This window comes from Streptomyces sp. NPDC006208 (assembly GCF_040613775.1).
In the GTDB taxonomy this organism is placed as follows: Bacteria; Actinomycetota; Actinomycetes; order Streptomycetales; family Streptomycetaceae; genus Streptomyces.
The window spans coordinates 1-57,228 of record NZ_JBEXSW010000048.1 but is presented as its reverse complement, the minus strand read 5'-3'; the positions used below and the strand labels follow the sequence as shown (position 1 = coordinate 57,228).

Genomic DNA, 57,228 nt, shown 5'->3' with positions numbered 1-57,228 from the left:
CTCCAACTACTCGCCCGCGCGGGTTGCCGAGGCCATCACCGTCGGCTCCACCACGAGCACCGACGCCCGCTCCAGCTTCTCCAACTACGGCAGCGTGCTCGACATCTTCGCGCCGGGCTCGTCGATCACGTCCAGCTGGAACACGAGCGACTCGGCCACGAACACGATCTCCGGCACCTCGATGGCCACCCCGCATGTCGCGGGCGCGGCCGCGCTGTACCTCGCGGACAACAGGAACGCGACCCCGGCTCAGGTCTCCACGGCCCTGACCTCGGCGGCCACGACCGGCGTCGTCGGCAGCCCGGGCACCGGCTCGCCGAACCGCCTCCTGTACGTCGGCGGCGGCAGCACCCAGCCGCCCGGCAAGAAGTTCGAGAACACCGGCGACTACGCGATCCGCGACAACGCCACCACGGAGTCGCCCGTCACGGTCAGCGGTGTCTCGGGCAACGCCCCGGCGGCCCTCCAGGTGCCGGTGGTCATCCAGCACACGTACATCGGTGACCTCCAGGTCCAGCTGGTCGCCCCGGACGGCACCGCGTACACGCTGAAGTCCTACGGGACCGGCGGCAGCACCGACAACATCAACACCACCTACACGGTCAACGCGTCGTCGGAGGTCGCCAACGGCACCTGGAAGCTGAGGGTGAGCGACAACGCCGCGTACGACACCGGCAAGATCGATTCCTGGGCGCTGCAGTTCTGAGCGTCCGGCAGTGAACCGGTGAACTGAACGACGTGAGGGGCGGTCGCCACGGGCGGCCGCCCCTTCGTCAATTCAGCGGTCTCGCGGCGTCGTATGATCCGCCCGCGCGTTCGGATGATGTCGCGGAGATCAGTGACCGTGGACGCACCGACGCGACCACCCGCGACAAGCACCAGCTGAACTGCATCATGGCCGAGGCGGCTGTGCTCGCGGCACTGGACGTCATGCCGGCCGAGGAGTACGCCGGCGATCCGGACGCGTACGAGGACTGGGCGAAGCGGGCGTCGAAGGCCTTCGCGGATCAGTCCCGCAGGCTCCGTGACGGGACCTGGCCCGCCGTCGCCCAGTCCCTGCTGAGGGCCAGGGCCGCGGAGCTCGACAAGGCGAGCGGGCACTGGGACAAGGCCGCGGGCGCGCGCGACGAGGACGACTTCTGGACACACCAGGGGCGGGCCGAGGAGGCGCTCACCCAGGAGGCGCAGCGCACGTGCTCGGCCTGAGCACCGAGCCGGTGCGGGACGAGGGGACCGGCAGCTGAGCCTTCGAGCGCGGCGAAAGCCACAGGGGCGGGGCCCGGCGTCTGCGCCGGACCCCGCCCCTACCCCTGTCAGAAGAGTCAGTGGCGACGGCCCAGCCCGTCGTCGACGGCGGCCGTCAGCTCGCCGTCCGCGGTGTCCCCGTCCAGCGACCAGAACATCGCGCCGCCCAGACCCCGGTGACGGATGTAGGAGGTCTTGGCGCGCAGCACCTGAGGGTCGTCGTACGTCCACAGGGTGGTGCCGTCGAAGAGCCAGGCGTGACCTCCCCTGCGGTCCCGGTGGACGGTGTACGTACCGGAGTCGGCGAGTCTTCTGAGGGCCTCGTAGTCCTCGTAGCCGGCCGCCCAGGTCGCGGGCGCGGGCCCGGCCGCCGGCTGGTCCAGACCGTCGCCTCCACCGGTGACGCCCGTCCAGCCCTGGCCGTAGAAGGGCATGCCCACCACGAGCTTGTGTGCGGGTGCGCCGCGCCGCAGCCAGTCCCGTACGGTCTGGTCCACGCTGAAGTCGCCGCGGGCGGCGCGCAGCGCGGACTGCTGGGCGGTGTTCTTCTCGCCGGAGACGTGGAAGTCGTAGCCCTGGAGGTTCACGAAGTCGAAGTCCCGCATGATCCGGGGCACTTCGAAGCCCGCGTCGATCTTGGCCGGAGCCGTGGGCACGAACGCCGTCAGTTCGTAGTGCCTGGACCGCTTCAGCGACTTCCCGTACGCGTCCAGCTGGGTGCGGAACTCGTGCGTCAGCGCGGTGAAGTTCTTCTTGTCCTCCGGCCGGTACACGGTGTCCGTGTCACCGGCCGAGCCCGGCCACTCCCAGTCGAGGTCGATGCCGTCGAACAGTCCGGCGGCGGCGCCGCCGCCGCCCCGGGCCCCGTCGAGCGGCAGGTTGCCCTTGATGTACAGGTCGATGCAGGAGGCGACGAACGCCCTGCGGGAGGCGGGCGTGCGCGCCGCGTCCGAGAAGTGGGTGGACCAGCTCCAGCCGCCCAGTGAGATGAGCACCTTCAGGCCGGGGTGCTTGGCCTTGAGCTCGCGCAGCTGGTTGAAGTTGCCGGCGAGCGGCTGCTCGGAGGTGTCGGCGACGCCGTCGACCGAGTTCTCCGCGTCGAGCGGGCGGACGTAGTCCGCCCAGGCGTCGGCCTCGCCGGGGATGTTGCCCGTGAAGCACTTGCCGTCGGCGCTCACATTGCCGAAGGCGTAGTTGATGTGGGTGAGTGCGGCGGCCTGGCCGCTGGTGTCGATGTCCTTGACCTGGAAGTCCCGCCCGTAGACACCCCATTGGGTGAAGTAGCCGACGCGCTTGTACGCCGGTTTCCCGTGCCGGCCCTCCTGGCTGCCGCTCTGTGCCGATGCGGCCGGGGCGAGAGCGGCGAGGAGCGAGAGCGAGCAGGCGGCAACGGCCGTTCGGACAAAGGTGCTTCGACGCATGGGACTCATTCCTGTGCGTGCCGTGAAGGGCTTTGGTGAAGCCTCCTGGGAGGGCTTCCCTGAACGGATCCGTGGAACGGTGTCGTGCACGCAGGAACGTATTGGTCTGGACCATTAAGGTCAAGGGTTGACGGGGAATGGTGTGGCCGTACCCGAGGTAAACCCCTGGCCGGGCGTAAATCATCACTTCGAGTGAAACGTTGGCCCATGCTTGCGGTCAACAACCCACCGTTGCCAGGCTGTTGCTGTCTGTCAACCTGTTGGGAGTGGCCCGTGACCTTCGGTGAGCAGCCCGCCTATCTGCGCGTTGCGAGCGATCTCCGCGAGAAGATTGTCAACGGTGCACTGCCGCCGCACACGCGGCTGCCCTCACAGGCCCGCATCCGCCAGGAGTACGGGGTGTCCGACACCGTCGCCCTCGAGGCGCGCAAGGTCCTGATGGCCGAAGGGCTGGTGGAGGGGCGGTCCGGCTCGGGGACGTATGTGCGCGAGCGCCCGGTGCCCCGCAAGGTCGCCCGCTCCGGCTTCCGGCCGCCGTCCGGGGCCAATCCCTTCCGGCAGGAGCAGGCGGCCGACGGGGTTCGCGGCACCTGGGAGTCCAGCACCGAACAGGAGGGCGCGGGCCCGGAGATCGCGGACCGGCTCGGTATCCGCTGCGGCGACCGCGTGATGCGCACGCGCTATCTGTTCCGGGATGCCGGCGAGGCGATGATGCTCTCCACGTCCTGGGAGCCGCTCGAAGTCACCGGCCGTACACCGGTGATGCTTCCCGAGGAGGGACCGCTGGGCGGTTGCGGGGTCGTCGAGCGGATGGCCGCCATCGACATCGTCGTGGACAACGTGGTGGAGGAGGTCGGCGCCCGCCCCGGCCTCGCGGAGGAACTGCTGGCGCTCGGCGGTGTACCGGGCCATGTGGTGATGGTCCTGGAGCGGACGTACTACGCCTCGGGCCGGGCGGTCGAGACGGCGGACATCGTGGTCCCGGCCGACCGGTATCGCATCGCCTACCACCTCCCGGTGAAATGAAGCCGATGCCGCAGGCGCACCCCGGAAGAGCGCGCCGATCGGCGCCGTGATGCGGGCCCATCCGATACTTCTCGGGCAGCTGAGGGGGTGTATCCGGCCGGATACACCCCCTCTTGCTATCTCTTTGTGAAAACACGTATCCGCTCAGTAAAGGTCAGGCGTACGCTCGGGCATATGCGTAGTGCGGTTTCCTGGCGAGGGTTACGGGCAATCAGGCCGACCGAGGGAGGGGCGCGATGAACGACGCCGGTGGCGCTGTGCTTCCCTGGCTCGTCATACGGCAGGACGAAAGCGGCAACCGCTATCGCGTCGGCAGGTACGCCACCCAGAACGAGGCGCAGCAGATAGCGGACGCCCTCGGCGACCGCGGACACGAGCAGCTCTACTCGGTCGAGCACGTCGGCCAGACCGCGTCCTGACGCGGCACGTGGCCGTGACGGCGTGACGGCATCAACGCCCGGCATGCCTGCCGGGGCGCGTCGACAGAGAGCCCGCGGTGTGAGTGAGCGGTGCCTGAGCTCTCCGCGAAGGGCGCCGGCGTCGCAGTAGGCTCCCGCGCATGACTGATCGCGTCGTGGTCGTGGCCGGAGCCGTGTACGACAAGGGGCGGCTGCTCGCCGCGCGGCGCAGTGCACCCGAAGAGCTCGCCGGCCGGTGGGAGCTGCCCGGCGGGAAGCTGGAGCCGGGGGAGAGCCCCGAGCAGGCACTCGTGCGCGAACTGCGCGAGGAGCTGGGGGTCGAGACCGAGCCGGTGGAGCGTATCCCCGGCGAGTGGCAGCTCAAGCCCGGATATGTGCTCCAGGTGTGGACCGCCCGGCTGGTCTCCGGCGAGCCCCGGCCGCTGGAGGATCATGACGCGCTGCGCTGGCTCGCGCCGGACGAGACCGACACCGTCGACTGGCTCGACCCGGACCGGCCTGCCGTGGCGGAGGCCGCCCGCCGACTGCGGGACGGGTATCCGGGTATGCGCGACAACGGGACCGCCCCCTCATAGGGGCGCGCACGGCCGCGCGTACGCCGTTCGTGCCACGGTGCGCCCCTTGCTTCCCGCGCGGCGATACCGAGTGCCGATTTGGGGTATGTGCTGATTAACCGCCCTAAATAGGACATGGCTCCCGCTGGTGGTCTGGGGAAGTGAGCGGCGTGATCGGCACCGACGGCGAATGCGCCGAGTGGAACTTTCCGGCCGAGGCCGATGTGGTGCGCACCGCCCGTCATGCAGTCCGTGACACGCTCCGGGGGTGGGGGTTGGATGCCGCCGTCTGCGATGTGACGGTCTTGCTGGTCAGCGAGCTGGTGACGAATTCCCTGCGCTATGCCTCAGGTCCGATCGGGGTCCGCCTGGTCCGGCCGGACGGGGACGAACCCCCGCCGGTCCTGCTCGTGGAGGTCTCCGATCCCCTTCCGGATCCGCCCACCGAGCGTGCCGCGCGGCCCGAGGACGAGACCGGCCGGGGGCTGCAGTTGGTGGCCTGTACTGCTCGTCGCTGGGGGACGCGACGCGGCAGGACCGGTAAGACCGTGTGGTTCGAGCTGGCACTCACTGGTTAGAAGTGTGGAGGGACGACGATCACGCAGGACTCGGCTCAAAACGAACGAGACCTCTCTGTGATCGTGAACGCCGTGCCCGCCGGGGCCGTAGTGCTGAATACTGCGGTCATGGCCGGTCCGGTGCGGTGAGCTGGAGGGGACGGTCGCGTGAGCGAAATACCTGAGACGGCGAGCGGTGTCGTGTGGCAGAGCAGCCCGCCTGGCTCGATCTATGACTACATCAAGGTCGCGTCTTTCTCGATCGGTCCCGACGGCCTGGTCGACCAGTGGAGCCGGCGTGCCGCGGAGCTCTTCGGTATCGCGTCGGACGAGGTCAGGGGCAAGGATCCGGTCGAGGTCTTCATGCCCGCCGAGCTTCGCCCGCGCGGTCATCGCAAGGTCGCCGAGATCCTGGACGGCAAGGAGTGGACGGGGCTGGTCCCGTTCCGCATCCCGGACGGCGGCGGCGTGCACGGCGTCGCCGAGGTCTATGTGATGCCGACCGAGACGGACGGTGGCCGGCAGGCCGCGCTCTGTATCGTCGTGGACGTACGCGCGCTGCGCCGCATAGAGACGGATCTGGCCGCGTCGCAGGCGATTTTCGGCCAATCTCCCTTCGGGTTTCTGCTCTTCGGTACGGATCTCACCGTGCAGCGCGCCAACCAGCGCTTCGCGACCGTCTTCGGCGGCGCCGCCGAGGACCATCGCGGCCGAACCGTCCACGACTACCTCTCCCGGCCCGAGGCCGACCGCATGAGCGCGGCCCTGCGCCGGGTGCTGGAGACCGGCGAATCGGTCACCGACCTGCAGATCATCGGCACCGTGCCGGGCAGCACCGACCGCAGGCACTGGTCGATCAACCTCTACCGGGTGCACAGCGGAGCGGGCCGGCCCGTCGGGGTCGCGGGCCTCGGCACCGATGTCACACGCCGCCAGATCGCCGCCCGCGAGGCCGCCAGCGCCCGGCGTAATCTCGCCCTCCTCAACGACGCCGGCGCCCGCATCGGCAACTCCCTCGATCTGGAGACCACCGCCCGCGAACTCCTCGATGTCGCCGTCCCCGGCTTCTGCGACCTCGCGTCCGTCGACCTCTACCAGGGGCTGCTCACCGGCGACGAGGCCCCGCCCGGACAGGGATCGCCGCACGCCGACGGCTTCGGCGGCGGCACTGCCGAACTGCGCCGGGTCGCGTTCGCCAGCGCCGTGTCCGACGCACCGCTGATGACCACCCCTGACTGCAGTCCGAACGGCACTCCTGCCGCGGTCGGCGAGGTCCACCGCTATGCCTTCAACTCGCCCTGTGCGAGCGCCCTGCGCACCGCGCGGGTCCAGACGATCCCCGGCGAGGAGGGCAGCCTCGTCCAGTCCACGCTCGCAGTGCCGATGGTCGCCCATGACACCGTCGTCGGACTGGCGCAGTTCTCCCGTGCCAAGGGGAGCGAGCCCTTCGGGGAACGGGACCGGGCGCTCGCCGTCGAGCTCGCCGCCCGGGCGGCCGTCTGCATCGACAACGCCCGTCTGTACCGCAGGGAGCACGAGCGCGCCCTGATCCTGCAGCGCAGCCTGCTGCCGCCCGGAGACCCCGAGGCCGCCGGGCTCGACATCGCCTGCCGCTATCTGCCCGGCACCACCACCACCGAGGTGGGCGGCGACTGGTTCGACGTCATCGAACTCCCCGGCCATCGCACCGCGTTGGTCGTCGGGGACGTGATGGGCCGTGGACTGCGCGCCGCGGTCGCCATGGGCGAACTGCGCACCGCCGTCAGGACGCTGGCGCTGCTGGACCTGGAGCCGGCCGAGGTGCTCTCGGCGCTCGACGAGATCGCCCGCGGACTCGGCAGTCCCGGCAGCCCCTCGAACGGCCGCACCTCGGGCGGCAGCCAGGTCCCCTCCCGGGTCGCCCACAAGTCCCGCGAGGCCGACCTCTCCGAGGTCTATCTCGCCACGTGTGTCTACGCCGTCTACGACCCGGTCACCCGCCGCTGCACCTTCGCCAACGCCGGCCATCTGCCGCCCGTCCTCGTCGAGCCCGGCGAGGAGGCACTGCTGCTGGACGTGCCGCCGGGGATGCCGCTCGGCGTGGGCGGCGAACCCTTCGAGGAGGTGGAGGTCGAACTCCCCGAAGGCTCCCTCCTCGCGCTCTACACCGACGGGCTCGTCGAGTCCCGCGACCATCCGCTCGACGAGGGACTGCGCGCCTTCCGCACCGCGCTCACCGACCCCGTACGTCCGCTGGAGGACGTCTGCGACCATGTGCTGACCACACTCGACACCCGCCACGGCGAGGACGACATCGCGCTGCTGATGGCCCGGATACAGGGGCTGCCCGCGGAGGCCGTCGGCGACTGGCAGCTGCCCCGCGAGCCCCGCTCGGTGGGCCGCGCCCGCGAACTGGCCCGCGCCCAGCTGCTCACCTGGGACCTCGAGGCGCTCGTGGACACGGTCGAACTGCTCGTCAGCGAGCTGGTCACCAACGCTCTTCGGTACGGCGAGGGGGAGATCAGGCTGCGGCTTCTGCGCGACCGGACCCTGGTGTGCGAGGTGTGGGACGCCGGCCTGGTCCAGCCGCGCCGCCGCCGGGCCCGCGACACCGACGAGGGCGGCCGGGGGCTGCAGCTGGTGGGCCTGCTGAGCGCGGGGTGGGGCTCCCGCCGGACCCCGCGCGGCAAGACCGTGTGGTTCGAACTCGCCCTGCCTGACGGGAACTCGGCCTCCGAGCCCACGGTCGAGCAGCTGCTCAGCATGTTCTGACGCGAGGGCGGTCGGCGTGGGGGACGGGGCCGCTGGGCGGGCCGTTGCGCTGCCCGTCCCTCCCCTACGGCTCGGCGCCCGTGCGCCTGCCGGGAGCAGGGGGAGGAGCTCCCGGGGATTGCCTACGCCGCCTTGAGTGCGGCCAGCCGTGCCTCGATCTCCGCGTTGTCGCCCAGGCTGTCCAGCTGCTCGAACTGGGCGTCCAGCGACGATGCCGCGAGCTCCTGCTTGCCCATGGCCTTCGCCTCCTCGCGCCGCACCTTGTCCTCGAAGCGGTTCAGCTCGCTCGTCGGGTCGAGCACGTCGATGTTCTTCACGGCGTCCATCATCTGGTTCTGCGCCTGCGCCGACTTGGCGCGCGCCACCAGCTCGTCCCGCTTCGACTGCAGCTCGGACAGCTTCGACTTCATCTGGTCCAGACCGGATTTGAGCTTGTCCACGACCTGGGTCTGCGACGCGATCGTCGGCTCGGCGGTCTTCGCCTCGTTCTCCGACTGCAGTTGGCGGCCCAGCGCCACCTTCGCCAGGCTGTCGAACCGGTCCGCATCCGCGTTCCGGCCCGCCGCGCGCAGTTCGTCCGCCTTCCTGCTCGCCGCGAGCGCCTTCTGGCCCCACTCCTCGGCGGCTTCCACGTCCTCCTTGTGGTCCTGCTCCATCAGCCGCAGATTGCCGATGGTGCTCGCCACTGCCTGCTCCGCCTCCGCGATGTTGTTCGTGTAGTCGCGGATCAGCTGGTCCAGCATCTTCTGCGGGTCCTCGGCCTGGTCCAGCAACGCATTGACATTGGCCTTCGCCAGCTGGGCGACCCGGCCGAGAACGGTCTGCTTGGTCATGGCACTTCTCCTTGTGCGCCGTGGGAAAGAGAGCAGTCGGCTCAGAAACGGCCACCGCCCAGCCGGCCGCGGGTGCCGCCGCCGCCGAAGCTGCCGGGCCCGCCGCCGAAGCCGCCGCCGCCGAACCCCCCTGAACCGCCCCCGCCGAAACCGCCGCCATGGCCCCCGCCCCTTCCCCCGCCGCCGAACAGTCCGCCGAGGATGATCCCGCCGAGCACCGCGCCCCCGAGCCCACCCCCTGCGCTTCCTGCTCCTTGTACACCGCCCGGCCCGAACGGGTTCCCGTAGCCGCGCACATCTTCCTCGGCCAGCTGCTGCGCGTCCTGCGCCAGCGCGTCCGCCTGCTGCGCCTGTGCCAGCGCACCCTGCGGGTCCCCGTCGGCCTCCCCTTCCCCCTCCGCCCCGGCCAGCGCCCGCGCCTGCTCCAGCCTCCGCTGTGCCTCCGCCAGCCGGGTACGCGCCTCGGCACCCACCGCCCCCCGATGCGTGGTGATGTAGTCCGCGGCCGCCCCGATGCTCGAGCGCGCGGCGAGCATCGTCCGGTCCAGCAGTGCCCGGGCCCGCCGCATGCCCTGCTCGTTCTCGCGCGCCCCCGACAGCGCCTCGTCGAGCGCCGCGTCCGCCTCCTCCACCCGCCGCAGCGCGTCGATCGGGTCGTACGGTCCCGCCTCCACCTCCCGGCGCACCTCCGCCGCCACCGTCTCCGCGCGGGCGATCCGTCCCTGCAGTCCGGCCGTCGACACCCCCTCCTGCGTGCCCTCCAGCAGTCCACGCGCCTCGGCCAGGTCCGTGTCCGTCTCGGTGAGCGCGCCCGGCAGCTTCCCCGCCGCCTCCGCGAGCTCCTGTGCCCGCCGGTCGACGGCCTCGATGAGCTGCCCGGCCTGCGCGACCGCGCCCTCCGCGGCACGTACCTGCACCGCCGCCGCGCCGTGGTCGGCCTCCTCGACCGCCTGCCGGGCCGCCTGAAGACTGTTCGCCGCGAATTCCAGCCGTTCCCTGGCCTGTTGCACATTGCCCGTCACGGGGGCGGACGCGGACGGTGCGTACCGCTCGCCCATCACGCCGAGTGCCGCCTGCGCGCTGACGATGCGGCCGTCGGTCTCCCGGTAGGCCTCGTCCGCGGCGGCGAGCGCCTGCGGGGCGTTGCGCTCCAGCTCGCGCAGCCGGTCGAAGTCCTCGGACTCCGCGTCGAGACGGCGATTGGCAGCCGTGCAGCGGGCGATGATCTCGTCCAGCATCCGGCGGCGGGCGGCGTCGTCCTCCGGACAGGCGTCGTCGAGCTGCTGACGCAGCCGGAACGCGGCGGTCAGCTCGTTCTTCGCCTCCACCACCGCCTCGGTGAACGGCTTCGCCGCCTCCTCCCCGAACTGGGCCGTGGCGAAGCCCAGTTCCTCCTGGCTGGTGCGCACCGCGTCATCCGTGTCCACCAGCGTCTGCTTGGCCTGGGAGTCGAGCTCGGGCAGCGTCGTCCGCTCCTGCGGCGTTCCCCATCCCTCCTGACCGCCCTGCGGAGTGGTGCGGGTCGCGGTCCGCCGTTTGCGCCGGGCGTACGCGTACGCGGCCAGCACCCCGGCGCCGGCGACCACCGCGACGGGCAGCACAAGATCACCGGCTCCCGTGCCGGCGCCGGTGTCGGTCCCCGGATCCGCTGCGCCCGGCGTGATGGAGACCTGAGGCACCGGCCGGCCGGACAGCACCGCGTCGTACCCGTCGGCAGCCCCGATCGCGGCGCCGGCCCAGTCGTTCTCCCGCAGCGGGGGCTCCACGGCCTCGCCTGCGACCTCGGCGAGCTGGGCGTCGGTCAGCCGGGAGCCGGCGTCGACGTAGTAGGCGTACTGCCGGTCGTGCGTGGCGACGGCGAGGAGGACATCGTTCGTGCCGAGTCCGTTCTTCCGCGCCGTCTCGTCCGCCCACTCCTGTGCGGAACGGCCGGAGAAGTCGCGTACGTACACCACGAAGAGCTGCAGCCGCTGATGGTCGTAGAGGCGGTCCAGAGCCTGCTCGACCTGTGGTTCGCGGTCGTCCAGCGCGCCGACGCGGTCGGTGACCTGTCCTTCGCGGGACAGTCCGACGGGGTCGTCGGCGTGTGCGCCGCCGACGGCGGGCACGACCAGCCACCACGCCGCCACCAGTACGGCAAGGACAGCCCGGGTGGCTCTTCCTGTCACATTTGGGAGGCTATGACGGGTGCTGCGGAGTCGCGACCGCAGCCGTGCCCCGGCTGTTGAGGGGCGACGCCTCCGACGGCCGAGCCGGGCCGGCCACCGCGCGTGGCTAGGCTTGCGCCGCATGGGAACAGATCACGGGGTGGGGATACGGGGGCGCCTGAGGGCGCTGGGCCGGACGCGGGTCGCGCGGGTGTTCGTACGGGGATGGCGCAGCCGGCGTCTGAGATGGCCGCGGCGGATCGCTCTCGCCCTGGCGCTGGTCGTCCTCGTGCCCGCCCTCGGCGCCGCGGCCGCACTGCGCGTCAACTACATGGGGGACCTCCAGGACGGCACCCGAACCCGCGGACAGGACGCGATCTGGCTCGGCCACGCCTGGGTGGACGGCCGCAAGAAGGACGCTGACCTCGACGCGTTCGCCGAGCAGATCCGGGGGACGGGCATCAAGGACCTCTATGTGCACGCGGGCCCTCTGGAGCACGACGGCACGCTGCCCGCCGACCGCTACCCGCGTGCGCGGTGGCTGATCGACTCGGTCCACCGGCGGATCCCGGGCGTCCGCGTCCAGGCCTGGCTCGGCGATGTGCTGGCCACCGAGGGACCGGACGGGCTGCGCCTGGAGAGGCCGGAGTCCAGGGCCGCGGTGGTGCGCTCCACCCGGCAGATCCTGGATGCGGGCTTCGACGGTGTCCACTTCGACCTGGAGCCGCTGCACTCGGACGACCGCGACTACCTGTCGCTCCTCGACGACCTGGGCGAGCTGACGCGGGCGCGCAAGGCCCCGCTCTCCGTGGCGGCCCATCAGATCGATCCGCTGCCGGCCGCCCACAGCGTGAACGGCGCGCTCACGGGCAGCCAGAAGTGGTGGTCGCAGGAGTTCTTCGGCGAGGTGGCCCGCCGGGTCGACCAGATCGCCGTCATGTCGTACGACACCTGGATGCCGCTGGAGGGCATGTACGGCGGCTATGTGGCCCAGCAGACCTCGCTCGCCCTCGAGGTCACCCCAGAGGACACCGATCTGCTGATGGGCCTGCCGTTCTTCCATGAGGACGACCTCGGCCACCACGAGAACGCGGAGACCGTCGCCGCCGCTGTCCGCGGCACCCGGCTCGGCCTCGGCCGCACGGACCGCGACCGGGAGCGCTTCGGCGTTGCGCTGTACGTCGACTTCGCTGCGGAGGAAGCGGACTGGGCGGCCTACCGAGCGGGCTGGGGCGAACGCTAGGCCGCCCGGCGGAGAGCTTCCTTCGGGTCGTCGACGTACCGGCCCGGTGCGAAGAGCCCGACGGCGGCGGTGATCGACCTGCGGCGCTCGGCGTGCCGGCCGCGGGACAGCCCGTAGCCCTCCGAGTGGATCTGCACCGTCGTGGCCACCGAGTCGTGCCGGTGCAGCCGGACCCGCAGCGACGCGCTCTGGAAGTGCACGAAGCGGATGCTGTCCCACGGCACCAGTTCGCCGCGATGCCCGGTGATGCCGTGCACGTCGATGCGCAGCGAGCTGACCTGCCAGTTGTGCAGTCCGATCAGCAGGCAGGTGAAGGTGAAGACCGGTACAGGCAGGAGGGAGAACCAGCTCGGGTCGGTCGGGAGCGCCGTCAGGACCACGGACACCACGCTCAGCGCCGTCGGCACCAGGGCGACGGGCAGCTGGCGCCAGACGCGCGCGCCGAGCTCCCGCGGAAGTTCGAGGCGGTACGTGGACGTCTCCGGATGCACTGGTTCCCCCTCCGTAGCGGCGGAGGGAAGGCTAGCAGCGCCGCCTGATCACTCCTCGCGGCGCCTGATCTTGTTGCCCAGCCACACCAGCGGGTCGTACTTCCGGTCCACCGCGCGCTCCTTCAGTGGGATCAGCGCGTTGTCCGTGATCCGGATCTGCTCCGGGCACACCTCGGTGCAGCACTTGGTGATGTTGCAGTACCCCAGTCCGTGCTCGTCCTGGGCCGTCCTCCTGCGGTCCAGGCCCGCCTCGGCCGCGGCGTCCAGGGGATGCATGTCGAGCTCGGCCACCCGCATCAGGAAACGCGGGCCCGCGAACGCCTCCTTGTTCTCCTCGTGGTCGCGCACCACATGGCAGGTGTCCTGGCACAGGAAGCACTCGATGCACTTGCGGAACTCCTGCGAGCGGTCCACGTCCATCTGCTGCATCCGGTACTCACCGGCCTTGAGCTCCGGCGGCGGTACGAAGGACGGGACCTCCCTCGCCTTCGCGTAGTTGAAGGACACGTCCGTCACCAGGTCCCGCACCACAGGGAAGGCGCGCAACGGGGTGATCGTGATGGTTTCGTCCCGCGAGAAGACCGACATCCGGGTCATGCACATCAGCCGCGGTCTGCCGTTGATCTCCGCGCTGCACGAACCGCACTTGCCCGCCTTGCAGTTCCAGCGGACCGCGAGATCGGGCGTCTGGGTGGCCTGGAGCCGGTGGATGATGTCGAGGACGACCTCCCCGTCGTGCACCTCGACGTCGAAGTCCTCGAGCGCTCCCCCGTCCTGGTCGCCCCGCCACACCCGGAAGGTGGCCACGTACTGACTGGCAGCTGTCGAACTCACTCGTAGAGCTCCTCTTCGGCGAGGTACTTGACCAGCTCCTCCTTGTCGAAGAGGCCGAGCAGGTCGGGACGGATGGGCTCGGTCGTCGTGCGCACCAGATCGATCTGTCTGCGCTGCGGAGCGGTGGCCGCATCGGCGCCGCCGCTGTCGGCCGGCCGGCACAGCAGATTGACCCGCCGCCAGGAGCGCTCCATGGCGGGACAGTCCTCGCGGGTGTGCCCGCCGCGGCTCTCCGTGCGCTCCAGCGCCGCCAGCGCGATGCACTCGCTGACCAGCAACATGTTGCGCAGGTCCAGAGCGAGGTGCCAGCCGGGGTTGAACTGCCGGTGTCCCTCGACCCCGGCCCGCCGTGCCCGTGCCCGCAGCTCGCCGAGTTTCCGCAGCGCCTGCTCCATCTCCTCCGCGCGCCGGATGATGCCGACCAGGTCGTTCATCGTCTGCTGCAGCTCCTGATGGAGCGTGTACGGATTCTCCGGCGCGGCCCCTTCGGGCAGCCCCTCCGCGCTGAACGGGCGCAGCGCCTCGGCCGCCGCCGCGTCGATCTGGGCCTCGTCCACCGCAGGCCGCTCGCCGAGCCGCTCGGCGTACTCCGCGGCGTGCAGCCCGGCCCGCCGGCCGAAGACCAGCAGGTCGGAGAGGGAGTTTCCCCCGAGCCGGTTGGAGCCGTGCATACCGCCCGCGACCTCACCGGCCGCGAAGAGGCCCGGGACACCGATGGTGGCTGCGGTGTCCGACTCGACGGCGATACCGCCCATCACGTAGTGACAGGTCGGCCCGACCTCCATCGCCTCGGCCGTGATGTCGACATCCGCCAGCTCCTTGAACTGGTGGTACATCGACGGCAGCCGGCGCCGGATGACCTCGGCCGGCATACGGGTGGAGACGTCCAGGAACACCCCTCCGTGGGGTGAGCCGCGGCCCGCCTTGACCTCGGAGTTGATGGCCCGGGCCACCTCGTCGCGCGGCAGCAGTTCGGGAGGACGCCGGTTGTTGTCCGGGTCCTCGTACCAGCGGTCGCCCTCCTCCTCCGACTGCGCGTACTTCTCCTTGAAGACGTCCGGGATGTAGTCGAACATGAACCGCTTGCCCTCGGAGTTGCGCAGGACCCCGCCGTCGCCCCGCACCGACTCGGTGACCAGGATCCCCTTCACCGACGGAGGCCAGACCATGCCCGTCGGATGGAACTGCACGAACTCCATGTTGAGCAGCGGCGCTCCGGCCAGCAGGGCCAGCGCGTGGCCGTCGCCGGTGTACTCCCAGGAGTTCGACGTCACCTTGAAGGACTTGCCGATGCCGCCGGTGGCGAGCACCACCGCCGGCGCCTCGAGCACGAAGAACCGGCCGGTCTCGCGCTCGTAGCAGAAAGTGCCCGAGACCCTGTCCCCGTCCTTCATGACCCGGGTGACCGTGCACTCCTGGAAGACCTTGAGCCGGGCCTCGTAATCCCCGAACTCCTCCTTGTCCTCCTGCTGCAGCGAGACGATCTTCTGCTGGAGGGTACGGATCAGTTCCAGGCCGGTCCGGTCGCCGACGTGGGCGAGCCGGGGGTACTCGTGGCCGCCGAAGTTGCGCTGGGAGATCCTGCCGTCGGAGGTACGGTCGAAGAGCGCGCCCCAGGTCTCCAGCTCCCAGACCCGGTCGGGGGCCTCACGGGCGTGCAGCTCCGCCATCCGCCACTGGTTGAGGAACTTCCCGCCGCGCATGGTGTCGCGGAAGTGGACCTGCCAGTTGTCGTGGGCGTTCACGTTGGCCATGGCGGCGGCGATGCCGCCCTCGGCCATCACGGTGTGGGCCTTGCCGAAGAGGGACTTGCAGATGACCGCCGTACGGGCGCCCCGTTCGCGCGCCTCGATGGCGGCCCGCAGGCCCGCTCCTCCCGCGCCCACCACCACGACGTCCCACTGCTGCCGTTCGAGTTGCGTCATGTCAGAAGGCCCCAGAACTAGAAGAGTCGCGGATCGTCGAAGGCGCCGGAGGCGAGGAGGTAGACGTAGAAGTCGGCGAACGCCACGCTGATCAACGACGTCCAGGCGAGCAGCATGTGACGGTCGTTCAGTTTCCCGACCCAGCCCCACAGCCGGTAGCGCACCGGGTGCTTGGAGAAGTGCCGCAGCCGGCCGCCGATGATGTGCCGGCAGGAGTGGCACGAGAGGGTGTACGCCCAGATCAGCACGATGTTGACCAGGAAGACGAGGGTGCCGAGGCCCATGTGGCCCCACTCGTAGTGCTCGTCGCGGAAGGCGAGCACGGTGTCGTACGTGAGGATCGAGGCGACCGGGAGGGCGGCGTAGAAGAAGTACCGGTGGATGTTCTGCAGGATGAGCGGGAAGCGGGTCTCGCCGGTGTACTTCGCGTGCGGCTCGGCGACGGCGCAGGCCGGCGGCGAGGCCCAGAAGCCCCGGTAGTAGGCCTTGCGGTAGTAGTAGCAGGTCAGCCGGAAGCCGAGCGGGAAGATCAGGATCAGCAGCGCCGGGGACAGACCCCACCAGCTGCCGAAGATCTCCCAGTTGGGGCCGCCCCGCATCGGGACGCAGTTCTCGGCGAGGCAGGGCGAGTAGAACGGTGAGACGTACGGGGCCGCGTAGTAGTCGGCGCCTGAGAACGCGCGCCACGTCGAGTAGACGATGAAGGCGAGCAGTCCGGCGGCGGTCAGGGCCGGGGCGAGCCACCAGCGGTCCGTCCGCAGATGGCGGGGGCCGATGGCGGCGCGCGTGGCCCCGTGTACGCCGGTATTGATTTGTGGTGGTTCGGTGCCTGTGGCCAACGAAGACTCCGGGTGGAGTGGGATCGGGGTACGAGCTGGGGCCCTACGGGCAGGTCAGGGTGCGTGCCGGTCGCGAGCGCCCAGTCCCTCGTCGTCCGAGTCCGTCCACAGTGTGTTGTCGTACGGCGTGTCGGGGATGGTGACCAGCTCGGGGCGGCCCTGGGGCTTCGGCGCGCTGGGCGCGGCCGGGCCGGCGCCGCGCAGCTGATCGACGGTCTGCTCCAACTGCCCGACGCGTCGGACGAGCTCGTCGATGCGGTGCTGCATCGCCGTCAGATCTTCCTGCTGGGACATGACTTGCCCTCACTTCCGCAGGGTGCGGTGGCATCGCTCATGCGCCTGCGAGTGTCGCGCGTCACATCCCCGCTTGTGAAGGGATGTGCAGGGATTCCCGGCGCATGGGACGCCGGCGCGCCCCTCATGGTCGTTGTCTCACCCCCTATTTTGTCCCTGTCTGTAGATGTATGTGGGATTCATGGTTGAGCTGTACGGGTGACCTTCCGGCTGCCCTCGCCGTGTCGGCGTCGACATCCGGATCCGGTCCACTTCAGTGGTGGGAATCGGTGTGATCATCTCTAAATTCGACAAAACAGGACGAAGAGGTACAAGCCATGTCCCTGGTCGACGCGCCACGCGGGAGGACATGCTCCCGAACGCTCCGTTCCGTCGCCCTGCTCGCCAGTGGAGTGCTCGCCCTGCCCGTCCTGGCGGGCTGCAGCCACGACAACGGGAGTGACGCCAAGGCCACCGCCCAGGACATCGCCGCCACCCCCCGGGACATGGTCACCGACGGCGGCACGCTGCGCTGGGCGGTCGACACGACCCCGGCCACCTTCAACGCCTTCCAGGCCGACGCCGACGCCACCACCGGCCGTATCGCGGGTGCGGTGCTGCCGTCCCTCTTCACGCTCGACGGCCAGGGCCGCCCGCTGCGCAACCCCGACTACCTCGAATCGGCCAAGATCGTTGAGCGTGAGCCTCAGCAGGTCGTGCTCTACAAGCTCAACCAGCAGGCGGTGTGGAGCGACGGCCGTGAGATCGGCGCTCCCGACTTCGTCGCGCAGTGGCGGGCGCTCAGCGGCAAGGACTCCTCGTACTGGACCGCGCGTAACGCAGGATACGAGCGCATCGAGAAGATCGAGCGGGGCACCCACGATCTCGAGGTCAAGGTCACCTTCACCAAGCCCTACGCGGACTGGCAGTCGCTGTTCACCCCGCTCTACCCCAAGGAGGTGACCGGCACCCCCTCCACCTTCAACGACGGCGCCCGCGGCAAGCTCCCGACGACGGCCGGCCCCTTCCGGGTGTCGGCGGTCGACCGCAAGGCCGGCACCACCACCCTCGTGCGCAACCCCCGCTGGTGGGGGGCGCGGGCCAAGCTGGAGCAGTTGGTGCTGACCGCCGTGCCCCGCGGGCAGCGCCTCACCGTGCTCGCGGAGGGCAAGGTCGACCTGGCCGAGATCGACAGGTCCACGGCGGAACGTATCTCCCTGGCCCGCCAGGACCCGGGAACGGCCGGGCAGTCACCCGCCCACGGTCCCGGATCGGACATGACACCCGCCGACGCGCTCGCGTCCTGGGCGCAGGCGAACGGCTCCGACCGGAAGAAGGCCAGAGCGGCACAGCTGGTCCGCGCGGAGCTCGCCGAGGCGCGGACGGCGTACAGCGAGGAACAGAAGGCGCTGCGCGGCTTCGTCGTCCGCAAGTCGCTGGAGCCCGCGTACACGCAGCTCGCCATGAACGGTGAGTCCGGACCGCTGGCCGACGAGCGCGTACGCCGGGCGGTGGCCAGGGCGCTCGACCGCAAGGAACTGGCCAAGCTCGTGCTGGGCCCGCTGGGCCTGCCCGCCGAGCCCCCCGGCAGCCATCTGGCGCTGGCCGGGCAGCGCGCCTACGCCGACAACAGCGGGGCGCTGGGGCAGCAGAGCACCCAGGAGGCCCAGGCGCTGCTGGCCGACGCGGGCTGGACACCGCTGGGGGCGCCCAAGAAGCACGTACCGGCGAAGGCGGGCGGCGAGGCCGGAGCGGGGACCAAGGACGAGAGCGGCATGAAGGAGACAGGCAGGACGACGGAGAAGGGCAGCTCCGACAAGAACAACAAGAAGGGAAGCTCGGACAGGAACAAGAGGGCGTCCGACCGCGCGTCCGACGAGGGGATGTACATCGTCGGCGACGACAAGCCCGCGAGCCTTCGAAGCGGCTCCGGCGGTACACACGTCGTCGCGCCCGCCCCCGCCGAGGCCTTCGAGAGCCTCGCCGTCCAGAGCAGGGCCACGTCCCCCGACGGAAGCTCCGCGACCGTGCCGGGCACCCGTGCCCAGGAGCAGCAGGGTGGCATGGCCGGTGCGTACGCCCCGCCCGGCAGCGCGGCGCCCAGCCATCCCACGGCCGGTGGGCCGCTCGGCAGGAACGGCAAGCCGCTCTCCCTGCGCTTCGTGCTTCCTTCGGGGCCGGGCTCGGAGCCGATGCGCGCGGTCGGCAACAAGATCGCGCAGATGCTCGACCGCATCGGCGTGCACACCGAGATCACCAAGGTCGCCGACGAGAGCTACTTCAAGGACCACATCGCCGCCGGCGACTACGACCTCGCGCTGTACTCCTGGCCCGCCACCGCCTACCCGGCGACGGACGCCCGGCCGATCTACGCCAAGCCCCGGCCCGCGTCGGACGGCTCGCTGCTGGTGGAGCAGAACTACACGCGGGTCGGTACGGACTACATCGACCAGCTCTTCGACCTGGCGGCCGGCGAGCTGGACGAGGAAGACGCCCGTGACCTGGTACGCAAGGCCGACGCCCGCATCTGGGCCGCGGCGGGCTCCATCCCGCTCTACCAGCGGCCCGAGCTGGTCGCGGTGGCGCCCCGGGTGGTGAACGCCGGAGCCTTCGGCTTCGCGACCCCGCGCTACCAGGACATCGGCTTCAAGAAGGCGCAGCCGAAGGCCGGCGCCCAGGCGAGTGCCGGGGCCGGCCCCAACGCGGGACCGAACCCGGGCGCCGACGAGAAATAGCAGGTCACAACCTCAGAAGTGGCTCAAGTTCCTTGCCCGCCGGTGTCGCCGGCGGGCAAGCTCGTGCCGACCCTCCTCGACCCAGCTCAGTCCGTGTCCGGCGCGCCCCCACACGCGCGCCGGACTGCCGTGCGCCAGTAGCCGCCCGGCCTACCGCGCCACCGCTCGATCCCCGCCCTGCCCCACCCGTGCCCGGCGTGATCCGCGCCTCGTTCGACGTGTCCACGATCAATGAGGGAGGCCTGTTTCCCGGCGGCCCCGTACCATGGGACAAAGCCGTGGCGTATCTGCCCGGCGGGGCGGACCGTCAGACGCCTTATTCCACGATCGAGAGAAGCGCCAGCCAGCATGCCCACGCGCCATGACATCCGTAACGTAGCCATCGTCGCCCACGTCGACCACGGCAAGACCACCCTGGTCGACGCCATGCTGAAGCAGGCCGGCGCCTTCGCCGCCCACCAGCAGCTCGACGACCGCATGATGGACTCGAACGACCTGGAGCGTGAGAAGGGCATCACGATCCTCGCCAAGAACACCGCGGTGAAGTATCACCCGAAGGACGGCGGGGACCCGATCACGATCAACATCATCGACACCCCCGGCCACGCCGACTTCGGCGGCGAGGTCGAGCGCGGTCTGTCCATGGTCGACGCGGTCGTGCTGCTCGTCGACGCCTCCGAGGGCCCGCTCCCGCAGACCCGTTTCGTGCTGCGCAAGGCCCTGCAGGCCCGGATGCCGGTCATCCTGTGCATCAACAAGACGGACCGCCCGGACTCCCGTATCGACGAGGTCGTCAACGAGACCTACGACCTGTTCCTCGACCTGGACGCCGACGAGGACCAGATCGAGTTCCCGATCGTCTACGCCTGTGCCCGTGACGGCGTCGCCTCGCTGACCAAGCCGGAGGACGGCACCGTCCCGGCCGACAGCGACAGCCTCGAGCCCTTCTTCTCCACCCTGCTCGAGCACGTCCCGGCCCCGGAGTACGACGAGACCGCGCCGCTGCAGGCCCACGTCACCAACCTGGACGCCGACAACTTCCTCGGCCGTATCGCGCTGCTCCGCGTCGAGCAGGGCGAGCTCCGCAAGGGCCAGACCGTCACCTGGATCAAGCGTGACGGCTCGATGGCGAACGTCCGCATCACCGAGCTGATGATGACCGAGGCGCTCACCCGCAAGCCGGCCGAGATGGCCGGCCCCGGTGACATCTGCGCGGTCGCCGGTATCCCCGACATCATGATCGGCGAGACCCTGGCCGACCCGGAGAACCCGGTCGCCCTCCCGCTGATCTCGGTGGACGAGCCGGCGATCTCCATGACCATCGGTACGAACACCTCCCCGCTGGTCGGCCGCGGCGGCACCGGCAAGGGCGCGGACGCCAAGTCCGCAGTCAAGGACCGCAAGGTCACCGCCCGCCAGGTCAAGGACCGCCTGGACCGCGAGCTGATCGGTAACGTCTCGCTGCGCGTGCTGGACACCGAGCGCCCCGACGCCTGGGAGGTCCAGGGCCGCGGTGAGCTCGCGCTCGCCATCCTGGTCGAGCAGATGCGCCGCGAGGGCTTCGAGCTGACCATCGGCAAGCCGCAGGTCGTCACCCAGATCGTCGACGGCAAGGTCCACGAGCCGGTCGAGCGCATGACGATCGACGTGCCCGAGGAGCACATGGGCGCGGTCACGCAGCTCATGGGCGTCCGCAAGGGCCGCATGGACAACATGTCGAACCACGGCTCCGGTTGGGTCCGCATGGAGTTCGTCGTGCCGTCCCGTGGCCTCATCGGCTTCCGCACGGAGTTCCTGACGAACACCCGCGGTACCGGTATCGCCCACTCGATCCACGAGGGCCACGAGCCGTGGTTCGGCACCCTCCAGACCCGTAACAACGGCTCCCTGGTCGCCGACCGCTCCGGTGCGGTCACCCCGTTCGCGATGATCAACCTGCAGGAGCGCGGCGTCCTGTTCACCGAGCCCGGCACCGAGGTGTACGAGGGCATGATCGTCGGCGAGAACTCGCGCTCCGACGACATGGACGTGAACATCACCAAGGAGAAGAAGCTCACCAACATGCGTGCGGCTTCCGCGGACAACACCGAGAACGTGGTGCCGCCGCGCAGGCTCTCGCTGGAGCAGTCCCTGGAGTTCTGCCGCGACGACGAGTGCGTCGAGGTGACCCCGGAGGCGGTCCGCATCCGCAAGGTCGTCCTGGACCAGAAGGAGCGCGGCCGCGCCGCCTCCCGCGCCAAGCACGGCTGACGGACCGACAGGACCGTCAGGCACCGGGCACGGCCGGCAGGGCTCGTAAAGCCTCGGAAAAGCGCTGTACAGACGGCCCGGCCCCCCGCAGACACTGTGGGGGGCCGGGCCGTTCGTCAACTCGTTTTCAAGGTCCGAGTGTCCGGATATCGACCGTCGCTCTCCGGAACGTGTGTTAACGGTCCGTTTCGCGGGTGTCTGTCTGTGCTCACTTTGTCCGGATTTCGGGCTGCGGGGTGCCTTCGATGTTGTCAAAACGAGACCCTTTAAGTGTGGTTTACAGCCCTGTCCTACTTAATAGTTGGCTCCATTGAGCTCGGGTCAATGGGTCATGCGCTGTGGGGAGCGCCGACTCACGAGCACACTCGGGGTACTTGACGAGCCCGCTGTCAGGGGTGTCAGCGCGCGTAGAACAGTGCCCTTCTTGTTGTGACAAGTGGACTCATGAGGAGGAACCCATGCGTGGTGCCAAGAGCGCCAAGTGGGTCGCGGGTGCGATCATCGTCGCGATGGCGGCCACGGCCTGTGGCAGCAGCGACGGCAAGGACAAGGGTGACAAGAACCCGTCGGGCAAGCCCGCCGGTTACGTCTCCATCGACGTCGGTGAGCCGCAGAAGCCGCTGATCCCGGCCGACACGAACGAGACCAACGGCTCGTACGTCATCCAGTCGATCTTCACCCAACTGCTGGACTTCGACGCCAAGGGTGAGATCGTCCTCACCAACGCCGAGTCCGTGGACACCAAGGACTCGAAGACCTGGACGGTCAAGCTCAAGTCCGGCTGGAAGTTCCACAACGGCGAGGCCGTGACCGCGCAGTCGTACGTCGACGCGTGGAACTGGTACGCCAACATCAAGAACAACCAGCAGAACGCCTTCTGGTTCGCGGACATCGCCGGCTACAACGAGGTGCACCCTGAGAAGGGTGAGCCGAAGGCCGACAAGATGTCGGGTCTGAAGGTCGTGGACGACACCACCTTCACGATCACGCTGACCGACAAGGTCCCGTACTTCAACTACAAGCTCGGCTACGCGACGTTCGCGCCGCTGCCGAAGGTCTTCTTCGACGACCCGGCGGCGTTCGGCCAGAAGCCGATCGGCAACGGCCCGTACAAGTTCGAGAAGTGGACCCACAAGAAGCTGATCCAGGTTGCGGCCAACCCTGACTACCAGGGCCCCAACAAGGCGCAGAACAAGGGCATCCAGTTCAAGAACTACGCGACCCTCGAGGCCGCGTACCAGGACGTCGTCTCCGGCAACCTGGACATCATCCGCCAGGTGGGCCCGACGGACCTGCCGAAGTACAAGGCGGACCTGGGCGACGGTGCGATCGAGCAGCCCTACGCAGCCATCCAGTCGCTGGTCCCGGCGTTCTACAGCAAGACGTTCAAGGACATCGACCCCAAGGTCATCCAGGGTCTGTCCATGGCGATCGACCGTGAGACGATCACCAAGACCGTCCTGAACAACACCCGTACCCCCGCGACGAGCTTCACGCCGCCGCAGGTCAAGGGCAACCAGGACCTGGGCACGGACGTCTTCACCTACAACCCGACCAAGGCCAAGCAGCTGGTCAAGGACGGTGGCGGTGTCCCGGACAACAAGCTGTTCATCCAGTACAACACCGATGGTGGCCACAAGGAGTGGGTGACCGCGGTCTGCGAGTCCATCCGCAAGGCGACCGGTGTCGACTGCGTCGGCGACCCGAAGCCCGACTTCCCGACGGACCTCGAGGCCCGTGACAACAACCAGGTGAAGTCGATGTACCGCGGTGGTTGGGTTGCCGACTACCCGGTCAACGTCAACTTCATCAAGGAGCTGTACCACACCAAGGCCGAGTCCAACAACGGTCGCTTCTCCAACAAGGAGATCGACAAGCTGATGGAGAAGGCTGACAAGGCGAAGTCCCTGGACGAGGCCGTCACGGCCTACCAGGAGGTCGAGAAGAAGCTTCTCGAGGAGATGCCCGCCATCCCGCTGTGGTACTACCGCATCAACGGTGGTCACGGTAAGGCTGTCGACAACGTCGCGGTCGACTTCCACGGTGACCTCGAGCTGACCGGCGTCACCGTCAAGTAACCGGCCTGCTGGCCTCATCCCCCACTCGGCCGTCATCCGCCGTCGCCGGTTCTCAGCCGGCGGCGGCGGTGGTCCGGAGGCTGCTCGTAACAGGCAGCCTCCGTATCGCTGTTAACCCCTCACGGAGGCACCCATGGGGCGCTACGTCGCACGACGACTGCTCCAGATGATCCCGGTGTTCATCGGGTCAACCCTGCTGATCTTCTGGATGATGTACGTACTGCCCGGTGATCCCGTGCGTGCGCTGGCAGGCGAACAGAACGTGGATCAGGCGCAGATCGACGCCCTGAGACACCAACTCGGGCTCGACAAGCCGTTCTTCATGCAGTACGTGATCTATCTGGGCAACCTGTTCCAGGGTGACTTCGGAACGCAGATCGCCAGCCAGCGGCCCATCGCCGAGGTCATTGCCGAGGCGTACCCGGTCACCATCCAGCTGACGATGTTCGCGTTCACCTTCACGGTCGTGGCCGGTATCACGCTCGGAGTCATCGCGGGCCTCAAGCCCGAGTCGCTGCGGGACCGCGGACTGCTGATCCTCACGCTGCTGCTGATCTCGGTCCCGTCCTTTGTGCTGGGCCGTCTGTCCCAGTACCTCTTCTCGTTCGAGCTCGGCATTCTCGAGCCGAACGTCTCGCTCGAAGAGAACTGGAACGAACTGCTGCTGCCCGCATCGGTTCTCGCCGCGCTGTCCCTCGCCTATGTGGCGCGGCTGACGCGCACCTCGATCGCCGAGAACCTGCGCTCCGACTACATCCGGACGGCTGTCGCCAAGGGCCTGCCGCGCCGCCGTATCGTCGGCGTGCACCTGATGCGCAACTCGATGATCCCGGTCGTCACCTTCCTCGGCACCGACCTCGGCACGCTGATGGCCGGCGCGGTCGTCACCGAGGGCATCTTCAACATCAAGGGCATCGGCAGCCTCATCTTCGAGGCGCTGAGGCGACGTGAGGGATCCACCGTCGTCGGCGTCGTCACGCTGATCGTGCTCGTCTACCTCATCTGCAGCCTGCTCGTCGACCTGCTTTACGCGGTCCTGGACCCGAGGATCCGTTATGCCTGAGAAGATCGCAGAGACCGCGCAGAGCTCCGAGAAGATCACGACCGTCGCCGCGCCCGACACGGCCCTCGTGGCCGAGGCGGGTCCGGTGTCGGCCAAGGCACGCAGCCTCTGGTCCGACGCGTGGCACGACCTGCGGCGCAGCCCGCTGTTCGTCGTCTCGTCGGTCCTCATCCTGATGCTGCTCGTCATGGCGGTCGCACCGAGCCTGTTCACCAGTGCATCGCCGCGCGACGGCGATCTGGTGAACCACTACCTACAGAAGCCGAACTGGAGTCACTTCTTCGCCGCCGACTGGTTCGGCTACGACATCCAGGGCCGGTCCATCTACGCCCGTGTCGTCCACGGCGCCCGCGCGTCCATCACCGTCGGTATCACCGTGACCATCCTGGTCACGCTCATCGGCGGCGCTCTGGGCATGCTGGCCGGCTACTACGGCGGCATCATCGACAGCCTGCTGTCCCGTCTCACCGACATCTTCTTCGGCATCCCGTTCCTGCTGGGCGCCATGGTCATCCTGACCAGCTTCGAGAAGCGCGCCGTGTGGACCGTGATCCTGGCGCTGGCCTTCCTCGGCTGGACCTCGATCGCCCGCGTCGCCCGAGGCGCGGTGATCACCGTCAAGCAGGCCGACTACGTGGTGGCGGCCCGGGCGCTCGGCGCCTCCACCTCGCGGATCATGCTGAAGCACATCCTGCCGAACGCCCTCGCCCCGGTGATCGTCGTCGCGACGATCGCGCTGGGCGGCTACATCGGCGCCGAGGCCACGCTGTCCTTCCTGGGTATCGGCCTTGCCGAGCCGACGGTCTCGTGGGGTATCGACGTCTCCGACGGCTTCCAGCAGATCCGGAACGCCCCGTACGTCCTGATCGTCCCCTCGGTGATGGTCTCGATCACGGTGCTCGCGTTCCTCATGTTCGGCGATGCTGTACGCAACGCCCTCGACCCGAAGATGCGCTGAGGGAGGCGTACGTGACCATCATCGACAAAACTGCGGACGTTCCTGCTCCGCGCAACGCAGGGGACAACGAGGGCCCGCTCCTCGAAGTCCGTGACCTGCACGTGGAGTTCCACACCCGTGACGGTGTCGCCAAGGCCGTCAACGGCGTCAACTACACCGTCAGCGCCGGCGAGACGCTCGCCGTCCTCGGTGAGTCGGGCTCCGGCAAGTCCGTGACCGCGCAGGCGATCATGGGCATCCTGGACATGCCGCCCGGGCGCATCCCCCAGGGCGAGGTGCTCTTCCGCGGCCAGGACATGCTCAAGATGTCCGCCGAGGAGCGCCGCCGCATCCGTGGCTCCAAGATCGCGATGATCTTCCAGGACGCGCTGTCCTCGCTCAACCCGGTGCTCTCCGTGGGCTACCAGCTCGGTGAGATGTTCCGCGTCCACCAGGGCCTGTCCAAGAAGGAAGCCAAGGCCAAGGCCATCGAGCTGATGGACCGGGTGAAGATCCCGGCCGCCGCGGCACGCGTCAGCGACTACCCGCACCAGTTCTCCGGCGGTATGCGTCAGCGCATCATGATCGCCATGGCGCTGGCCCTGGAGCCGGACCTGATCATCGCGGACGAGCCGACCACGGCGCTCGACGTGACGGTCCAGGCCCAGGTCATGGACCTGCTCGCCGATCTGCAGCGCGAGTACAACATGGGTCTGATCCTGATCACCCACGACCTCGGCGTGGTCGCCGACGTCGCGGACAAGATCGCTGTGATGTACGCGGGCCGGATCGTCGAGACGGCTCCCGTGCACGAGCTGTACAAGCGCCCGGCCCACCCGTACACCCGGGGTCTGCTCGACTCGATCCCGCGCCTGGACCAGAAGGGCCAGGAGCTGTACGCGATCAAGGGTCTGCCGCCCAACCTGCTGAAGGTCCCGACCGGTTGCGCCTTCAACCCGCGCTGCCCCAAGGCGGACGACATCTGCCGTACGGAGATCCCGGCACTGGTCCCGGTGACCGAGCAGGACGGCAGCGAGCTGCCGGGCCGCGGAAGCGCGTGCCACTTCTGGAAGGAGACGATCCATGGCTGAGCTGGGCAAGACGAACGAGGCCGTGGACGCGACTCCGAACGTCACCGAGGTGGAGACCGTCGAGGCGCCCACCGAGGAGGCGGCCGTCGCGGCGATCGAGGCTCCGGTCGAGCGCGGTGAGCCGATCCTGCAGGTGCGCAACCTGGTCAAGCACTTCCCGCTGACCCAGGGCATCCTCTTCAAGAAGCAGGTCGGCGCGGTCAAGGCCGTGGACGGGGTCTCCTTCGACCTCTACCAGGGCGAGACGCTCGGCATCGTCGGCGAGTCCGGCTGTGGCAAGTCCACCGTCGCCAAGCTGCTGATGACGCTGGAGCGCGCGACCGCCGGTGAGGTCTTCTACAAGGGCCAGGACATCACCAGGCTGTCGGGGCGTGCGCTCAAGGCCGTGCGCCGCAACATCCAGATGGTGTTCCAGGACCCGTACACCTCGCTCAACCCGCGTATGACGGTCGGCGACATCATCGGCGAGCCCTTCGACATCCACCCCGAGGTGGCTCCGAAGGGCGACCGGCGCCGCAAGGTGCAGGAACTGCTCGATGTCGTCGGTCTCAACCCCGAGTACATCAACCGTTACCCGCACCAGTTCTCGGGCGGCCAGCGCCAGCGCATCGGCATCGCGCGCGGCCTCGCGCTCAACCCCGAGATCATCATCTGCGACGAGCCGGTCTCGGCGCTGGACGTGTCGGTGCAGGCACAGGTCATCAACCTGATGGAGAAGCTCCAGGACGAGTTCAACCTCTCCTACCTCTTCATCGCGCACGACCTGTCGATCGTCCGGCACATCTCCGACCGGGTCGGCGTGATGTACCTGGGCAAGATGGCCGAGATCGGCACGGACGTGCAGATCTACGACCACCCGACGCACCCGTACACCCAGGCGCTGCTGTCGGCGGTCCCGGTTCCGGACCCCGCCATGCGTGAGGGCCGTGAGCGGATCATCCTCACCGGCGACGTCCCGTCGCCGGCGAACCCGCCGTCGGGCTGCCGCTTCCGCACCCGGTGCTGGAAGGCCGAGGACAAGTGCGCCACCGAGGTTCCGCTGCTCGCGGTGCCCGAGCGGTTCAAGGGTGCGGACACCCCGGCCGCGCACGAGTCGGCGTGCCACTTCGCCGAGGAGAAGGACGTCGTCCACGCGGTGTAGTCCTGCCCTGAGCACGTGAGTGAGGCCCCGTCCATCGCATCGGTGGGCGGGGCCTCGCCGTGTCCGCGTGTGCGCCGAGAACCGTGGCGAAACCTGTTGCACCAGGTCAGGCGGGAGGTGAGGCTGAGCGGATGGACTACGGGATCATGGACCGGGACGGCCGGCGCATCGCGCTGTGCACGGTCGACGACGACAACTGGCGGGCTGTCGCCGACATCGCACCGCGCGACGACCAGCGGGCCTTCGTCGCCGCACTCGCCGCCCGCTATCTGCTGCTGTCGATGCGCGGCGGGGTGTGGCACTCGCTCGGTGTGCAGGCGGACAAGACGATGGTCGGCCATGTCATGTGGGCGTACGGCGACGAGAACGGCAGCCACTGGATCGGCGGCATGGTCGTCGACGCCGCCGAACAGGGCAAGGGTGTGGGGCGGCAGACCATGGTCGCGCTCATCAGGTGGCTGTCGGAGCGTGCCGACTGCCAAGAGATACGTCTGTCCTACCACCCGGACAACACCGCCGCGTCCAACCTGTACACGAGTCTGGGCTTCGTGCACACCGGGGAGTTCGAGGACGCGGAGCTGGTGGTCGCCCTGCAGGTCGGGGCGCCGGGAGCGGCATCCGCCTGACGGGCGGAAATTGCGTTGCGCGGCCGCGGCGGCGCCCGGACAGTGTCCGCATGTCCCTCACTGTCCGGCCGGCCGTCCTCGAGGACGCGCCCGCCGTCTGCGCGCTGATGAACGCCGTCGATGTCGTCGAGATCGGCCGCCCGGAGACCGATCTGCACACGGTCGAGGCCGACATGGCCCATGGCGAGACCGACCTCGCCCGCGACTCCTGGCTGGCGTGCGACGACAACGGGCCGGTGGCGTACGGGATCGTGTGGAGCGAGTCCGGGGGCGAGGACATCGGCGCCGACCTCTACTCGCTGCCCGGCCGCGACGAGGCCGCGGCCGAGGTGCTGGAGCTCATGGAGACACGTGCCGCCGGGAAAGCGGCGGCCGGCGGGGCCGCCCGGGCCGTCGTCCATCTGCATCTCAACGCCCGCCCCGCGCTCGACACCGCGCTGCTGGAGCGCCGCGGCTGGAGGACGGTACGCCGCTACCAGGTGATGACCCGCCCGCTGTCCCCGGCCGTCGACACCGTGCCCGAGCCGCTCGCCGGACTGACCCTGCGTCACTGCCGCGACGAGGATGACCGGCGCATCGCGCACGCCCTGGCGCAGGAGACGTTCGCCGAGCACTTCGACCACCACGAGCGCAGCTACGAGCAGTGGCTGGACGACATAGACGCGGCCCGCATCGACTGGTCGCTGGTGTGGATCGCCTCTGTCGCGGGCGAGGGCGACGTGGCCGTGCTGCTGAGCCGCGACGACCGTGAGGCCATGGGCTGGATCCGCACCATCGGTGTGCGCGCAGCGGCTCGCGGCCGCGGAATCGGCGGCCATCTGCTGCGCCATGCCTTCGGCACGTACGCGGCGCGCGGCCGTGACTCCATCGGGCTCGGTGTGGACACCGAGAACGCCTCGAAGGCGCTGGGGCTTTACGAGGCGCACGGTATGACGCTGCACTACGCCGTCGATACCTGGGAGGCGGTCCTTCCGGCCGTCCTTCAGGCGGACCAGGAGTCCACTCGGGTGTCATGAAAGTGCCTTAGATCCCTTATGTGGTGACATTGGGCCCGGGGGCACCGCCCAGCGGTAGCTGGGGGAGGCACTTGGGACCAAGGAGGCACCCATGCGTGGAGCCACACATGCCAGGTGGGCCGCGTGTGCGGTCGCCGCAGCTCTGGCGGCGGCAGGCTGTGGCGGCGGAGGCGACGGCAGCGGTGCCGGTGGCGCCGAAGGCATCGTGTCGTCCTCGTGGGGCGATCCGCAGAACCCGCTGGAGCCCGCCAACACCAATGAGGTGCAGGGCGGCAAGGTTCTCGACATGATCTTCCGTGGTCTCAAGCGGTACAACCCGAAGACCGGCGCGGCCGAGGACATGCTCGCCGAGAAGATCGAGACCACCGACTCGGTCACCTTCAGGATCACCGTCAAGGACGGCTGGACCTTCAGCAACGGCGAGCAGGTCAGCGCCAGTTCGTTCGTAAACGCCTGGAACTACGGCGCGAGCCTGAAGAACAACCAGAAGAACGCCTACTTCTTCGGCTACATCGAGGGATACGACCAGGTCCACCCCGAGAAGGGGCAGCAAACGGCCGAGACCCTGTCCGGACTCAAGGTCACAGGCCCGCTCACGTTCACGGTCAAACTCACCCAGAAGTTCTCCACCTGGCCCGACACCCTCGGCTACGCCGCCTTCGCGCCGCTGCCCAAGGCGTTCTTCGACAGCCACGACAGCTGGCTCGCCAAGCCCGTCGGCAACGGCCCGTACACCGTCGACTCGTACGCCAGGGGCTCGAAGATGTCCCTGCGCACGTGGGACGGCTACCCCGGGACCGACAAGGCGAAGAACGGCGGCATCGACCTCGTCGTCTACACGGACAACAACACCGCCTACACCAGCCTGATCGCCGGCAACCTCGATCTGGTCGACGACGTACCCGCCGCGCAGCTCAAGAACGTGCAGGCGGACCTCGGAGACCGGTACATCAACACACCGGCCGGCATCATCCAGACCATCGCCTTCCCCTACTACCAAAAGGCATGGAACACCCCCGGCGGAGCGAAGGTCCGCACCGGCCTGTCCAGGGCGATCAACCGCGAGCAGATCACCGACACGATCTTCCTGAAGACCCGCACACCCGCGAAGGACTGGACCTCACCCGTACTCGGCGAGGACGGCGGCTTCGACCCCACCCTGTGCGGCGACGCCTGCGAGTACGACCCCGCCGCGGCCAAGAAGCTGATCCAGGAGGGCGGCGGTCTGCCCGGCGGCCAGGTGAAGATCTCGTACAACGCCGACACCGGCTCCCACAAGGACTGGGTGGACGCCGTCTGCAACTCCATCAACAACGCGCTCGGCAACACCAAGGCCTGCGTCGGCAACCCCGTCGGCACCTTCGCCGACTTCCGCGACCAGATCACCCAGCTGAAGATGAGCGGCCCTTTCCGGGCCGGCTGGCAGATGGACTACCCGCTGATCCAGAACTTCCTCCAGCCGCTCTACTACACCAACGCCTCGTCCAACGACGGCAAGTGGAGCAACAAGCAGTTCGACAAGCTCGTCGACCAGGCCAACGCCGAGAGCGACACGGCCAAGGCGGTGGACACCTTCAAGCAGGCCGAGAGGGTCGTACGGGACCAGATGGCGGCCATCCCGCTCTGGTACCAGAACGGCAGCGCCGGCTACTCGGAGCGGCTGTCCGACGTCGCCCTCAACCCCTTCAGCGTCCCGGTCTACAACGAGATCACGGTCAGCTGACGCCGGAAGGCAACCGGTCGGGCGCCCCGCAGCACCGGACCGTCCCCCTTCCCACGACCCCCGGAGCCCTTCATGGGACGTTATGTGAGCCGGCGTCTGCTGCAGATGATCCCGGTCTTCATCGGCACCACGCTGCTGATCTTCCTCATGGTCAACGTCATGGGCGACCCCGTCGCGGGCCTGTGCGGCGACCGGCAGTGCGACCCGGCGACCGCCGCGCAGCTGCGCAAGGAGTTCGGCCTCGACAAGCCCGTGCTCCAGCAATACCTGATCTACATGGTCAACCTCTTCACCGGGGACTTCGGCACGGCGTTCAACGGGCAGCCGGTCACCGAACTGATGGCGGACGCCTTCCCCGTCACCATCCGGCTGACCCTGGTCGCGATCTTCTTCGAGATCGTCATCGGCATCACGCTGGGTGTCGTCACCGGCCTGCGGCGGGGCCGCCCGGTCGACACCGGGGTGCTGCTGGCGACCCTGGTGGTCATCTCCGTCCCGACCTTCGTCACCGGTCTGCTGCTCCAGCTGCTGCTCGGTTACGAGTGGGGCATCATCGACCCCTCGGTCTCCCCCGAGGCGCCGCTCGACGAACTGTTCGTGCCGGGACTGGTGCTCGCCTCGGTCTCGCTCGCCTATGTCACCCGGCTCAGCCGCACCTCGATCGCCGAGAACGCCCGCGCCGACTACGTCCGTACGGCAGTTGCCAAGGGCCTGCCCCGGCGCCGGGTGGTCGGAAGGCATCTGCTGCGCAACTCGCTGATCCCGGTGATCACCTTCATCGGCACGGACATCGGCGCGCTGATGGGCGGTGCCATCGTCACCGAGCGGATCTTCAACATCCACGGCGTCGGCTACCAGCTCTACCAGGGCATCCTGCGGCAGAACAGCCAGACCGTGGTCGGGTTCGTGACCATCCTCGTCCTGGTGTTCCTGCTGGCGAATCTGATCGTCGACCTGCTGTACGCCGTACTCGACCCGAGGATCCGCTATGCCTGACCCGCAGCACCCCGGCCGCGACCAGGACAACGCCATCGCGCCCACCGGCGAGGGCGGCACGATGGACCTCGCGATGGACGAGGGCGAAAGCCTCGAGAAGCTGCTGGACACCCCCACGGGCGAGGAGGGACCCGCGGGCAAGCCGCGCAGCCTGTGGACCGACGCCTGGCGCGATCTGCGACGCAACCCCGTCTTCATCGTCTCCGCGCTGGTGATCCTCTTCCTGGTCGTCATCTCGATCTGGCCGTCGCTCATCGCGAGCGGGGACCCGTTGCAGTGCGACCTGGCCAAGTCGCAGGAGGGCTCCCAGCCCGGCCACCCCTTCGGGTTCAACGGCCAGGGCTGCGACGTCTACACCCGTACCGTCTACGGCGCACGCGCCTCGGTGACGGTGGGCGTGTGCGCGACGCTCGGGGTCGCCCTGCTCGGCTCCGCGCTGGGTGCGCTCGCCGGGTTCTTCGGCGGCGCGGGAGATGCCGTGCTCTCCCGGGTCACCGACATCTTCTTCGGTATCCCGGTGGTCCTGGGCGGTCTGGTCTTCCTGTCCATGGTGACCAGCTCCAGCGTCTGGCCGGTGATCGGCTTCATGGTCCTGCTGGGCTGGCCCCAGGTCGCCCGGATCGCCCGCGGCTCGGTCATCACGGCGAAGCACAACGACTACGTCCAGGCGGCGCGGGCGCTCGGTGCGTCCAGCTCCCGGATGCTGCTGCGGCACATCGCGCCCAATGCCGTGGCGCCGGTCATCGTCGTGGCGACCATCGCGCTCGGTACGTACATCTCGCTGGAGGCGACGCTCTCCTACCTCGGCGTCGGACTCAAACCGCCCACCGTCTCCTGGGGCATCGACATCTCGTCGGCCTCCCCGTACATCCGCAACGCCCCGCACATGGTGCTGTGGCCGGCCGGCGCGCTGGCGGTCACCGTGCTCGCCTTCATCATGCTCGGCGACGCGGTGCGCGACGCCCTCGACCCCAAGCTGCGCTGAGGAGCCCTCATGTTGCTCGAAGTGCGCGATCTGCACGTGGAGTTCCGCACGCGTGACGGCGTCGCCAAGGCCGTCAACGGCGTTCACTTCATGGTGGACGCGGGCGAGACGCTCGCCGTGCTGGGGGAGTCCGGGTCCGGCAAGTCCGTGACCGCGCAGGCGGTCATGGGAATCCTGGACATGCCCCCCGGCCGGATCACGGACGGCGAGATCCTCTTCCAGGGCCAGGACCTGCTCAAGCTCAAGGAGGACCAGCGCCGCGGGATCCGCGGGGCCGGTATGGCCATGATCTTCCAGGACGCGCTCTCCTCGCTGAACCCGGTGCTGACCGTCGGCGACCAGCTCGGCGAGATGTTCACCGTCCACCGCGGCATGTCCAGGAAGGACGCCCGGGCCAAGGCCGTCGAACTGATGGACCGGGTGCGCATCCCGGCCGCCGGGGAACGCGTCGGGCAGTACCCGCACCAGTTCTCCGGTGGTATGCGCCAGCGCATCATGATCGCGATGGCGCTCTCCCTCGAGCCCGACCTGATCATCGCCGACGAGCCGACCACCGCGCTCGACGTGACGGTCCAGGCCCAGGTCATGGATCTGCTCGCCGAGCTCCAGCGCGAACTGGACATGGGTCTGATCCTCATCACCCACGACCTCGGCGTCGTCGCCGACGTCGCGGACCGGATCGCCGTGATGTACGCGGGCCGGATCGTGGAGTCCGCCCCCGTCCACGACATCTACAAGGCACCCGCTCACCCGTACACGCGGGGTCTGCTGGAGTCGATCCCGCGCCTGGACCAGAAGGGCCAGGAGCTGTACGCGATCAAGGGTCTGCCGCCCAATCTCCTGCACATCCCGCCCGGCTGCGCCTTCAACCCGCGCTGTCCGCTGGCCCGGTCCGTGTGCCGGACCGACGAGCCGCCGCTGTACGAGGTGTCCGAGCACCGCAGGAGCGCCTGCCACTTCTGGGAGGAGACGCTCCATGGCTGAGCCGGTCCTGGAAGTACGCGACCTGGTCAAGCACTATCCGCTCACCCGGGGCATCCTCATCAAGAAGCAGATCGGCGCGGTCAAGGCGGTCGACGGTGTCGATCTCGACCTGGTCGGGGGCGAAACGCTGGGCATCGTGGGGGAGTCGGGCTGCGGCAAGTCCACACTCGCCAGGATGCTGGTCCACCTCGAGCGGCCCACGGCCGGGGCGATCCGCTACAAGGGCGAGGACATCACCAGGCTGTCGGGGCGTGCGCTCAAGGCCGTGCGCCGCAACATCCAGATGGTGTTCCAGGACCCGTACACCTCGCTCAACCCGCGGATGACGGTCGGCGACATCATCGGCGAGCCGTACGAGATCCACCCCGAGGTGGCTCCGAAGGGCGACCGGCGCCGCAAGGTGCAGGAACTGCTCGATGTCGTCGGTCTCAACCCCGAGTACATCAACCGTTATCCGCACCAGTTCTCGGGCGGCCAGCGCCAGCGCATCGGCATCGCGCGCGGCCTGGCGCTCAACCCCGAGATCATCATCTGCGACGAACCCGTGTCGGCGCTGGACGTGTCGGTGCAGGCGCAGGTGATCAATCTGCTCGACCGGCTGCAGAGCGAGTTCTCGCTCAGCTACCTGTTCATCGCGCACGACCTGTCGATCGTGCGGCACATCTCCGACCGGGTCGGCGTGATGTATCTGGGCCGCATCGTGGAGATCGGCAAGGACGCCGAGATCTACGACCACCCCACCCACCCTTACACGCAGGCCCTGCTGTCGGCGGTCCCCGTCCCCGACCCCGAGGCGCGCGAGCACCGGGAGAGGATCATCCTCACCGGAGACGTTCCGTCGCCCACGAACGTCCCCTCCGGCTGCCGCTTCCGCACCCGCTGCTGGAAGGCGCAGGAGCGGTGCGCGCTGGAGGTGCCGCTGCTGGCGGTGCCCGCTCATCTGCGGCCGGTCGCGGGGCCCGTCCACCATGCGTCGGCGTGCCACTTCGCCGAGGAACGGCATGTGGTGCCGAGCGAGGGGCCCGGCAGGCCCGGTGCCCCGCGCGGCGAAATCCGATGAATGTCCATCAAATTCTTTAACATGCAGGCAACTTGGCTGCATCGCATCCGATATACGAACGCTGCACACTGAACTCCGTACGGCCGTGCGGGTGCCGTTGACCGGTCGCAGTCCCGTTCAGGGGCTGCGGCCGGTCGTCCGCGCCGCCCGCCCGCCGGGTTGGCCAGTCACCGCCTTGCTCCACGGGTGCGCACCGATGCAGGATCGCCGGTGTGACTCTTACGCGGGGGGCTCGGATCACGGGAGCGGCGCTGTGCGCCCTGCTCGCGCTGATCGTAGGAGCATGGATCGTAAGGGACCTGTCGACCGCCGACGAGCCGCTCGACCTCTGGCGGTTCTGGACCGGCGGCGTCCGCGGACCGGACGCGGCGCCCCTCACCACCACCGTCACCGACCTGGCGCTGCTCGCCGTGTACGCCGGCGCGGCCGTAGCCGCCCTGCGCTCGGCCGCCGCCGTCGCCGCCGCTGCCCTGACGGCCGTGGCCGTGATCACGCTCGCCCTGCGGCTGCCGTCCCTGTGGGTGCTCACCGCCTCCTGGATGGATCTGCAGGCCACCGACTCCCTGCGCACCCGGGCGCTGTACAGCACCTTCGCGGTGCTCGGCCTCGCCGCCGCGCTGATCGTCGCGGTCCTGGCCGGACGCCGCCCGCCGGGAGCCGAGGCGTACGAGGACGCCCACTCGCCGCGCGCCGACCCGGGCGCGGCCCGCCGGCTGACGCCGACCCGGCCCGCCCGCGGCGCGTCCGTGCTCGCGTTCCTGCTGCTCTTCGCGGCAGCGGGGGTGACGGTGGCCTGGCAGATCCGCTGGGCGTACCTCTCGGGTGCCGCAGGCTATGCCGACCTGCTCACCGGCAGCGAGCGCGCCCCGCTGAAGCTGCTGCAGACCCCGTCCGCCTGGCTCGCCTGTGCGACAGCCCTGCTCGCGCTGACCGCTGCCGTCGGCGCGCTCAACCAAGCGGTCTTCACGCGCCCGTTCGGTGCGGTGGTGGCGGCTGTCCTGATCGCGGACGGCGCGGTGGGGCTCGACTTCACGGTCCGGCGAGAGCTGTTCCGGGGTTTCGGGGAACTGCGGATGGAGGAGCAACTACTCGTTGCCACCTGGCTCTTCGAGCTCGTCGCCGGAGCCGTGCTGCTGGTCGTGTCGGCCCGCCGCGGTGAGAGTGGACCGGCGGACGGTGTACCGGGCGGGTACGGTGCGGCGGGCGGCACGCCGCGGCCCGGGTACGGCTGTCCCCAGGCTGGGTACTCCGGCTACGGCCATCCGCAGCCTCCCGGTCCGCCGGACGGCCAGGGCGGCGGCCACGGTCCGCCCCCGCCGCCGTCGTCCCCGCCGCCCGGCTGGTAGCCCGGCCCCGGGCGGCCCCGGGTTGCCGATCTCAGGCGTCCATGCCCAGTGACCTCTTCAGGAAGTCCACCTGGAGCAGGAGCAGATTCTCCGAGATCTGCTCCTGCGGCGTCATATGTGTCACCCCGGTCAGCGGCAGCACCTCGTGGGGGCGACCCGCGGCCAGCAGCGCCGCGGACAGCCGCAGAGTGTGTGCCACGACCACATTGTCGTCCGCCAGACCATGGATGATCATCAGCGGCCGGTGCGGAGTCTCCGCCACCGTCAGCCCGTCGTCGCCGACCAGCGAATTGGCCCGGTACACCTCCGGCTGCTCGAGAGGATCTCCGAGATACCGCTCGGTGTAGTGGGTGTCGTACAGCCGCAGATCGGTCACCGGTGCGCCCGCCACCGCCGCGTGGAACACGTCCGGGCGGCGCAGCACCGCCATGGCCGCCAGATAGCCGCCGTACGACCAGCCCCGGATCGCCACCCGCTCCAGGTCCAGCGGAAACTCCGCGGCCAGCGCCTGAAGCGCCTCGATCTGGTCGTCCAGTGTGAGCGGGAAGTTGTCCTTGACGGCCTTCTCCCAGGCCGGCGACCGGCCGGGCGCGCCCCGCCCGTCCGCGACGATCACGGCGAACCCCTGATCCGCGAACCACTGCGAGGTCAGATAGGGATGGTGTGCGGCGAACACACGCTGACCGTGCGGCCCGCCGTACGGATCGAGCAGCACCGGCAGCGGACCGTCGGCTTCCGCGTACCCGGCCGGCAGCAGCACCGCCGCCGGGATGCGATGCACCCCCGCCTCGACCAGCCGCGGCCGGGCCGTGAGCACCGGTTCCTCCGCGTACGAGGCGACCTGCGCGATCTGCTTGCCGTCGCGCAGCACCTGCACCGTCGCGCCACTGGTGTCCGTACGGGACGACGACAGCACCGTCACCCCGCCCGATCGCACCGCGCCGTGCACCCCGGGCCCCTGGGAGACGCGCTCCACGCCCAGCTCGTTGACCCGGTACACATGGATCTCGCCGACCTCCGGCTCCGGGGCCTCCTCCCCGGCCGCCGCCGACACCAGCACGTCGCTCTCGTCGATGTCGAGCACCGCGCGGAGCTGCAACTGCGCCCCGGTCAGCACCCGGTCCCCGACCGCGAGCACCCGCGCTCCGCCCTCGTCCGCGATCCGTACCAGCCGTCCCCCGCCGAAGTCCCGCGCGGACGACCTGCCCGGTGCCCAGGCAGGCACCCCGGGGGACAGTTCCAGCCACGCCCGGTCCTCGTCGACATGCACGGTGCGGGTCGCGCCCGACTCCGGGTCGACCGCCAGATACAGCTGGATGCGCTGGTCACGCGACTGGACCAGAAGCAGCGGAGCCCCCTCGGACGACCAGTGCACCCGGGCCAGATACGGATAGGCGGCCCGGTCCCAGAGCACCTCCGTGCGCTCCGCGCCGTCCGCCAGTGCCACGAAATACAGCCGCACTTCGGCGTTGGCCGTCCCGGCCGCCGGATAGGCGACCTGCGCCGGCTCCCGGTCGGGATGCGCCGGGTCCGCGATCCACCAGCGTCGTACCTCCCGGTCGTCGACCCGGGCCACCAGCAGCCGGTCCGAGTCCGGCCCCCACCAGAAGCCGCGCGAGCGACCCATCTCCTCCGCGGCGATGAACTCCGCCAGGCCGTAAGCCGTGTGCTCGTCCTCCGGCTCGGCCAGCGCCCGGTCGTCCTCGCCCTCGGCGCCCGTCACCCGCAGCGCGCCCCGCGCCACATACGCGATGTGCCGGCCGTCCGGGGACGGCCGCGGGTCGAGGACCGGCCCCGGAACGGGCAGTTCGCGCGCGGTGCCGGCCCGCAGCTCAGCCGTGAACAGCCGCCCGGACAGCGCGAACGCCGCCAGCTCGACCGCCTGGTCCGCCGCGTAGCCCACGATTCCGGCCGACCCCTCGCGGCTGCGTTCACGCCGGGCCCGCTCCTCGGCCGACAGCTTCTCCTCCGCCCCGCCGAGCAGGTCCCGGGGATCGGCGGCCACGCGCTCCTGCGGCCGGCCGCCGTCCCCGTCCAGATCGAGCACCCACAGCAGGCCCGACCGGTCGGTGCCGGAGGAGGAACGGAGGAACACCACGCGCGAGCCGTCCGGGGACACCGTGAAGGCGCGGGGGGCGCCCAGCGTGAAGCGCTGGGTCCTGGCGTACTGACGCGGGAAGGAGAGCTGCTGCCTCGAGGTCATGCGACCGAACCTAGCGGTCGTGCGCCCCCGTGTGCTGCCGTGCACCGATCGATGCGAAGGTACGGATAGTTATGATCCGTAGCGCAAGGTGGGTATGAACCCCATGACATCTGCTCCGGCACATGCAACATGACCGTCCCGACCGAATATCTATGGAGGTGAACCGCCGTGGCACTCTCGATTTCGGCGGTGGTGCTGCTGGCGATCGTCGTCTTCCTGCTGATCCGGAAAGCCGGGCTGAAGGGCGCACATGCGACGGTCTGCGTGTTGCTCGGGTTCTATCTCGCCAGTTCGTCGGTGGCTCCCACCATCACCGAACTGACCACCAACGTGGCGGGGATGATCGGGGGCATCAAGTTCTAGTCCGCCGCACGGCCGGGCCCATCTAGGCTGTCCGGTATGAAGGAGCTTCCCGCCCGTCGTCTGCTCCTCGTGCATGCGCACCCGGACGACGAGTCGATCAACAACGGCGCGACGATGGCCAGGTACGCGGCCACGGGCGCCCAGGTCACTCTGGTGACCTGCACGCTCGGCGAGGAGGGCGAGGTCATTCCGGCCGATCTGGCCCATCTCGCACCCGACCGGGAGGACCGGCTCGGCGCCCATCGCGTCGGCGAACTGGCCGCCGCGATGAAGGCGCTCGGCGTGAGCGATCACCGCTTCCTCGGCGGCCAGGGCCGGTTCAGGGACTCCGGGATGATGGGCGTCGAGCAGAACCACCGTGAAGGCGCCTTCTGGAAGGCCGACGTGGACGAGGCGGCCGCCTGCCTCGTCGAGATCATCAGGTCGGTGCGGCCGCAGGTGATGGTCACGTACGACCCCAACGGCGGATACGGGCATCCCGACCACATCCAGGCGCACCGGGTCGCGATGAGGGCGGCCGAGCTGGCCGCCGAGCGCGCCTTCCGCCGTGACCTGGGCGACGCCCACACCATCGCGAAGATCTACTGGAACCGCGTCCCGCGGTCGGTGGCCGAGGAGGGCTTCGCCCGTCTTCACGCGCTCGGCGGAGCGGACTTCCCGGGCATTGCCGAGATCACGGATGTACCGGGCGTGGTGGGCGATTCCGAGATCACCACGGAGATCGACGGCACCGGGTACGCGGAGCAGAAGGCGGCCGCGATGCGCGCCCATGCCACACAAATCGCCGTGGACGGGCCCTTCTTCGCACTCTCGAACGATCTGGGGCAACCTCTCTTCGCGCACGAGTACTACCAGTTGGTGAGCGGCGTGCGGGGCGCGCCGGAAGGGGAGCGTGAGCGCGACCTCTTCGCGGGGATCGAGGGGAATGTCGGTGTCCAGGGGATGGTGACGGCATGAGCGCGCGGAAAAGGCCGGGCAATTCGGGTGCTTCGGGCGCTTCAGGTACTTCGGGTGCTTCGGGCTCCCGCGGGGCTCGGCGTGCTTCCGGTGCGCCGGACGTTCCCGGCGGCTGGCTGACCCGGCCGCCCAGTGCGCCGCGCCCCGGGCGGGCGGCCGCCTATCTGGTGCTCGTCGTCCTCGGAGCGGTCGTCGGTGTCGCGGGCACGCTGGTCCAAGGTGCCTGGTTCCCGGGCGGATTGCTGCTCGCGCTGCTCGGTTCGGCAGCCCTGTTCTACGGCGCTCTGCGGGCGTGTGGCACCCAGCTCGGCGTGGCCTCGGCGGCCATCGGCTGGCTGCTGGCGGTCGTCGTGCTCAGCTTCGGACGCCCGGAGGGGGACGGTGTGTTCGCCGCCGGGATCGGGCCTCTTGTCTTCATGCTCGGGGGGATGGTACTGGCTGTGATGTGTGCCACCATGTCGCGATCGCTGCAACCGGGCGGCCGGCCGGGCGGACTTGAGGGCTAGCGGGAGGTAGGACCCCCAGGACGCAGCAGGTCCGGCCGACCCCTATGGTGGGTCGCCCCAACGGTCACCCCGACGGGTGGGAAGCCGTTGAACTGACCGAGTCCGCACGGTCGGCACCGGGCCGCTTCCCGCAGTCCCCGGGTCTTTGTCGGCAGCGGACAGTATGGTGGTGCGCGCCGCCGAGCCGCCCGCAGCAGTAGCTGTCCAGTAAGAACGGGCGGCGACGCCAACCGGGAGAACCTGCTTTGAGTCGTGAAACTGACAGTTCGTCCTCCGGCCCCCAGGGGCGCGGTGGGACCGCGTACCCCTCTGGGACGCCGCCGTACGGAACCCGGCAGTATCCGTCGCTGCATCCGACGCAGGACGCTCCGGACGAGCCCGCCACGGCCCCTGAGGCGCAGCCGGACGAACCCAAGACCGAGACCACACTGACGACGCGCATCCGGATCAACATCCCGGGTTCGCGGCCGATCCCGCCGGTCGTCATGCGTACGCCGATGAGCGACGTGAACGCGGCCGCCGCCGCGAAGGCCGGTCCGGGAGCTGCCGGCGCCGGCGCGAAGAGCGCAGGCGGCAACAGTCAGGACAGCGAGCGCACCGGCAGCACGCCGGTGCCCGAGGCCCGGCCGCAGGTGCCGGCCCCGGCCCCCGAGCCGCAGCCGGAGGAGAAGCCGGCAGGCAGCGACTGGTTCGCGCCTCGCAAGCCGGCCCCGCCGACTCCCACGCCCCCGCCCGCGCCTGCGCCGCAGGGCGGCGGCGCCGGTGCGAACGGCTCGGGCGGTGGCACGATCGGCGCCGGTGCGGGCGGCCCCGGTGCGCGGTCCAACCTGGCGGCGCTCGCCGAACAGACCGGGGCCCCCGCCGCACCCGCGGGTCCGGCGCAGGGCGGCCCCGGCCTGCCCCGCCGTCCCGCGCAGGGCGGGGCTCCCGGTACCACCCCGCCCCCCGTCGGCAACGGCTTCGCCCCCGGCCCGGGACGGAACACCCCTCCGCTCGGCGTACGCCCGCCCGGCGTCGGGCCTTCCGGCCCGACGGGTGGACCGGCCACCGGCAGCATGCCGCTGGCACCGCGTCCCGGCGGTGTTCCGGGCCAGGGCACTCCGGGCGTTCCCGGCCAGGGCCCTGCCGGGATCGGTGGTCCCGGCGCACCCCGCCCCGGCGGACCCGGCCGTCCCGGCGTCCCGGGCGGTCCCGGCGGCGCGCCCCGGATGTCCGACGACACAGCGGTACTCACCCCGCAGCAGCCCGCGCCCGAGCAGGGCGGCGGCGGTCATGTCTCCGGCGACACGCTGACCAGCGGCATCCCCGTGGTCCCGTCCGACGGACAGCACCGCTCGCCGTTCGCGCCGCCGCACACGGGCTCCGGCACGGGTCCGAACCCGGTCATGCCCCCGGTCCCCGGCCCCCGGGCCGGGGAGGCGGACTTCGCGGACTTCTCCGCGCCCGAGTTCGCGGGCGGTCCCGGCGGTGCCGCCGGACCCGTCACGCCCGGCCCCTCCGCCCGGCCCGCGCCCCGGACGGCATCCGCACCGGCCAAGCAGGGCCGTTCCAAGATGGTCCTCGCCGGCGCGGGCGTACTCGGTCTCGTCGGTATCGCCTACGGCGCCGGTCTGCTGCTCAACCACTCCGACGTGCCCAAGTCCACGACGGTGCTCGGCGTCGACATCGGCGGCGGCACCCGGGACGAGGCGGTCAACAAGCTCGACGCCGCTTTCGGCAAGCGGGCGGGCGCGCCGCTCCAGCTCTCGGTGGGCGGCGAGAAGGTGCAGCTCGCCCCGGACAAGGCAGGCCTCTCCCTGGACAGCCAGGCGACCGTCCGCGGTGCCGCGGGCAGCGACTACAACCCCATCTCGGTGATCGGCTCCCTCTTCGGCGGCGAGCGCGTCGCGGAACCGGTGATCGTCGTGGACCAGGAGAAGCTGAGCGTCGCGCTCGCCGACATCGGCAGCGCTTCGGGCACCGCGACCGAGGCCACGGTCACGTTCGTACCGGGCAAGGCCGTCCCCGTACCCGGCAAGGCGGGCCAGGCGCTGGACGTCACCCGCTCGATGATCGCGGTCAAGGACGCCTACCGCGCCCAGGTCGAGACCGGAAAGCCGAACGTCGTGCAGCTGCCGGTCGCCACCCGCCAGCCGACCGTCGGGCAGGCGGAGCTCGACCGTGCGATGAAGGAGTTCGCCCAGCCCGCGATGTCCGGCCTGATCACGATCAAGGCAGGCGGCAAGGAGATCCAGTTCGGTCCGGCGAAGTCGCTGCCCAAGATCCTCTCGATGAAGGCGATCGACGGCCGGCTGGTCGAGGTCTATGACAAGAAGGCGATCGAGCAGCTGCTCGACGGCGTCTTCGACGGCATCACGATCACCAAGGGTGACGGCAAGCAGCACCAGGTCTCGGCGGACGACGTCGCCCAGGCCATGGGCCCGGCGCTGCGCGGCAAGACACCGGCGGAGCGTACGGCCGTGATCGAGCTCGATCCGAGCTGATCGTTCCCCGCCTCGTAACGCCCCCGCCCCGGTCCGCCGGGACGGGGGCTCCTACGTCGGGTGACGGATCGGTTCGCGTGGTGCACCCCAAGTGCACCGGCGGTCCGGGGTCAGGCCGGATGCCGGGTGCACGACCTGGTCATGCCCCGCCCCGCACGGCATCGCGGCTCGGGCGGCCGCAGCCCCGCGTACGGCCGCCGGCACGCCTGTGGCCGGCCGTGCCGTGGCCTCGGTCTGCGTCGCCTGGGCCCGATCCTGGCGGCAGTCGGGGCACAGCCCTTCGTCCGCCACCGGCCGGAAGAGCCGCGGCTGGGTGTGCTCGCCCGCGCACTCGCGCATGAGGGCGACCCTGGGCGGCTCCGAAGGCTCCTCGACCGGAGGCACCTCGCGCAGCAGATACCGCACCAGCCCACCGGGCCGGTGGATGTTCTCGCCGGCAGCGGGCAGGCCGCGCCTGATCCCGTCCCGCACGGCATCGGGCGTATGCCCGAGCCGAAGCCACTGGGCGGCCGGCGTGGCCAGCTGGCGCAGCATGCCGCGCGGCACGCACAGCCGAGGGTCCAGTTCCCGTAGCGCGGCAACGAGTTGCCGCGCATCGGTATCGGCGTGGTCGGGCGGGGGAGGGTGTTCACCCCAGGGGTCTTTTCTGGATGGCGAGCGACGGACGGGTCGTCCGGCTCACCGACGGTCCGTTCTCCGGCAGCCGGTTCCGGTGCGGTCGGCGCGGGCTCCACCGGTGCGGCCTCCCTCAACCGGGCGACATCCTCGGCAGTCAGCGGGACGCTGGAGACGAGCTGCCGGGTCCGCCAGAGCCCACCGGGCCCCTGTTCCCTTCCACTCGTGGAAGTAGCCCTCGTCCTTGAGCTGCTGCTTGCTCCGGCTTGGCACAAGTCCAGTTACAGCGGCGGCAGCAGCGGCGAGTGCCTCGAAGTCGACGACGCCGGGGTCCCGCCGGTAACGCTGCTGGATTGAACGCTAAGGAATGATCATGGCATGGGTCGGGGGGGTCTCGGTTCGATCACTACCGGGACGACTGTGACGCCTGTTGCCTAGCGTCACGAGTCGTGACTGTTGAGTATCTTTCAGAAGATCAGACAGCCCGGTATGGACGTTTCGCCGGGGAGCCGTCAGCGCAGGAGCTGGAGGAGTTCTTCCGGCTGGACACGGTGGCGCTGGAGCAGGCGGCGGCCAAGCGTCGGCCTCACAATCGGCTGGGCTGGGCGGTTCAGTGGGGCACCGTACGGATGCTGGGCACTTTCTTGTCGGCATCGGCCGAAGTGCCGCCTGGGGTGGCCGAGTTCGTCGCGGAACAGTTGGGGATCGATGATCCGTCGTGTCTGAAGCTGTACCCGGAGCGGCTGCCGACCCCCACCCAGCACGAGCACGCCCGCGAGATCCGGAGGCTGCTGAAGATCCGCGACTTCGAGGACGGCGACCTGGCCCTGCGGGAGTACATCGCCGGGCGGGTGTGGGTGTCGAACGAGGGGCCGCGGGCGCTGTTCGACCGGGCGGTGACGTGGCTGCTGCGTAACCGGGTGCTGATGCCGGGGCTCACTCAGCTGGCGCGACTGGTCGGTGAGGTCCGTACCGGCGAGCAGTCGTTGATCTACTCGGTGGTGGACGCCCCGGTGGAGCCGGAGTTCCGCCGGGGGCTGCTGGAGCTCCTCGACGTCCCCGAGGGGGCCGCACGGTCTGTGCTGGAGGGGTGGCGCAAGGGTCCGCGGGATGTGTCGGGGCGGGGGGCAGAAGGCCGCGTTGGAGCGGACGCGGGACATCCACGGGGTGAAGTCCGGTGAGCTGGACTTGTGGCGGGTGCCGCCGGTGAAGCTGGCGGAGCTGGCCCGGTACGGGATGAGCGCGCATGCGCCGACGCTGCGCAGGCTGGCGGAGCCGCGGCGTACGGCGACGGTGCTGGCCACGATGCGGCACTTGGAGGGGGCCTCGGTCGATGACGCGCTGACGCTGTTCGATGTGTTGATGGCTACGAAGCTGCTGGCCCGTGCGGAGCGTGAGGAGGACAAGGCGAAGCTGAAGGGCCTGCCGCGGCTGCGGAAGGCGGCGGTCTCCGTGCTCCTCGAGGTGCCCATCGAGAGCGACGGCGGTGAGGGTGGCGGGGAGCCGGTGCCGCTGAGTGTGGCTCAGGCGTGGGAGCGGATCGAGCAGCTTGTCACCCGGGAAGAGTTGGCCAAGGCGATCGTGGAGCTCGGCGAGCTGCTGCCCGAGGGCACGGACGAGGACGCGGATACCGCCTGGCGCAAGCAGCTCCTGGAACGGTACGCGACGGTGCGGCCGTTCACCTCGCTGCTGGCGGAGGTGATTCCGTGGGGTGCGACGCAGGCCGGTACGCCGCTGGTGGAGGCGCTGCGGGAGCTGCCGAAGGTTCAGGCTCGGCGCAAGCCCGGTCCCGAGCACATCGACGCGTCGCTGCTGGACGGCACGTGGCGGCGCCTGGTGCTGGGTAATCCGCTGCTGGCGGCGAACGGGTACATCGACAAGCATGCGTGGACGTTCTGTGTGCTGGAGGGGCTGCACACGGCGCTTAAGCGCCGGGATGTTTTCGCCAGGGGTGCGGACAACTGGGGTGATCCGCGGGCGAGGCTGTTGTCCGGGCCGGACTGGCAGGTCAAGAGGCCGAGGGTGCTGACCGCGCTGGAACTCTCGGGCAGTGCGGACGAGCACCTGGGCGAGCTGGAGGTGCTGCTGGATGAGATGTACGCGCATGTCGCGGAGGGCCTGCCCCAGAACGCGGCGGTGGGCATCCTGGAGGGGAAGATCCGCCTGGACCGGCTGGAGGCGGAGCCCGAGCCCGTGGGGTTCAAGCCGGTGCACGACGCGGTGCAGGCGATGCTGCCGAGGGTCGACTATCCGGAGTTGCTGCTGGAAGTCCATGCCCGGACCGGCATGTTCGACCCCTTTGAGCACATCGGCGGGAAGGTCGCCCGGCCGCAGGATCTTGACCTCACGCTCACCGCGCTTTTGGTCAGCAAGTCCACGAACATCGGGTTGGAGCCGGTCATCAAGCCGGGGGAGAAGGCGCTGACCCGCTCGCGGTTGTCGGCGGCGGACTGGGGTTACTGGAACCTGCCCGGTGTGAGCGCCGCTTCCGGTCTGTTGGTCGGCCGGCAGGGTGATATCGACCTCGCCTCGGACTGGGGTGGCGGGCACGTTGCCTCCGCCGATGGGATGCGCTTCACTGTCCCCCTCAGGTCTATACATACCAGGCCGAACCGGAAGTATTTTTCGACGGGTCACGGGGCGACCTGGCTCAACGTCGTCTCGGACCGGGTGATGGGTCTGGGCGGCATCGTGATGCCCGGCACGCTGCGTGATTCACTCGGCATCCTGGACGCGATGTTCAATCTCGACGGCCCGGTCCGCCCGGAGATCGTGATCACCGATACCGGTTCGTACAGCGACCTTGTCTTCGGGCTCTTCGCGATCTGCGGCTACCAGTTCTCCCCCAGGATCGCCGACATCTCCGACGCGCGGCTGTGGCGCCTGGACATGTCCAAGGACTACGGGCCGCTCCAGCCGGTCTCACGCCAGCGCGTGCAGGTCGAGCGGATCCGGCAGAACTGGGAGGACATGCTCCGCGTCGCCGGGTCGTTGCAGACCGGCAAGGTGCGGGCGTACGACCTGCTGCGGATGATGACCAGCGGCGACCGCATGACGGGCCTGGGCGACGCGTTCGCGCACTACGGCCGGATCTTCAAGACCCCCCACCTGCTCCAGTTCATCGACTCCGAGGGATACCGGCGCATGATCGGTGCCCAGCTCAACATCGGCGAAGGCCGCCACGCGCTGGCCCGGAGCATCTTCTTCGGACGGCTCGGCGAACTCAGGCACGCCTACCGGGAGGGGATGGAGGATCAGTTGGGGGCGCTGGGCATGGCGCTGAACGCGGTGGTCTGGTGGAATACCCTCTACATGGACGCCGCCGTCAAGGAGCTTCAGGCCGGCGGGCTGACCATCTCACCGGAGATCCGTTCCCGGCTCTCTCCGCTGGTCCACGAACACATTAATTTCCATGGCCGGTACCCGATCGTCCGCTCCCACGGCGACGGTTCGCTGCGCCCGCTGCGCGACCCGGCCGCCTCCGAGGAATAACCTCGGTCAGCCGACGGGGATGACGTAAGCGCGGGCGAAGTGGTGCCGATGTGGGCCTCGTGGAGGTGTCCGGCGATGACGTCGTCGGTGCCGGACGCCTTCGCGGCAGGGAGCAACGGCTTGGCCGTCGCCGTCGCCCTGACCCAGGGTGATGGCTGGCCGTGCTGCCTGAGGCGCTCTCGGCGTCGTGTCCGTGTCCGGTTCACAGCGGGTGGCGTGGGTGGGGGCGGACGGTCGTCACGGGGGAGGTCTGGGCGTTGGCCGGGCGGAGCATCTGTCCGGCCGCCAGTTCGCGGTAAATGGGGCTGCTGATGAGTAGTTCCTCGTGACGTCCGCGGGCGGCGGTGCGGCCGTTGTCCAGTACGACGATCTGGTCGGCGTGCTGGACCGTGGAGAGCCGGTGTGCGATGACCAGCAGGGCGCATTCCCGGGCGACGTCCTTCATCACTGTGGTGAGCGCGGTCTCATTGATGGTGTCGAGGTGGGAGGTGGGCTCGTCGAGCAGGAGGATCGAGGGGCGGGCGAGCAGGGCGCGGGCCAGGGCCACCCGCTGGCGCTCTCCCGCCGACAGGGTGCCGCCGCGTTCGCCGAGCAATCCCGACAAGCCGCCTGGCAGCCGCCGCACGACGCCTTCCAGCTGGGCGAGCTCGACGACGTGTTGCACTTCTGCCTGGGTGGCTTCGGGCGTGGCGTAGGTGATGTTGTCCCAGAGGGTGCCGTGGACGACGTGGGCGTTCTGGTCGACGACGGCGATGCGTCCGCGGCATGCGGTGCGGCTCAGTTCGGTGGCGGGCAGGCCGTCGAAGAGCAGGGTCCCGGAGTCCGGTTCGTGGAATCTGGCGACGAGGGCGAAGATCGTGCTCTTTCCGGCACCCGACAGGCCGACCAGGGCCGTCTGCTGCCGGTGGGGGACGGTGAACGAGACGCCGCGCAGCACCGGCCGGTCCGGGTCGTAGCCGAAGCTGAGATTCCGCAGGGCGAGGGCGGGCTCCTGGTACGAGAGGGTCTGCCGGGCCGCCTCGCGCGTGCATGCCCGTACGGCCGGGGTCTGCTGGGAGGGCTCCGCCGGCAGGGAAAGTGCCTGCTCGATGCGCTGGTAAGCCCCCATGCCGCGCTGGATCAGGCCGACCGCCCGGAAGACCGAGGACAGCGGAAGGACCAGGTAGGAGGCGTACAGCAGGAAGGCGACCAGGTCGCCGAGGGAGTTGGCGTGGCCGTTGACCCGCAGGCCGCCGATGACCAGGACGATCAGGAAGGAGCCCTGGACGGCGAGTTCGACCGCGGGGCTCATCACGGAGGCGAGTTTCGCGGTCCGTACGCCGGCGCTGTACGCCGCCTCGACGCATTTTCCGATGCGGGCCGCTTCACGGTCCTCGGCTCGGTGAACCCGGACCATCGGCAGGGCGCCGAGGGCGCGTTCGAGGTCGGCGGCGATCGCGCCGACGGAGGTCTGCATGCGTTCGGAGGCAGCCCGGATGCCCTTGAGAAGCGAGGCGACGATCACGGCGGCGGTAGCTACGGTGAGGGCGACCAGTAGGAGCAGCAGCGGGTCGATCCACACCATGAGGACGATCGCCCCCGCCGCGACGAGGGCACCCGTCACCAGATCGACCAGTGCCTGGGAGACGACTTCTCTGAGCAGGGTGGTGTCGGCGGTGACCCGGGAGATCAGGTCGCCGCTGCGGTGCCGGTCGTACTCCCGCATCTCCAGCCGGAGCAGCCGCCCAACCAGGCTGTGGCGCAGCCCTCGTACGATGCTTTCGCCCATGCGCTCCAGAACGAAGCGGCCTACTGCGCCGGTCGCCGCTTCGGTGACGAACAGCCCGGCGAGGAGCAGCAACAGTGGCCACAACATCTGTCCGCGCCCGCTCGCGTCCACGACGTGCTTGGCAGCGAGCGGCTGGGCAAGCCCGAGCGCCGAGCCGACGAGGGTGAGTACGGTGGCGACGGTGATGGAGGCCCGGTGGCCGGTGGTGAGCCGGTACATGGTGGCGACCGCGGCCCGGGTGGAGCGGTCCCCCTCGGCCGCCTGCTGCGCCTGATCCACGACGGTGTCGGTCATCGGCCTGATCGGCTCCCGGGAGCGACCGTGATGAGCCGGGTGAAGTAGTCGTCGGGTACACCCTCGTCCACGGGGCGGCCGTCCGCCTCGATCCAGGCGTGCGCCGTGAACGGCGGCACCACGCGCACCCCGGTGCACCAGGCCGGCCAGCTCCCTCCCAGGCGGCACAGCAGCGCGGCTCCCAGCGACCGGGGCAGGCAGCCTTTCGGCCCGGCGCAGCGCAGGCTCACCGCGCACATCGCGTCCCGTGCGTTCTTCGCCTGTGCGGCGGTGGCCGGCGTGGCTCTGCGACACGCGAGGTGGAGCACGGCGCGGATCCGGCGGGGCGGCAGGAGTGAGAGCACGAGGGCGGGGATCAGGACGAGACGGGCGGCCAGGCGCCGGGCGAAGGGCACGCCGGTGGGCCGCTCCAGGGCGCTGGGCGTCGTCATTCGGCCAGCCCCGAGGCCCGCAGTTGCTGTACGAGGGCGTCGACGTCCTGCTTCGCCTGGACGAGGTCGATGTCGAACTCGTCGGCGAGCGCGGCGACCGCGGCAGCTTCGTCACCGCCCGCCATCAGCGTGTTGACCACCAGGGTGCCGGTGGGATTCAGCTCCCAATAGTCCCCGGCTCGTTCGTCCAGGAGGACCGTGCCGTAGTCCGTCTCGGCTGTGGAGACATTGGCGCCGAACTTCAATGTCATGCGTGTGCCTTTCTGCAGCGGAACGGTGGTCATGAGGAGGCGGGAGCCTTGGGCCCGGTGGTTCGGTGGAGGCCGCGCAGCCACACCTCAGCGGCGATGGTCGAGTAGAGGATCGCGTCGCGCAGTTCGGGTGTGGCCGGGCGTTGGGCGAGCCGGCGCAGGGCTGCGCCGTCGACCAGTCCGAGCTGCTCCAGCCGGGAGTCCTCCCAGAGCGCCAGCAGATCGGCGCGGTGTTCGCGCAGTCCGTTGGATGCGTCCATGGAAGCGGCGGCCTTGTTGGTGCGCCGCAGGCACGCATCGGGCACGATCCCGCTCATGGCGGCGGTCAGGAGGGGTTTGTACTGCCAGGGCGTGACACGCTCGCTCGGGCGCACGGCGAGGCATGCCTCGATGACGCGGTCGTCGAGGAACGGCGAGGCCATCGGTACACCGGCCCGGGCAGCCATCCGGTCCCACTGGCGGATGATGCGGGTGCAGGAAAGGATCTGTTCGAGGTCGGTGTGCAGGCCGCGGTCCGGGTGCAGCGGTACGGCGGTCAAGGCGGCCTCGCGCAGCGCCCGTTGGGCCATCCGTTCGGCGTCGGGGGTGACCCAGTCGAAGAGGCGAGGGGGCATGCCCCAGCCGAGGCTGGTGCTGACGGTGGCGGGTAGTGGGTCTCGCAGGCGGCCGCTGGAGTCGGCCAGCCACTTCCCGTACGGCCGCGAGTCGGCCAGCGCGCGTGCCGTGCCGCCAAGTGGCCACTGCCACAGGGCCCTGAAGCCGCGCAGCTGGCGCAGCGCGAACAGCGGGCGGGTGCGGAGCAGCCGGTGGTAGTACGCCTCCGAGCACCAGGCCACGTGGTCGCCGCCGATGCCGGTCAGGTGCAACCGGCTGCCCCGCTCCGCCAGGCCGGGCAGGTGGTGCAGGACCCTTGAGCGGTCCATGACGCCGATGGTCGGTTCGTCCAGCAGGTCATCGATGCCGAGCAGGCCCGTGTAGACGAGCGGCGAGGTATCGGCGTCCCACACCACATGGTCGATGTCCGGCAACGAGCGGGCGGCCTGTTCTGCCCAGTACAGATCGGTGTCGGCGGGGTCACGACCAGGCCAGGTGCTGGCCACTACCCGGGCCGGTGAGCGGTCCGCCAGGAAACAGACGGAGGTGGAATCCAGGCCGCCTGACAGGTCGCAGCTGACCACGCCACCCTGCCGGGTACGGGCATCGACCGCCGCGGCCAGGGCTTCGCGGACGAGAGAGGCGCCATCGGCGAGAGTACGTACCGGCTCCGGCGGTGCCCACCAGCGCGAGTGACGCACGCTCCGGCCGTCCGGCGAAACGATCAGCGCGTCCTGGGGAGACACGGAAGTGACGCCTCGCCACATGGGTGCCTCGGCGAGTGGATGGGGAATGGGCCACAGCAGCCGGACGGCCAGTTGCTCCTCGTCCGGGTCGACGCCGAGCGCCGCGGCGAGTACGTCGGCGCGGCTGGCAGCCACCTGTGTTCCGTCAACGGAGGCATGGAAGACCAGCCGGAGCCCGGAGGCGGTGCCCTGCACCCTGAGCCGCCCGCCGAGCGCGGCGACGAGATGGAAGCTCCCTGGAAGGGAGCGGGCCAGGGCGTCGAGTTCGGCAAGATCCCGCAGCCTCCCGGCATGGCGCTCAAGCTCTGCGGCATCGACCGGACAGCAGCCGATGACGGCGAGGACCGTGTGGCCGGCGCGCGCGGTGACGATCTCCTCATCGTGCCACCGCCCCACCAGCCAGGGCCGGCCCGAAGCGTGCTGCAGGATTCGCGTTCCGGGGCGGGCGAAGAAGCGGGCCACGGCGGCCGCGTCCTCCCGGTCGGTGAAGACCGTGAAGTGCGCGTCGCCGGGGCCCGTCCCCGCACTCTCGTGCAGTTCAGTCATGACGTCGGGTCAGGAACCGTCGCTCGTCAGTTCTTGCTCAGGATGAGACGGTCGTTGCCGGAGCTCTGCAAGAGCCCGGTCTTCTTCCGGAACGTCCCGAGCCGGACCAGCGTCGGCGCCTCGTAAGCCTTCTTCATGACTTCTCCTCACATGGGGTGTCACGACCGCCCCCTGGCCGGCCGGGAACCGGAGACCGGTTCACTGCCGTCCCGTCCAGGCTCATCGGGAGCCGGAACAAGGAAGCGGGTGTACCCAAATAGCTACGTGCATAGGTGGATGCCAAAGCAAGGTCACTAGAGAAAATGGGATGATCTGTAAAGTTCTAAAGTGGCCAGAGAGCTGTACTGCGGCTCACGAGGTTCGTCAAAAATGAAACATCAGGCGAGCGGGATGCGCGTAAGGACGGAAAAACGATTCGACCTGCGCATCGAGAAGCACACGGTGGGTGCGGCGAAGAGGGCGCGCCGACTGGAGCCGGACGGAGCCGCCGGGGCGCACTCCGATCTTGCCGCCGCGCTCCCTTCCCCGCTTCTTCTGCCTGAATGGCTGGATACTGCCGCCGATCCCCATTGCCTCGCAGACGGTCCAAGGGCAGGGGCAGGCCTCTCTATCGCGACCTCGATCGAGCAGAACGCGTATCCGCGGTTCAATCGGTAGAACCGCATGAGCCACATCCGTTCTTCTGAGGTGGTTTCCACGGACGCGAGTTGACCGGCCCGAACCGGGGGCCGTGTTCATAGGTGGTCGCTCGTGAAACACCGTGCCCCGCGCCGATCATGCTGCGGGTTTCATGTTTCATGTGTTGTTGCAAATAGCTCGACGGCTGAAACACCCTCATGAAACAGTCAGGGCTCGTGAGCGACGGCTTCAAGCGCGTGGAATCGCACGCCTGCCCGATGTCCACCTGTGCCGCCCCGGCGGGCTCGCCGTGCCGCACCGGCAAGGGCAAGGTGACCATCCAGTACCACACCGCCCGCTTCCGGCTGGTGCCAAAACTCGTCAAGGCGCTGAACGTACCGACCCCCGCCGTGCGCAAGCCCGGCTCGGTCTGGAACGAGCTGCCCCGGCCCAAGGGTGCCGGCACCGAGCCGGTCGGACACGTCCGCCTCGGCTACGCCCGTGCGTCCACGGCCCGCCAGTCCCTGGACCCCCCAGCTCGACTCGCTGACCGAGGCGGGCGCCACCCGGATCTTCTCCGAGAAGATCTCCACCCGCGCCACCCAACGGCCCGAGCTGGACAAGGCCGTCAAGCTCGCCGGCGAACTGCGCGCCTCCGGCGTCCGCGTCACCCTCGTCGTCCACGAGCACAAACGACTCGGCCCGCGGCATCGAGCTGGCGACGCTGGCCGAAGAGCTCAAGGCCAGTGACGTCGGCCTTCACTTCCTCACCGGTGAGCTCCAGGGCTCGCACGACCCCTCCGGCGTCGTATTCACCGTGCTGGCGGCTCTCTCCGGCATGGAACGCGAGTACATCCGCGACCGCACCCTCGAAGGCCACGAGTCCGCCCGCAAGCGCGGCAAGACCATCGGCGGGGCCAGCGTCACCGACACCGACATGCTCTCCATGGCCCTCCACCTGCGGGAGCAAGAGATGAGCCTCCGCGACATCGCCTCCCGCCTCGTCATCGCCAACGGCCAGAAGAAGGGCCAGCACCCCTCACCCGCCACCGTCATGCGCATGCTGCGCGAACACGACGAACCTACCCGGCCAGGGCGTCCCTCACAGGCGCCGGTCCGACGGGCGTCGGGCGTCACCCGCGGGGTGGGCAGCCGCGCAGGCCGTCGGCCCGCTGCTGTGTTCGCGCGAACACGTTCAGTTCAGCATGGCCCGCGCCGCCCGTGCCCGCCCCCTGATCGCCTCCGCCGTCGTCGGCTCGACCTCGGACACCACATCCGCGTACGCGTCCATCTCGTCGGCGCCTGTCAGGAACTCTCCTCGCTGGACCAGCAGTTGGGCCCGTTCGTAGCGCAGCCGGGCCGGGTGGGCCGGGAGCAGGAGCGACAGGTCGATCGCCCACAGGGCCACGTCCGAGCGCTCGGGCCGCGGCGCAGCCCAGGCGCGGATGTTGTTCAGGATGCGCAGCACCACCGCGAGCGGTGGGGCCGGGGTCAGCATCGACGGGGTCAGAGGCGTGCCCGTCGCGCCCGCGACCAGGAGTTCCGCATCCGGGCCGGTCAGGACGCGGCCGCCCGCGAAGGGGTCGGCCAGGACCTGCCCGTCGTGGTCACCGAAGCCGACGACGAAGTGTCCGGGCAGTGCGACCCCGTACACGGGCGCGCCCGCGCGGCGGGCGACCTCCGTCCACAGGACCGAGAGAAGGATCGGCAGGCCGCGGCGGCGCCGCAGCACCGCATGGAGCAGGGAGGACTCCAGGCGCTGGTAGTCGGCGGGAGCGCCGTGGAAGCCCTCGCGGGCGCCCAGCAGGTCGGCCAGCGCCGTCGCCCAGGCCTCGGGGGTGCGCAGACCGAACGGGAGCATCCCGGCGAGGCGGTCCAGCTCGATCTGGGCGGCGTCCAGGCCGGCCTCGTCCAGCGCGGGGTCCGCCTCGGTGCCGATCAGCAGGCAGAGCAGCGCGAGATCGGGACGTTCGGCGCGGGCCTCTTCCGCGAAACGCGCCCGCCACGATGCGTCGTACATATGCGACTCGTACCCCGTCTAGGCCGACCGGTAGTGGTGGTAGTGGTGATGAATCGCAAAACCCATCGCTTCGTACAGGGCGCGAGCCGCACCGTTGTCCGCCTCGACCTGCAGCCATGCCGCCGACGCGCCCTCGTCCAGGGCGCGGCGCGCCAGCGCGGTCATCACGGAGGTCGCGAGGCCCTGACGGCGGTAGGCCGGGTCCACCTCCACGGCCATGAAGCCCGCCCAGCGTCCGTCGACCACACACCGGCCGATCGCTGCCGGAATCTCCCCGGTGCCGGCAACCGTGGGGCCGGGTACAGAGGCGAACCACACCGAAGGGCCGCTGCCCAGCACCCTGAGCACATGTGGTCCGGGCACACCGATCCGTTGGTAGCGCCGTAGCCACGTCTCGTCGCACGATCGCGCGAGCCGCACCTGCGACACGTCCGCGTCCAGGTCGCCCACCGGCGCGAGCGCCCCGGTCTGCACCTGTGCCGACACCTCGCGCCGCCATCCGCGCGCCTCCAGCTCCGCGCACAACTGCTCCTGCGTCCCGGCGGCGCCGGTCGCCGTCTGTACGTACGAGGGCAGATCGCGCCGCGCGTACCAGGAGCGCACCCGCTCCAGCGCCTCGGTGAGCGGCACTCCGGGGTCGCCGAGCGGCAGCACCGAGTTGGCGCGCCGTGTGAAGCCGCCCGAGGCGCGCAGTTCCCATGCGCCGAGCCGCTCGCTCTCCACCGGCTGCCAGGCCCGCGCGGTGACCCTCGCGAGCTCCTCGAAACCCGCCGAAGGACCCTTCCTGCGGGCCGGAGCGGCGGGCACGACCTTGCCGGCGACCAGCGACGATTCCGCGATACGGACGCTCTCCCCGGACCTGCGAGTGATCACCAGCACACCCTCGTTCCAGGATGTGAGAACACCGACCGTGTCGGTGAACTTCTGAGCTCCCGCTTCACCCTCGCTCAAGCGCCGTACCGACACCCGTTTGCCCACGTCAGCAGGTGTGATACGAACCTCGAGCCGTCCGCCCGCAGTGAATTCCACAGCTCTGTGTGCCCCTCCTGTTCGGATCGTCCCCAAGAACGGAGATACTAGGGGCGGGCATCGACGACGCCGCGCTCCCGCGCAAGCCAGCCCTTACCGAGGAGGAACGACAGCGTGACCTACGTCATCGCGCAGCCTTGTGTCGACGTCAAGGACAAGGCGTGCATCGAGGAGTGCCCCGTCGACTGCATCTACGAGGGCTCCCGGTCCTTGTACATCCACCCGGACGAATGCGTCGACTGTGGTGCTTGCGAGCCGGTCTGCCCGGTCGAGGCGATCTTCTACGAGGACGACACCCCGGAGGAGTGGAAGGACTACTACAAGGCGAACGTCGAGTTCTTCGACGAGCTCGGTTCGCCCGGTGGTGCCTCCAAGCTCGGCCTCATCGAGCGAGACCACCCGTTCATCGCCGCTCTGCCGCCGCAGAACGGCTGATCACATCTCCATGTCCCCGGTCCCGTACGGTTCGTCGTCCGTACGGGACCGAGGTGTTTGACGCCCCACGTACCAGAAAGTGAGCGCCCCAGTGGCCGCAGTCTCTTCGCGCCTCCCCGTCTTCCCCTGGGACAAGCTCGAGCCGTACAAGGCGACGGCAGCGGCCCACCCGGACGGCATCGTGGACCTCTCGGTCGGCACGCCCGTCGACCCGGTGCCGGAGCTGATCCAGAAGGCACTGGTGGAGGCGGCGGACTCGCCCGGCTACCCGACGGTGTGGGGTACGGCGGCGCTGCGTGACGCGCTCACCGGATGGGTCGAGCGCAGGCTCGGTGCGGTGTCGGTGGCACACACCAACGTCCTGCCGGTCGTGGGTTCCAAGGAACTGGTGGCATGGCTGCCGACCCAGCTGGGTCTCGGTCCCGGCGACAAGGTCGCCTACCCGCGCCTCGCCTATCCCACGTACGAGGTCGGTGCGCGCCTCGCCCGCGCCGAAGCGGTTGTCTACGACACCGAGACACTCGCGGCCGACCCTGCAGGGGGAGAGCTCGACCCGGCCGGCCTCAAGCTGCTGTGGCTCAATTCGCCGTCCAACCCGACCGGCGCGGTGCTGGCCAAGGACGAGCTGGCCAGGATCGTCGCCTGGGCGCGTGAGCACGGGGTGCTGGTCTTCAGCGACGAGTGCTACCTGGAGCTGGGCTGGGAGGCGGAGCCGGTCTCGGTGCTGCACCCGGACGTCTGCGGCGGTACGTACGAGGGCGTTGTCGCCGTCCACTCGCTCTCCAAGCGCTCCAACCTGGCCGGCTACCGAGCCGCCTTCATCGCCGGTGACGCGGCCGTGCTCGGCGAGCTGCTCCAGATCCGCAAGCACGGCGGCATGATGACGCCGGCGCCGGTGCAGGCCGCCACCGTCGTGGCGCTCGGCGACGACGCGCATGTCACCGAGCAGCGCGCCAGGTACGCGGCCCGGCGCACGGCGCTGCGTACGGCCCTCACGGCGCACGGCTTCCGCATCGAGCACAGCGAGGCGAGCCTGTATCTGTGGGCGACGCGCGACGAGCCGTGCTGGGACACGGTGGCGCATCTGGCCGGCCTCGGCATCCTGGTGGCGCCGGGCGACTTCTACGGGACGGCAGGCGAGCGTTTCGTGCGGGTGGCGTTCACGGCCACGGACGAGCGCGTCGAGGCCGCGGTCAAGCGCCTGGGCTAGGCGGTCCCGCGGCGGGCGGGGCGGGGGGGGGGGCGCGGTCGCGGGTCGGGCGTGGCGCCGCGGCCGCGGCGCGCGGGG

At 69.8% G+C, this 57,228-nt stretch carries 50 protein-coding genes and 1 pseudogene (1 of these 51 only partly in view); 34 read left to right on the top strand and 17 right to left on the bottom strand.

Annotated elements, in window-relative coordinates; translation table 11 throughout:
* Both ABZ208_RS31525 and ABZ208_RS31520 read left to right on the top strand, forming a co-directional pair.
* Nucleotides 1-706 carry the 3' end of a S8 family serine peptidase gene (locus ABZ208_RS31525; protein ID WP_356912874.1) on the top strand. 869 nt of this gene lie to the left of the window's left edge, so the window shows 706 of its 1,575 coding nt (coding positions 870-1,575); its start codon lies off the left edge, out of view; its stop codon occupies nucleotides 704-706.
* Between the two features lie 188 nt (nucleotides 707-894).
* Nucleotides 895-1,206 carry a hypothetical protein gene (locus tag ABZ208_RS31520; RefSeq protein ID WP_356912873.1) on the top strand — a complete coding sequence of 104 codons (312 nt, stop codon included), beginning with the start codon at nucleotides 895-897 and terminating at the stop codon, nucleotides 1,204-1,206.
* A gap of 116 nt (nucleotides 1,207-1,322) precedes the next feature.
* On the opposite strand, the gene ABZ208_RS31515 is transcribed toward ABZ208_RS31520, so the two are convergent.
* Nucleotides 1,323-2,666, bottom strand: a complete 1,344-nt coding sequence (locus ABZ208_RS31515) for a glycoside hydrolase family 18 protein (RefSeq protein ID WP_356912872.1) — start codon at nucleotides 2,664-2,666, stop codon at nucleotides 1,323-1,325.
* A gap of 273 nt (nucleotides 2,667-2,939) precedes the next feature.
* Between ABZ208_RS31515 and ABZ208_RS31510 the strand changes: the two genes are divergently transcribed.
* From ABZ208_RS31510 to ABZ208_RS31490, 5 genes are all read left to right on the top strand, one after another.
* Complete coding sequence (locus ABZ208_RS31510; RefSeq protein WP_356912871.1) at nucleotides 2,940-3,692, top strand: GntR family transcriptional regulator; 753 nt, start codon at nucleotides 2,940-2,942, stop codon at nucleotides 3,690-3,692.
* 236 nt (nucleotides 3,693-3,928) lie between these two features.
* Nucleotides 3,929-4,111, top strand: coding sequence for an SPOR domain-containing protein (locus ABZ208_RS31505; RefSeq protein WP_356912870.1), 183 nt, complete (start codon nucleotides 3,929-3,931; stop codon nucleotides 4,109-4,111).
* A 140-nt stretch (nucleotides 4,112-4,251) separates the two neighbouring features.
* Entirely contained in the window at nucleotides 4,252-4,686 is a 435-nt protein-coding gene (locus tag ABZ208_RS31500) for a (deoxy)nucleoside triphosphate pyrophosphohydrolase (protein ID WP_356912869.1), read from the top strand.
* Between the two features lie 140 nt (nucleotides 4,687-4,826).
* The gene (locus tag ABZ208_RS31495) at nucleotides 4,827-5,243 is read left to right on the top strand and encodes an ATP-binding protein (protein WP_328396929.1); all 417 of its coding nucleotides are present in this window, start codon (nucleotides 4,827-4,829) and stop codon (nucleotides 5,241-5,243) included.
* A gap of 147 nt (nucleotides 5,244-5,390) precedes the next feature.
* Nucleotides 5,391-7,973 (top strand): SpoIIE family protein phosphatase, encoded by a 2,583-nt coding sequence (locus ABZ208_RS31490; protein ID WP_356912868.1) that lies wholly within the window; start codon nucleotides 5,391-5,393, stop codon nucleotides 7,971-7,973.
* Between the two features lie 122 nt (nucleotides 7,974-8,095).
* Here the strand turns inward: ABZ208_RS31490 and ABZ208_RS31485 are convergent, their stop codons facing one another.
* Both ABZ208_RS31485 and ABZ208_RS31480 read right to left on the bottom strand, forming a co-directional pair.
* Nucleotides 8,096-8,806 carry a PspA/IM30 family protein gene (locus tag ABZ208_RS31485; RefSeq protein WP_356912867.1) on the bottom strand — a complete coding sequence of 237 codons (711 nt, stop codon included), beginning with the start codon at nucleotides 8,804-8,806 and terminating at the stop codon, nucleotides 8,096-8,098.
* Nucleotides 8,807-8,847: 41 nt separating this feature from the next.
* Entirely contained in the window at nucleotides 8,848-10,974 is a 2,127-nt protein-coding gene (locus ABZ208_RS31480; RefSeq protein WP_356912866.1) for a TPM domain-containing protein, read from the bottom strand.
* A gap of 121 nt (nucleotides 10,975-11,095) precedes the next feature.
* Here ABZ208_RS31480 and ABZ208_RS31475 point away from each other — a divergent pair, with 121 nt between their 5' ends.
* Complete coding sequence (locus ABZ208_RS31475; protein ID WP_356912865.1) at nucleotides 11,096-12,196, top strand: hypothetical protein; 1,101 nt, start codon at nucleotides 11,096-11,098, stop codon at nucleotides 12,194-12,196.
* Here ABZ208_RS31475 and ABZ208_RS31470 read toward each other — a convergent pair.
* The 5 genes from ABZ208_RS31470 to ABZ208_RS31450 are packed head-to-tail and all read right to left on the bottom strand — an operon-like array spanning nucleotide 12,193 to nucleotide 16,579.
* The gene (locus tag ABZ208_RS31470; protein WP_356912864.1) at nucleotides 12,193-12,687 is read right to left on the bottom strand and encodes a hypothetical protein; all 495 of its coding nucleotides are present in this window, start codon (nucleotides 12,685-12,687) and stop codon (nucleotides 12,193-12,195) included. The genes ABZ208_RS31475 and ABZ208_RS31470 overlap by 4 nt on opposite strands.
* Before the next feature lie 48 nt (nucleotides 12,688-12,735).
* A complete protein-coding gene (locus tag ABZ208_RS31465) occupies nucleotides 12,736-13,521 on the bottom strand; it encodes a succinate dehydrogenase/fumarate reductase iron-sulfur subunit (protein ID WP_356912863.1) in 786 nt (261 codons plus the stop codon).
* Entirely contained in the window at nucleotides 13,518-15,446 is a 1,929-nt protein-coding gene (locus tag ABZ208_RS31460; protein ID WP_356912862.1) for a fumarate reductase/succinate dehydrogenase flavoprotein subunit, read from the bottom strand. Before ABZ208_RS31460 ends, ABZ208_RS31465 begins: the two co-directional genes overlap by 4 nt.
* A 17-nt stretch (nucleotides 15,447-15,463) precedes the next feature.
* Nucleotides 15,464-16,285 (bottom strand): hypothetical protein, encoded by an 822-nt coding sequence (locus ABZ208_RS31455; RefSeq protein WP_356912861.1) that lies wholly within the window; start codon nucleotides 16,283-16,285, stop codon nucleotides 15,464-15,466.
* Between the two features lie 54 nt (nucleotides 16,286-16,339).
* The gene (locus ABZ208_RS31450) at nucleotides 16,340-16,579 is read right to left on the bottom strand and encodes a hypothetical protein (protein ID WP_356912860.1); all 240 of its coding nucleotides are present in this window, start codon (nucleotides 16,577-16,579) and stop codon (nucleotides 16,340-16,342) included.
* 317 nt (nucleotides 16,580-16,896) lie between these two features.
* Between ABZ208_RS31450 and ABZ208_RS31445 the strand changes: the two genes are divergently transcribed.
* From ABZ208_RS31445 to ABZ208_RS31375, 15 genes are all read left to right on the top strand, one after another.
* Nucleotides 16,897-19,293, top strand: coding sequence for an ABC transporter family substrate-binding protein (locus ABZ208_RS31445; protein WP_356912859.1), 2,397 nt, complete (start codon nucleotides 16,897-16,899; stop codon nucleotides 19,291-19,293).
* Between the two features lie 348 nt (nucleotides 19,294-19,641).
* Nucleotides 19,642-21,543: a translational GTPase TypA gene (gene typA / locus ABZ208_RS31440; protein ID WP_356912858.1), complete on the top strand. Its 1,902-nt coding sequence runs from the start codon at nucleotides 19,642-19,644 to the stop codon at nucleotides 21,541-21,543.
* 458 nt (nucleotides 21,544-22,001) lie between these two features.
* Nucleotides 22,002-23,621, top strand: coding sequence for an ABC transporter substrate-binding protein (locus tag ABZ208_RS31435; protein WP_356912857.1), 1,620 nt, complete (start codon nucleotides 22,002-22,004; stop codon nucleotides 23,619-23,621).
* A 133-nt stretch (nucleotides 23,622-23,754) separates the two neighbouring features.
* Complete coding sequence (locus ABZ208_RS31430; protein ID WP_356912856.1) at nucleotides 23,755-24,684, top strand: ABC transporter permease; 930 nt, start codon at nucleotides 23,755-23,757, stop codon at nucleotides 24,682-24,684.
* A complete protein-coding gene (locus ABZ208_RS31425) occupies nucleotides 24,677-25,642 on the top strand; it encodes an ABC transporter permease (protein WP_356912855.1) in 966 nt (321 codons plus the stop codon). The genes ABZ208_RS31430 and ABZ208_RS31425 overlap by 8 nt, the downstream gene beginning before the upstream one ends.
* Before the next feature lie 11 nt (nucleotides 25,643-25,653).
* Nucleotides 25,654-26,712: an ABC transporter ATP-binding protein gene (locus ABZ208_RS31420; RefSeq protein ID WP_356912854.1), complete on the top strand. Its 1,059-nt coding sequence runs from the start codon at nucleotides 25,654-25,656 to the stop codon at nucleotides 26,710-26,712.
* Nucleotides 26,705-27,853, top strand: a complete 1,149-nt coding sequence (locus tag ABZ208_RS31415; RefSeq protein ID WP_356912853.1) for a dipeptide ABC transporter ATP-binding protein — start codon at nucleotides 26,705-26,707, stop codon at nucleotides 27,851-27,853. The genes ABZ208_RS31420 and ABZ208_RS31415 overlap by 8 nt, the downstream gene beginning before the upstream one ends.
* Nucleotides 27,854-27,984: 131 nt before the next feature.
* Nucleotides 27,985-28,479 (top strand): GNAT family N-acetyltransferase, encoded by a 495-nt coding sequence (locus ABZ208_RS31410; protein WP_356912852.1) that lies wholly within the window; start codon nucleotides 27,985-27,987, stop codon nucleotides 28,477-28,479.
* A gap of 50 nt (nucleotides 28,480-28,529) precedes the next feature.
* Entirely contained in the window at nucleotides 28,530-29,495 is a 966-nt protein-coding gene (locus tag ABZ208_RS31405; protein ID WP_356912851.1) for a GNAT family N-acetyltransferase, read from the top strand.
* Between the two features lie 91 nt (nucleotides 29,496-29,586).
* Nucleotides 29,587-31,218: an ABC transporter substrate-binding protein gene (locus ABZ208_RS31400; protein ID WP_356912850.1), complete on the top strand. Its 1,632-nt coding sequence runs from the start codon at nucleotides 29,587-29,589 to the stop codon at nucleotides 31,216-31,218.
* Between the two features lie 72 nt (nucleotides 31,219-31,290).
* Nucleotides 31,291-32,214: an ABC transporter permease gene (locus tag ABZ208_RS31395; protein WP_356912849.1), complete on the top strand. Its 924-nt coding sequence runs from the start codon at nucleotides 31,291-31,293 to the stop codon at nucleotides 32,212-32,214.
* Nucleotides 32,207-33,199 (top strand): ABC transporter permease, encoded by a 993-nt coding sequence (locus ABZ208_RS31390; protein WP_356912848.1) that lies wholly within the window; start codon nucleotides 32,207-32,209, stop codon nucleotides 33,197-33,199. Before ABZ208_RS31395 ends, ABZ208_RS31390 begins: the two co-directional genes overlap by 8 nt.
* A 9-nt stretch (nucleotides 33,200-33,208) precedes the next feature.
* On the top strand, nucleotides 33,209-34,183 hold the full coding sequence (locus ABZ208_RS31385; protein WP_356912846.1) for an ABC transporter ATP-binding protein: 975 nt from the start codon (nucleotides 33,209-33,211) through the stop codon (nucleotides 34,181-34,183).
* A complete protein-coding gene (locus ABZ208_RS31380) occupies nucleotides 34,176-35,243 on the top strand; it encodes a dipeptide ABC transporter ATP-binding protein (protein WP_356912845.1) in 1,068 nt (355 codons plus the stop codon). Before ABZ208_RS31385 ends, ABZ208_RS31380 begins: the two co-directional genes overlap by 8 nt.
* Nucleotides 35,244-35,455: 212 nt before the next feature.
* Nucleotides 35,456-36,589, top strand: a complete 1,134-nt coding sequence (locus tag ABZ208_RS31375) for a hypothetical protein (protein ID WP_356912844.1) — start codon at nucleotides 35,456-35,458, stop codon at nucleotides 36,587-36,589.
* Nucleotides 36,590-36,620: 31 nt separating this feature from the next.
* Here the strand turns inward: ABZ208_RS31375 and ABZ208_RS31370 are convergent, their stop codons facing one another.
* The gene (locus ABZ208_RS31370) at nucleotides 36,621-38,792 is read right to left on the bottom strand and encodes an alpha/beta fold hydrolase (RefSeq protein WP_356912843.1); all 2,172 of its coding nucleotides are present in this window, start codon (nucleotides 38,790-38,792) and stop codon (nucleotides 36,621-36,623) included.
* 168 nt (nucleotides 38,793-38,960) lie between these two features.
* On the opposite strand from ABZ208_RS31370, the gene ABZ208_RS31365 reads away from it, so the two are divergent.
* From ABZ208_RS31365 to ABZ208_RS31350, 4 genes are all read left to right on the top strand, one after another.
* Nucleotides 38,961-39,155, top strand: a complete 195-nt coding sequence (locus ABZ208_RS31365) for a hypothetical protein (protein WP_328396877.1) — start codon at nucleotides 38,961-38,963, stop codon at nucleotides 39,153-39,155.
* A gap of 36 nt (nucleotides 39,156-39,191) precedes the next feature.
* Complete coding sequence (mshB, locus tag ABZ208_RS31360; protein WP_356912842.1) at nucleotides 39,192-40,112, top strand: N-acetyl-1-D-myo-inositol-2-amino-2-deoxy-alpha-D-glucopyranoside deacetylase; 921 nt, start codon at nucleotides 39,192-39,194, stop codon at nucleotides 40,110-40,112.
* Nucleotides 40,109-40,618 carry a DUF6113 family protein gene (locus ABZ208_RS31355; protein ID WP_356912841.1) on the top strand — a complete coding sequence of 170 codons (510 nt, stop codon included), beginning with the start codon at nucleotides 40,109-40,111 and terminating at the stop codon, nucleotides 40,616-40,618. Before mshB ends, ABZ208_RS31355 begins: the two co-directional genes overlap by 4 nt.
* Before the next feature lie 245 nt (nucleotides 40,619-40,863).
* Nucleotides 40,864-43,101 carry a hypothetical protein gene (locus ABZ208_RS31350; protein WP_356912840.1) on the top strand — a complete coding sequence of 746 codons (2,238 nt, stop codon included), beginning with the start codon at nucleotides 40,864-40,866 and terminating at the stop codon, nucleotides 43,099-43,101.
* A gap of 51 nt (nucleotides 43,102-43,152) precedes the next feature.
* Here ABZ208_RS31350 and ABZ208_RS31345 read toward each other — a convergent pair whose 3' ends face one another.
* Nucleotides 43,153-43,647, bottom strand: a complete 495-nt coding sequence (locus ABZ208_RS31345) for a hypothetical protein (RefSeq protein ID WP_356912839.1) — start codon at nucleotides 43,645-43,647, stop codon at nucleotides 43,153-43,155.
* Between the two features lie 294 nt (nucleotides 43,648-43,941).
* On the opposite strand from ABZ208_RS31345, the gene ABZ208_RS31340 reads away from it, so the two are divergent.
* The 3 genes from ABZ208_RS31340 (at nucleotide 43,942) to ABZ208_RS31330 (ending at nucleotide 47,208) form a co-directional block, all read left to right on the top strand.
* Complete coding sequence (locus ABZ208_RS31340) at nucleotides 43,942-44,073, top strand: DUF397 domain-containing protein (RefSeq protein WP_356912838.1); 132 nt, start codon at nucleotides 43,942-43,944, stop codon at nucleotides 44,071-44,073.
* 92 nt (nucleotides 44,074-44,165) lie between these two features.
* Complete coding sequence (locus tag ABZ208_RS31335) at nucleotides 44,166-44,897, top strand: DUF4158 domain-containing protein (RefSeq protein ID WP_356912837.1); 732 nt, start codon at nucleotides 44,166-44,168, stop codon at nucleotides 44,895-44,897.
* On the top strand, nucleotides 44,857-47,208 hold the full coding sequence (locus tag ABZ208_RS31330) for a Tn3 family transposase (RefSeq protein ID WP_356912836.1): 2,352 nt from the start codon (nucleotides 44,857-44,859) through the stop codon (nucleotides 47,206-47,208). The genes ABZ208_RS31335 and ABZ208_RS31330 overlap by 41 nt, the downstream gene beginning before the upstream one ends.
* A 202-nt stretch (nucleotides 47,209-47,410) precedes the next feature.
* On the opposite strand, the gene ABZ208_RS31325 is transcribed toward ABZ208_RS31330, so the two are convergent.
* The 5 genes from ABZ208_RS31325 to ABZ208_RS31305 are packed head-to-tail and all read right to left on the bottom strand — an operon-like array spanning nucleotide 47,411 to nucleotide 51,975.
* Nucleotides 47,411-49,270, bottom strand: a complete 1,860-nt coding sequence (locus tag ABZ208_RS31325) for an ABC transporter ATP-binding protein (RefSeq protein WP_356912835.1) — start codon at nucleotides 49,268-49,270, stop codon at nucleotides 47,411-47,413.
* The gene (locus tag ABZ208_RS31320) at nucleotides 49,267-49,701 is read right to left on the bottom strand and encodes a lasso peptide biosynthesis B2 protein (RefSeq protein ID WP_356912834.1); all 435 of its coding nucleotides are present in this window, start codon (nucleotides 49,699-49,701) and stop codon (nucleotides 49,267-49,269) included. The genes ABZ208_RS31325 and ABZ208_RS31320 overlap by 4 nt, the downstream gene beginning before the upstream one ends.
* Nucleotides 49,698-49,952 (bottom strand): lasso peptide biosynthesis PqqD family chaperone, encoded by a 255-nt coding sequence (locus ABZ208_RS31315; protein WP_356912832.1) that lies wholly within the window; start codon nucleotides 49,950-49,952, stop codon nucleotides 49,698-49,700. Before ABZ208_RS31315 ends, ABZ208_RS31320 begins: the two co-directional genes overlap by 4 nt.
* 29 nt (nucleotides 49,953-49,981) lie before the next feature.
* A complete protein-coding gene (locus ABZ208_RS31310) occupies nucleotides 49,982-51,838 on the bottom strand; it encodes a lasso peptide isopeptide bond-forming cyclase (protein ID WP_356912831.1) in 1,857 nt (618 codons plus the stop codon).
* A gap of 26 nt (nucleotides 51,839-51,864) precedes the next feature.
* Nucleotides 51,865-51,975 carry a keywimysin-related RiPP gene (locus ABZ208_RS31305; RefSeq protein ID WP_107050258.1) on the bottom strand — a complete coding sequence of 37 codons (111 nt, stop codon included), beginning with the start codon at nucleotides 51,973-51,975 and terminating at the stop codon, nucleotides 51,865-51,867.
* A gap of 982 nt (nucleotides 51,976-52,957) precedes the next feature.
* Here ABZ208_RS31305 and ABZ208_RS31300 point away from each other — a divergent pair.
* A complete protein-coding gene (locus ABZ208_RS31300; RefSeq protein ID WP_356912830.1) occupies nucleotides 52,958-53,206 on the top strand; it encodes a hypothetical protein in 249 nt (82 codons plus the stop codon).
* Nucleotides 53,166-53,300: pseudogene (locus ABZ208_RS31295) on the top strand (recombinase family protein); the annotation flags it as partial. The gene ABZ208_RS31300 and the pseudogene ABZ208_RS31295, both read left to right, overlap by 41 nt.
* Before the next feature lie 351 nt (nucleotides 53,301-53,651).
* Here the strand turns inward: ABZ208_RS31295 and ABZ208_RS31290 are convergent.
* Both ABZ208_RS31290 and ABZ208_RS31285 read right to left on the bottom strand, forming a co-directional pair.
* Entirely contained in the window at nucleotides 53,652-54,476 is an 825-nt protein-coding gene (locus tag ABZ208_RS31290; protein WP_328396854.1) for a transglutaminase-like domain-containing protein, read from the bottom strand.
* 18 nt (nucleotides 54,477-54,494) lie between these two features.
* Entirely contained in the window at nucleotides 54,495-55,505 is a 1,011-nt protein-coding gene (locus ABZ208_RS31285; RefSeq protein WP_356912829.1) for a GNAT family N-acetyltransferase, read from the bottom strand.
* A gap of 114 nt (nucleotides 55,506-55,619) precedes the next feature.
* On the opposite strand from ABZ208_RS31285, the gene fdxA reads away from it, so the two are divergent.
* Nucleotides 55,620-55,940, top strand: coding sequence for a ferredoxin (gene fdxA / locus ABZ208_RS31280; protein ID WP_003985062.1), 321 nt, complete (start codon nucleotides 55,620-55,622; stop codon nucleotides 55,938-55,940).
* A 91-nt stretch (nucleotides 55,941-56,031) separates the two neighbouring features.
* A complete protein-coding gene (gene dapC / locus ABZ208_RS31275) occupies nucleotides 56,032-57,150 on the top strand; it encodes a succinyldiaminopimelate transaminase (protein WP_356912828.1) in 1,119 nt (372 codons plus the stop codon).
* Nucleotides 57,151-57,228: the final 78 nt, after the last annotated feature.

Excerpts from the sequence above, each read along its gene's own strand:
- ABZ208_RS31410 (WP_356912852.1), top strand. The coding sequence starts at position 27,985 with ATGGACTACGGGATCATGGACCGGGACGGCCGGCGCATCGCGCTGTGC.
- ABZ208_RS31435 (WP_356912857.1), top strand. The coding sequence starts at position 22,002 with ATGCGTGGTGCCAAGAGCGCCAAGTGGGTCGCGGGTGCGATCATCGTC.
- ABZ208_RS31325 (WP_356912835.1), bottom strand. The coding sequence starts at position 49,270 with ATGACCGACACCGTCGTGGATCAGGCGCAGCAGGCGGCCGAGGGGGAC.
- ABZ208_RS31520 (WP_356912873.1), top strand. The coding sequence starts at position 895 with ATGGCCGAGGCGGCTGTGCTCGCGGCACTGGACGTCATGCCGGCCGAG.
- ABZ208_RS31515 (WP_356912872.1), bottom strand. The coding sequence starts at position 2,666 with ATGCGTCGAAGCACCTTTGTCCGAACGGCCGTTGCCGCCTGCTCGCTC.
- ABZ208_RS31485 (WP_356912867.1), bottom strand. The coding sequence starts at position 8,806 with ATGACCAAGCAGACCGTTCTCGGCCGGGTCGCCCAGCTGGCGAAGGCC.
- ABZ208_RS31450 (WP_356912860.1), bottom strand. The coding sequence starts at position 16,579 with ATGTCCCAGCAGGAAGATCTGACGGCGATGCAGCACCGCATCGACGAG.
- ABZ208_RS31370 (WP_356912843.1), bottom strand. The coding sequence starts at position 38,792 with ATGACCTCGAGGCAGCAGCTCTCCTTCCCGCGTCAGTACGCCAGGACC.
- typA (WP_356912858.1), top strand. The coding sequence starts at position 19,642 with ATGCCCACGCGCCATGACATCCGTAACGTAGCCATCGTCGCCCACGTC.
- ABZ208_RS31500 (WP_356912869.1), top strand. The coding sequence starts at position 4,252 with ATGACTGATCGCGTCGTGGTCGTGGCCGGAGCCGTGTACGACAAGGGG.
- ABZ208_RS31415 (WP_356912853.1), top strand. The coding sequence starts at position 26,705 with ATGGCTGAGCTGGGCAAGACGAACGAGGCCGTGGACGCGACTCCGAAC.
- ABZ208_RS31305 (WP_107050258.1), bottom strand. The coding sequence starts at position 51,975 with ATGAAGAAGGCTTACGAGGCGCCGACGCTGGTCCGGCTCGGGACGTTC.
- ABZ208_RS31475 (WP_356912865.1), top strand. The coding sequence starts at position 11,096 with ATGGGAACAGATCACGGGGTGGGGATACGGGGGCGCCTGAGGGCGCTG.
- ABZ208_RS31395 (WP_356912849.1), top strand. The coding sequence starts at position 31,291 with ATGGGACGTTATGTGAGCCGGCGTCTGCTGCAGATGATCCCGGTCTTC.
- ABZ208_RS31380 (WP_356912845.1), top strand. The coding sequence starts at position 34,176 with ATGGCTGAGCCGGTCCTGGAAGTACGCGACCTGGTCAAGCACTATCCG.
- ABZ208_RS31310 (WP_356912831.1), bottom strand. The coding sequence starts at position 51,838 with ATGACTGAACTGCACGAGAGTGCGGGGACGGGCCCCGGCGACGCGCAC.
- ABZ208_RS31425 (WP_356912855.1), top strand. The coding sequence starts at position 24,677 with ATGCCTGAGAAGATCGCAGAGACCGCGCAGAGCTCCGAGAAGATCACG.
- ABZ208_RS31400 (WP_356912850.1), top strand. The coding sequence starts at position 29,587 with ATGCGTGGAGCCACACATGCCAGGTGGGCCGCGTGTGCGGTCGCCGCA.
- mshB (WP_356912842.1), top strand. The coding sequence starts at position 39,192 with ATGAAGGAGCTTCCCGCCCGTCGTCTGCTCCTCGTGCATGCGCACCCG.
- ABZ208_RS31505 (WP_356912870.1), top strand. The coding sequence starts at position 3,929 with ATGAACGACGCCGGTGGCGCTGTGCTTCCCTGGCTCGTCATACGGCAG.
- ABZ208_RS31405 (WP_356912851.1), top strand. The coding sequence starts at position 28,530 with ATGTCCCTCACTGTCCGGCCGGCCGTCCTCGAGGACGCGCCCGCCGTC.
- ABZ208_RS31430 (WP_356912856.1), top strand. The coding sequence starts at position 23,755 with ATGGGGCGCTACGTCGCACGACGACTGCTCCAGATGATCCCGGTGTTC.
- ABZ208_RS31315 (WP_356912832.1), bottom strand. The coding sequence starts at position 49,952 with ATGACATTGAAGTTCGGCGCCAATGTCTCCACAGCCGAGACGGACTAC.
- ABZ208_RS31385 (WP_356912846.1), top strand. The coding sequence starts at position 33,209 with ATGTTGCTCGAAGTGCGCGATCTGCACGTGGAGTTCCGCACGCGTGAC.
- ABZ208_RS31355 (WP_356912841.1), top strand. The coding sequence starts at position 40,109 with ATGAGCGCGCGGAAAAGGCCGGGCAATTCGGGTGCTTCGGGCGCTTCA.
- ABZ208_RS31445 (WP_356912859.1), top strand. The coding sequence starts at position 16,897 with ATGTCCCTGGTCGACGCGCCACGCGGGAGGACATGCTCCCGAACGCTC.
- ABZ208_RS31320 (WP_356912834.1), bottom strand. The coding sequence starts at position 49,701 with ATGACGACGCCCAGCGCCCTGGAGCGGCCCACCGGCGTGCCCTTCGCC.
- ABZ208_RS31460 (WP_356912862.1), bottom strand. The coding sequence starts at position 15,446 with ATGACGCAACTCGAACGGCAGCAGTGGGACGTCGTGGTGGTGGGCGCG.
- ABZ208_RS31390 (WP_356912848.1), top strand. The coding sequence starts at position 32,207 with ATGCCTGACCCGCAGCACCCCGGCCGCGACCAGGACAACGCCATCGCG.
- ABZ208_RS31290 (WP_328396854.1), bottom strand. The coding sequence starts at position 54,476 with ATGTACGACGCATCGTGGCGGGCGCGTTTCGCGGAAGAGGCCCGCGCC.